This window comes from Micromonospora sp. NPDC000442, from assembly GCF_042898635.1.
Taxonomy (GTDB): Bacteria; Actinomycetota; Actinomycetes; order Mycobacteriales; family Micromonosporaceae; genus Micromonospora.
In genome coordinates, this window is the sequence record NZ_JBIAYZ010000013.1 from 1 (window position 1) to 55,910 (window position 55,910).

A 55,910-nucleotide genomic window follows, 5' to 3' on the forward strand; every position below is an offset into this window, starting at 1 on the left:
TCTGAAGTCATGTCCACAGCAGACAGACGATCACGCGGTGGCCGCACCTCGTCTACCCGGCCCCACCAGCGACATCTCAAACGGCGGCTGCCGTACTAGCCGCGTCACCTGACCCGAATCGGATCGATCCGAGTAGTGTGGCTCCAGGTCACCGCCGGATCGATTCCTAGCGCCACTCCCACACCATGCCTAATGATCAGTGCGCCAGCCCGCCCACGGACCTGGGGCTGGCGCGTCCGGGCAGCCAAGGCGGCAATCTCTTCGCCGGAGACCAGCCTACTTACGTCGATCGCCCGCACGGCTTGTGCCACGGTGGTCGGCAGCCGGTGCCGGGCCTCCTGCGCACCCTGTGCGTTCTCCGGCGAGTCGTCGCGACATTGCGCCAGATCGGCCCGCACCTGCGGGTCGCGCAGTAGCGGTACGAGATTCACCGGACACGACGTCAATCGATGAACATAGGTCAGGTTCACCATGTTGCGGTCACCGACGGTGATGCCGGTGCAGTTCCAGATATTGGCCCAGAAGCCGTGGTGCAGCGAGGTCTCGGCCACTCCGCCTGCCGCCGGGCCGTGGTCGGACGTGTGAGTCGGGTTGAAACGCCAGGCCGACCAGTTGAAGACCGGCTCTCCGTCGTCCATCTCAATCAGTTCGGCCAGCTCGATGACGGGGCTCTTCACCACACACAGGTGTTCGACATTTAGTCTATTCTGGACGCCCCACATCACGCCCACCGAGTCGCGAACCTCCACCTCCATGACCGGTCCAGCCGGCATCCGTCCGTCGATGTGGCCGCGTGCATCCGGCGCGACCACCGCTTCTGGCAGCAGGCGTCCCGCCTCGGTAGCGAGCGCGTCGAGAGTCGCCGTCCATCCGTCGAAGCCGTCCCTGCCATCTGGCGCTGATCTGAGCTTGAGGACCTCGGCCAGCAGATGACTGACCGTGTGTAGACACGAGTCCGGGTCGGCCAGCCGCAATGCGTCCAGTTCCTCGCCAAGCTCGGGGTTGACGCGAACCACGGGCAGGTTACGTACGCGGTGGACCAGATGCTCGACTCGCGACATCCGCTGTTCCAGGAGCCGATGCCACTGCGTGGTGAGGTCCAGTTCGGCGACGACATCCGCGAGGGTCTCCTGTAACGCCGTGTCCACCAGGGCTGGATATGGTTGCTCACCGCGAGGATATTGGCTCTGGATGAAGCCCTCCCGCCGATGCGTCGGCACGGCTTCTCGGGGCCTATCCGTGTCCGGCGGGTGGCTGAGGTCCAGTTTCTCACCGTCGGCCGACGCGGACTCCTTCTCTGAGATCTGCTCAACTCGGTGGTGTGCCCGCCGTGGGTCGTCTGATCGGCCGTCGCGGTGGGCCTGGGCCGGCTTGGTCGCCACGCTGGGGATATCGTCGCCAGCTGCGAACTCCGCGGGGTGAGTACCGGGCAAGTCCTTGTTCTGGTCCGACCGCCTGCCGTCGACGGTCGGCGCGTCGCGCTCGTCGGTCCGGTTCGCAACCTCGCGATCGCCAGGCTCGTCCGCTGCTCCCAGGTTCTCGTCTGGCAGGTGGTCCGGTGCACCGTCGGCGGCCACGCGATGGTGCGACGGGCGACGCCAGTCAGGTGCCGTAATGCCACCGAGCCCCGACTCCGGGGGGTCATTCGGTGAACCGTCGGAGGTCAGGTGGCGGTGCAGCGGGTCGGAGAAAACGGTAGGCGCGACATTTTCTGGGTGTTTGGGCGTTTCCGGATCCTTGGGCTTTTCCGGAGCACTCGAGAATTCCATCGCCACCACACCCTCACCCATCGATGTGCTTGCGTACCTCGACACTAGCTTGCGGCTGCACTGCAGTGCCGCCGTAGATCGGATAGCACGTCGGCCTCTCAGGGGTGTCAGCAGCAGGTGTTGAGGTACGACTGCAGATCCACCAGGGCGGCGAGGGCGCCGTCGCGGTCGGCCCGGTAGTACACCGTCTTGCCGTCGCGTCGGGAGGTAACCACTCCGCCACGCCGCAGCAGGGTCAACTGCTGCGACGCGGTGGCCTGACTGATGCCGACCCGCTCGGCCACCTCGCCGACGGAGATCTCGGCACCGCGGGCAAACAGCAACATGATCCGCTGCCGGGTGGGGCTGCCGAGGGCTTTGAGAAACTCCTGCGTCTGCGGCGCAAGTCCCAGGACAGCGCTCGGCAGCCCGGTCGGCTGGTCGTCGGCGGTCTGACTCATGGGCACACCCTTACCTTCCAAACATCATATTGTCATTAAACAAAATGACGTTATGATCGAGACGTGGCTACTCAAGTTGATCCCGTGATCATCATCGGCGGCGGCCAGTCCGGCCTCGCCGCCGCCCACGCCGCCGTCGCCGTCGGCCTGCGTCCGGTCGTCCTGCACGCCGGCGCCGAGCCGGTCGGCTCCTGGCCGGGCTACTACGACAGCCTGACCCTGTTCTCGCCCGCCCGCTACAGCGCCCTGCCCGGATTGGCCTTCGACGGGGATCCCGACCACTACCCCCACCGCGACCAGGTCGTCGCCTACCTGCGCCGCTACGCGGCAACTCTGGACGCCGAGATCCGCACCGACGTCCGCGTCGCCGAGGTACACCCGCGCGCTGGCGGCGGGTATCTGATCCGTACCGATGTCGGTGACGAGATCGCCGCGGCCGGTGTCGTCGCCGCCAGCGGCTCCTTCGGCAACCCGTACCTACCCGACCTGCCTGGCCGCAGCGACTTCACCGGAGCCCTGCTGCATGTCGCCGACTACCGCCGGCCGGAGCCGTACGCGGGCAAGCGGGTCGTCGTCGTCGGAGCAGGCAACTCCGCAGTGCAGATCGCCTACGAACTTGCGGCGCATGCGCACGTCACCCTCGCCACTCGGGAACCCGTCCGGTTCCTGCCGCAGCGCATCGGCGGTCGGGACCTGCACCACTGGCTGCGCGTCACCGGCGCGGACCGACTACCCCACCGGGTCCTCACCCGTCTGATCCGGCACGCTGCCGTGCTCGACACCGGCGTCTACCGCAGGGCCATCACGTCCGGGCAGCTCGCACGCCGGGGCATGTTCACCGCATTCACCCCCGATGGCGTCGTCTGGAGCGACGGCACGGCCGATGCGGTGGACACGGTCATCTTCGCCACCGGCTACCGCCCCGACGTGGGCTACCTGGAGCCTTTCGGCACCGTCGCGCACGGCAGGCCCCGACAGGTGGGCGGGCTCTCCACCACTCATCGAGGGTTGGCCTATGTGGGGTTGGAGTTCCAGCGATCCTTCGCCTCGAACACGCTGCGCGGCGTCAGCCGCGACGCCAGCCACGTGATGCGTGCCCTGGCCGGGCACATATCCGGGCGACGCAGGCTGCCACGCTCGGCCGGCGTCCCGAGGTCCGCGCCGACCGGCCGGGTTGGCGCACCACGCTGACCTCTCGGAAGTGGGCGTCCCCCAGGGCGCCTGGCGTTACGACCCGGTCGGGTCGACAGTGAGCAGGGCCGCCAGCTGGCGCAGAATCTCCGGACGCGCCCGGTAGTAGACCCAGGTGCCGCGCCGCTCGGCCGTCACCAGGCCCGCCTCACGCAGCGCCTTCAAGTGGTGCGAGATCGTGGGCCCGGTCAGGTCGAACGCCGGCGTCAGGTCACACACGCACGCCTCACCACCCTCGGCGGAAGCGATCATCGACATCAGCTGAAGCCGCACCGGATCGCCCAGGGCCTTGAACGCGGGCGCGAGGACCGCGGCGGTCTCGGCCGGCACCCGGCCGTGCGCCAGCGGCGGGCAGCAGGGCGCTTCGGCGTTGAGGTCGATCACGGCGAGCGGCGCAGCTTGTTTCGACATGCCTCTAGGTTGACATCTCTCTAATCACCGTGCAAGTCTCTGTTTAGACAGGCGTCAAGACAAACGTCACCAGGAAGGGGTCGTCATGCCCGGAAGGCTCGGCGGCCATCGGGCAGCCCCGACGGAAGTGCCGTTCGCGACTCATGGGCCGAGATGCCCACCGCAGCCCAAGCCCAGCGCGCGCAGCGCCGCCACGAACATGCCAGCGCCACCGTCTACCCCCTGATCAGCTCTCGATATTCCGGAAGGGACACCCCTGATGAGCGCAAACACCCAGACCGCCGGCGACCCGGCCGCCGCCCACGCGGTCACTGGTTCCGGCTCCTGCTGCGCAAGCCCCGCCCAAGCGGTCGGGTCGACCCTCCCGCCCGCCGGCGAGACGGCGGCTGCCGACCCCTGCTGCGGCACGGCGGAGGCCGCCGACGCCGCCGGCTCCTGCTGCGACGCAGAGGCCAAGGCCGATGCCATCAACGCAGGACGGGGGTGCTGTGGATGACCCTCGGCCGTACCGGCAAATCTGCGCTGCCAGCTCTGCCGCCCGCGGATGGAGTCTGCTGATGGCCGAACTCCTCGTCCGCCCGATGACGGCCGATGGCGAGAGTGAACCTCCTCAGCCGTCGCAGCCCTGCCATCAGCCGACATCCACCGTCGGCGCGGTGACCCGGTGGTCCGCGACACCCGCAGGTTCGATAATTCTCTACTTAAGGAGTTTCTGATGAGCGACCTGGACCAGCTGCCCGTCGCCGTCATCGGTGCCGGGCCGGTCGGCCTCGCCGCCGCCGCCCACCTGCACGAGCGCGCGCTGCCGTACACCGTCCTCGAGGCGGGCGACGGTGCCGGCGCCGCCGTTCGGCAGTGGGCTCACGTCCGCGTCTTCTCACCCTGGCGGTACAACATCGATCCGGCCGCCCGCCGCCTCCTCGACGAGGCCGGCTGGGTGGCACCCGACCTCGAAGCCCTACCCACCGGCGCGGACCTCGTCGAGAATTACCTTCAGCCCCTCGCGAACCTGCCGCAGCTCAAGCCACACCTGCGCTACGGCGCGCGGGTCGAGGCGATCAGCCGGCTCGGCTACGACCGACTGCGTACCACCGGTCGGGAGAATGCTCCCTTCCTGCTCCGCCTCACCGACGGACAGGAGATCCTCGCCCGGGCCGTGATCGACGCCTCCGGCACCTGGGACACCCCGAACGTGCTCGGCGCCTCCGGCCTTCCCGCCCAGGGTCAAACCGACGCCGCCGCTCACCTGGAACACGCGCTGCCGGACGTCCTCGGCACCGACCGGGCCCGCTTCGCCGGCCGACACACCCTGGTCGTCGGCGCCGGACACTCGGCCGCCAACACCCTGCTCTCGCTCGCCGAACTCGCCTCCGCCGTACCCGGCACCGAGGTGACCTGGGCCATCCGATCGCTGTCACCGACGCGCACCTACGGCGGCGGCGACGCCGACGCACTACCCGCTCGCGGCGCGCTCGGCGCCCGCCTGCGCGCCCACGTCGACGCCGGCCATATCCGCCTGCTGACCGGCTTCTCCGTCCACGCGATCACCCCCACCGACGGTCGGGTCGCGGTGACCGTTCGACGCGGCGACGCCCAGGAACAGGTCACGGTGGACCGGATCGTCGCCGCCACCGGCTTCCGGCCTGACCACGCCATCGCCGCCGAGCTGCGCCTGGACCTCGACCCGATCATGGGTGCCACCCGCGCCCTCGCACCGCTCATCGACCCCAACGAACACTCCTGCGGTACGGTCCCCCCGCACGGCGTCGACGAACTCGCCCACCCGGAACCCGGCTACTATGCCGTCGGCATGAAAAGCTACGGCCGCGCACCCACCTTCCTCATGGCCACCGGCTACGAACAGACCCGATCCGTGGTCGCCGCCCTCGCCGGCGACTGGCAGGCCGCCCGCGACGTACGGCTCGAACTGCCCGAGACCGGCGTCTGCAGCAGCAACCCCGTCGACTCTGTCAGCGGCGGCCTACTCACCACACCGCTGAATCTGGTCGACACCGACGAGCCGGCAAGCGGCCAGACCGGCGGCTGCTGCGGCAGCTGATGACCACCACGATGGCGCCCGCCGACCCGACGGTGGGCGGGCGCCACGGGTGGCGCATTGTCGCCGCCCTCGCCATCACCTCGACCGTCGGCTACGGCACCCTCTACTACGCCTATGCGGTCCTGCTCGCCCCCATGGCGGCAAGCCTCGAGACCTCGACCACCGCCGTCACCGGCGCACTGACCGCCAGCGTCCTCGCCGGCGCTCTCATGGCCGTCCCCGTCGGCAGATGGCTCGACCGGCACGGCGGACGCGCCCTCATGACCGCAGGCTCGATCACCGCCACCGCCCTGCTGGTCGCCTGGTCGCAGGTCCAGACCATCGGGCAGCTCTACGCCGTCATGATCGGCATAGGGATCACCGGCGCGATGGTCCTCTACGAACCCGCCTTCGCCGTCATCGTCTCCTGGTTCACCCCCGACCGACGCCCCACCGCCCTGCTCGCCGTCACCATCGTCGCCGGGTTCGCCAGCACCATCTTCATGCCCCTCACCGGTTACCTGACCACCCACCTCGGCTGGCGCGGCGCACTGCTCACGCTCGCCGCCGTTCACGGCGTCGTGACCGCTCCCCTGCACGCCCTCTCCATCCGCAAACCGCCACTCGCCAGGACAATCAGCCCTTCGACGCGGCCGGACCACGCGCTACGGCGCGTCGTGGCGCGCGCAGCGATGCGGGACCCTCGGCTCTGGGTCCTCACCGCCGCCCTGATCGCTCATGGCGCGGCGACCAGCACCATCGGCGTTCATCTGATCGGCTACCTCACCAGCCGAGGCCACCCCGCCACCTTCGCCGCCACCACCGCCGGCCTGCTCGGCGTCCTGTCCGTCACCGGCAGACTCGCCCTCACCGCCGCCCGACGCCGAATACCGGTCACCACCACCGTCGCCGCGGTCTTCGTCATCCAGGCGGTCGCCGTTTTCGCCATGCCCCTCGCCGCCGGAACCCGCGTCGGAGCCGTCGTCACCGTCACCGGATTCGGGCTCGGCTTCGGCATCGCCAGCCTCGCCACCCCAGCCCTGCTCACCGACCGCTACGGCACCGCCGCCTACGCCACCATCGCCGGCCGACTCGCCGCCCCCGTGACCGTCGCCAAGGCCACCGCTCCTCTCGGCGCCGCCGCCGTTCTGCACCTCGACGGCGGATACACCCTCCTGCTCGGCGCCGTGGCCACCTGCTGCGTCCTCGCCGCCACCGGCATGCTGAACCGCCCAGGCACCCGGAGCAGCAGCCCTCACGCGGATACGTCGCCAGAGGTATCCGGATCGCGGCGATGAGCACGGCGGTGGCGGGTGCACTGACCGCGTTGTGCACCATGCGCGTGAGGCCGACGCTGGTGACGGCCATTTGCGGTGAAGATGGGGTTGCGGACGGCGGCGAACGGGCCGCCCCGCATGACCCTTGCATTCGGTACCCAGGTACAGGCTTACCGTCGAGTGGACGGCGCGGACAGACCCACGCCCGACCAGCCCGAAGGAGCCTGCGATGTCGTTCATCGTCCCCGACGCCTGCACCCTGCCAACCGTGGAACAGCCGCTGCGGCTGGCGGAGTTCGACAACCTCTTCGCCACCGCCGTGCGTCAGGTCGAGACGCTCAACCCGAGCCACGCCCGGATGCAGCTGACCGGCCCGACCGGCTTGGAGGCGACCGTGCGTGACCTGACCGCCCGGGAGACCCAGTGCTGCTCGTTCTTCGCCTTCACCCTGACCCCGGGGCCGACCGACGACGGTGAGGCGCTGACCCTCGACGTCGCCGTGCCCGTCCAGTACGCCGACGTCCTCGACTCGCTCGTGCGATCGGCCAGCGCGTCGGCCGGTGTGACGGTCGGAACGACCTCGTGACGGCGGGCCTGCTGAACCTGCCCGACCTGGCCGACCGGGCTGACGTGCCCGCCGAGCGGCCGCGGCACTACGCCGAGGCCGGTCTGCTGCCCCCGGCGCGACGCGACGGTGACCGCCTCGGCTACCCGCCGGCGACGGCGCACACGGTGCGGCTGTTGGCCGGTGCCGAGACTCTCGGCATCTGCGGCGACGACCTGGCCCGTCTCGCCGAAGCGTGGCACGCCGGAGACTGCGCCGCGGCCCACCACCGGCTCAGCGCTGCGGTCGATACCCGGCTCGACACGGTGCAGAGCGAGCTGACCGGCCGCCTGGAACGCGCCACCGCGCACGGGCCAGGCAGCGCCGGCTGGGCCGAGCAGACCCGGGCGAGCGTCACGCTCAGCGAGCGACGTCGGCCCCGGTGCCGGCCACGCCCCGGGTCAAGTCTCAACCGACGAATGACGATCTCATCCCTGCAAGACGCGCGGCGGCTTAAACCGGCGAACCTCCTGCGGCCAGCCGCAGGCCTCCGCCGCGATTCTGCCGGCCCACATCCGCGCAGTCGCCTCATCCGGCACGTCCACGATGGTCAGGCCACCCAGGAACTCCTTGCTCTCGACATAGGGCCCGTCGGTGAAGACCATCGCACCGCTCGTGGCGTCTGCGGTGAAGACCGGGCCGTCCTCCTCCAGGCCCCCCGCGAAAACGAACGCCCCGACGGCCTTGATCTCATCAACAGCCGCCCTGGCGAGTGGACCGCGCTCACGGAACCACTCCTCGGTGTGGTCACCCACCCACTGCTGATTGAAGTAGACGAGGTATTCAGCCATGTCCGCTCCCTCTGATCGTCCCCGGACCCGACGTCCGTCTCTGCGTACGCTACGAACGAGAACCGCCGGATCCGACACTCTCCAGCTTGATTCCTGCCAACCGGTCAACCGTTGCCCTCAGATCGGCCGGACCAGAACTGCAGGACGGCACGCACCGTGACGCCGGCATAGCGGATGCCGGCCATGGAAATTCGCGGCAACGCACTCTTCTCGGCCATGAGCGTGCGCGGTCGAACGCCGCCATGAGCTGGCGGCAACACGAAAAGACGTTTGCGGGTAGGCGGCCGGCCGACTCGCTGCGTCGCCGGCCGGCGACGCAGGGACGTGTCCCGACCGGTCCTCACGGTCGGCCGCGCTGTGTCGCGTGCCGCACGTCACCGCATGCGGGGGCCTCGGTCAAGCAACCGGCTCGCCGTCACGCGGGTCGGCTCCGGCTGCCCCCGCCCTGCCCCCGCCACGATGCCGATCCACCTCAGCACCGACCGCGACACACCCCCGCAGCAACCCCCACCACTAAGATCCACTTGACCAACCACGGTGGACAGTCGTCCGCGCCGGTCGACCGCCCCCTCAGCCATGATCAAGACTGGGTGGTACGCAAACGCATTGGCCCAACACTCACGCGCACGAACCCCCCTCAGACGGCACCCAGACATCGGAGCACCAAGCTCCCACATGGCGGAAGATCACGCCACAAGTTGGGAAACGGTCAAGGCCCGCAACCGGCCTTTTCGCTGGCCACGGCCTTGATCGGGTGGCGCGCCCAAAGGGACTCGAACCGCTAACCTCCTGATCCGTAGTGCAAAGCCATCAGCGCATATCCTCTACGACCAACACTCGACCCAACTCGTACGACCGCAAGCCCGACAGTCCGCCCCGATCCGGCTGCGTTCACACAGGTCTACGCGGTGATGACGCCAGCAATTCTCGCTCTTCGATGACAAGGTGGATGCCGCGTCTCCGGTCTGGTCCGCGCGGGTAGCGGTTCGTCCGCGTCAGTCCCCGACGCCCGAGCAGCCGCCGAGCAACCACGATCGCCACAGCGCGCGATCCGGGCAACCAGATCGGCCGGGCACCTATTGTCGCCTGCGGCAAGCTACGTGTGATCAGAAGCCAGGCGTTGACCGTCACGACAGGCCACAACGCGTGACGACGTCGTCCGAGGCGTTCAGGCCAGGGGAGATCCGGCGACCGGGTCGAGCAGCAGTTCCTCGTCCTTGATGATGTCGCTGGCGTCGAAGCCGTGCATGTCCGCCACCAGTGCGAGCCTCGCCAGCTAAGCGGTGGTGAATTCAGCGGGGTCGGTGCCCTCTCGGAACGAGGATAGGACGATCATGCGGAGCGCGCCGGCCTGGTGATCGGTCCAGAAGCCGTGCACGGTGACGTCGAACATGGGCATGTGGCGAGATGCCGCGGCCAGTGCACAGTGGCGTACTGCTGGAGCGCTTCTGTCGTGCGCAGGGTGCAGATCCTGATCCGATACATGATCGGGTTTTGTTGGGGGTGTGGGGTCAGTTGGGGATACACATGCCAGGGTCAAGCCAGCCACACCCTGCAGCACTGCCCAGAACGATGATGCTGTCGCAGTTCCTCTCCGCGGCATCAGCCGAACCGCCTTTATGCCGGGCTATTGCGGAGATTGTCGTATACTCGGCGCCGCCCGGCAGAGCTACGCCCCTGTGGCGGTTGCCTTGGCGGCCTCGATTGCCGAGTTGAAGTCGGGGTTGGCCCCGATTTGAGCGAGCAGCACGTTCGCTGCGTTGTAACAGTCGAACCTTTCGATTTTTCCGTCCCGAAGATGCCAGAGATCCGCCGTCGGCACGTCGATCCGGTTGCCGGTCGGCGGGATTTCGCCGACCGGGGTAGGGAACCCGCCGAGATGCGTTCCCTGAATTCGGAGTTTGACGGCAACGACATCGCCGAGTGCATGCACTTCGAGTAGCTCGCGGTGAACGTCGGGAAAGACGCAGGCGAAGCCCGCCAGAGCCTGGGGAATCTGGTCCCCGCGGAAGGTTAGCGAGTTCGGCACGTCGTTGAACGCTCCATCTTCGGTGAATAAGGCGCGAAAACCGTGTCCATCGAGGACGTTTCCTTCCGACAGCCGGTATGCCTCGCGAACAACCTCTTCGTTACTTTTCACTTGTCTTCTTCCTTGATGTTTGGTGTTGATGGGAGATGGGTTGCTGCCGTCCGACAGGAGCCAGGTGACGACGTCGCCTTCCAGGTCGACGGCGTCTCCGTCGTGGTGCACTGATGCGCGCCCGGTCAAGCTAGCAGGTTTTTGACCGCATGGTCAATAACGTAAGCTTGCTCACATGCCCCGTCCCCGCAAGTTTGTCGAGAGCGATGTCGTCAGCAGCGCTGGTGAGGTGTTCGCCGTGCACGGTCTTGCCGCTGCGACACTGGACGACCTTGTGCGGGCGACCGGCCTAGGGAAGCAGAGCTTGTACAACGCGTTCGGCGGGAAGCGGGAATTGTTCTTCCGGGCGCTCTCTGAGGATCGGGACGAGGCGACGCGCGCCGTCTCGGAAGCGCTCGGGCACGATGACGCTTCGCCACTGGAACGCATTCGTGGTCACCTGCTCATGATGGCGATCGAGTTCAGCAGCAGCGATCGGCGGGTCTCGCTCACCACGCGGGCGCTGGTCGAATCGACCGGCGCGGAGGATCCGCTTTCGACGGCCGCGAAGGCCGGTATCGAACAGCTCGCCGGCGTCTATGCTGAATGTCTGGAACATGCGCGGGAGAGCGGGGATATACCTGCGGACGCGAACGTGCAATCGCTGGCCGTTTACTTCGTCGCCGTCACTCGAGGGATGGAGTTGCTCGGCCGCGCCGGTGTTGGCCGTGCCGTTCTCACCGCAGTCGCACTCGACGCGCTTCGCGTGCTCCACGGCCAGCGGATGGACGATGCCGGTAATCGCCCGTCGGTGCGGGAATGATTGCCTGCGTCTGGCCACTGCCAGGGCGAACTCGGGACGATAGCCTGACCGAGATCGAGGAGAGCCGTCACCATCCGGCGGCGGCTTCCCGACGCGAACCCCGCTGCCTACCTGCCAACCTCGCCAGGTCGCTGAGCAACCTACAGGACAGGTCAGCAACGAACTCCCCTACGGGGCATCGTTCTTGGCCAACTGCTGTCCTACCGGAGCTTCCCTCCTATCTGGAGCAATGACACGCCGCTGTGTACCTGCTCAGGGCCTCTTCATCACGATGAATATGCCTCATCGGTGCCATACCGGGCAACCATGGTTCGGACGGCTTCGTCCACAACCGCGGTCGCGCGGGCAGGCGTCACCGTCCAGTCCGGGAGCAGAAGGCTCGGCCAGAGCAGGTAGTTGGAGATCATCCCGAGGAACTGCGTAGCGGCCATCTCCGGGTCAGCGATGTCCGCGACTCCCGCGTCGCGCTCGGTCATGAGGTAGATCCGGACGGCCTCGAAGTACGGCAGTTTGCCCTGTGAGAAATGCGCCTTGGCCAGTTCGGGAAAGCGCGGCAGTTCGGCGATGACGATGCGAAACAGGTTGGTCATCGCCGGCTGACTCATCAGCGTCGCGTAGCGCCGTCCCAGCACCGTCAGGCCGGCCGACAGGTCACCGGCGAGCGGCACGTCGGCGACGTCGTTCTCGGCCCACGAGTCGATGACGATGGCATCGAACAATGCCGCCTTAGTGGGGAACTGCTTGAACAGGGTCGCTTTCGACACCCCGGCGCTCTCGGCAACACGCGCCAGTGATGCCCGGTCGTAGCCCAACTCGAGGAAAAGCTCAGTAGCGGCCTGCACGATGAGCGCACGCTTCTCCTGCGCCACGCGCTGGTGGTAGGCCGACGGCGCTGGGGTCATGCGCCCATCATAGCGAGGCGAGTGGGTTGACTCACCACTCCGGGCGGCGTACTTTCAGAGTGGTGAGTCGCTCAACTCACCACCCGGTCCTACGGGTTGTCGTCTCTCGCTCGTACTCGGAGGACCAGATGCCCCGCTTCGCCAATCAGACCGTACTCGTGACCGGCGGCACCGGTGGGCAGGGCGCCAGCCACGTTCGTGCCTTGCGCGCCGAAGGCGCCAACGTCGTCATCGGCGACATCGATGCTGAGCGCGGCGCCGGCCTCGCCGCCGAACTGGGACGCGGGGCGCGCTTCGTCCACCTCGACGTCTCCCAGGAGGATTCGTGGGCCGCCGCCATTGCGGAGACCGAGAAGGCCTTCGGCGCGCTCACGGTCCTGGTCAACAATGCCGGAGTGCAGAACCCGCCGGCCCTCATCGAGTCAACGGACCGGGCTACGTGGGCCCGCATCCTCGACATCAACCTCACCGGCACCTTCCTCGGCATCAAGACGGCCACCCCGGCGCTACGGCGCGCGGGAGGCGGAGCAATCGTCAACATCGCCTCCACCATGGGCGTCGGCGGTACTGCCTTCTACGCGCCCTATGTCGCCAGCAAGTGGGCGGTCCGAGGGCTCACTCGGACCGCTGCCCTTGAGTTGGGCCGCGACAACGTCCGCGTCAATGCCATCCACCCCGGCGTTGTCGCCACCCCGTTCATCACCGAGCCGGCGGCCGGCAGTGACACCCCAATCGCCGACTTCTACTCGCCCGAGCCGTTCGCCGTCCCGCGGCTCGGGCAGCCCGCCGACATCACTGCGCTGCTGTTGTTCCTCATCTCGCCCCACGCGGCCTTCATCACCGGCGCCGAGTATGTCATCGACGGCGGACTACTCCTCGGCCCCGCACTGCAGAGGGAAACCGCATGAACCCCGCAGACGAGAATGGTGGACGCCGCACGCTTGACCCGCTGGCGCACCTGCCGCACGAGATCAGGCGCGCCATCGAGATCACACCCGCGGCCGGGACCCGCGAACGAATCGTGGACATCACCACCACCGGGCGCCGTACCGGACGACCGCGTCGCATTGAGATCTTTTTCTATCGCGCCAACGGCGCAACCTACCTTTGCAGCGGAGCGAGCGCAGGCCCGACCGGCTGGTACGCGAATCTATCTGCGAACCCCGCTTTCACCTTCCACCTCAAGAACGGCGTCAGAGCGGACCTGCCGGCGCACGCCACCACCGTCACCGATCCCACGGAACGGGCCGCGGTCATCGCAGCCATCGTCGATGACCTCAACCAGCCTCACGACCCTGGCACCGTCAGGCCGACGCGATTGCAGGACTGGGCCGCAAGCAGGCTGATGCGAATCCACTTCGACTGAGCCGCCTCGCATCCTGTGACGCGACGACGCGAAGTCGTCGGCCAGAGGCCCGTAACGACCGCGCGGTCCGGGCGTAGGAACTGCGCATCAGCGGTCCCGGCCCGCCAGCTCGAGCACGGGTACCCGGGAGACCCGGAACGCGGGCCACGCTGCAGCGACGACGCCGGCTGCAACCGCAACGACGAGCGTCACTGCGAGGCGGGACCACGGTACGACGACGGATGGGATCTCCGTGCCACCGGTGACGTCGATCAGCGCCCAGCCGAAGCCGACTGCGACGGCGATACCGATCGATGCTGCCACGAGCGACAGGAGTGCCACCTCGAGCCGCACGATTCGACGCAGCTCTCGGCGCGTCGCGCCGACCGCTCGCAGCAGCCCGAGCTCTCCAGAGCGTTCGTTGATCGCGAGCGCCGTGGTGTTGGCGACTCCGAGGAGCGCGATGAAGCTCGCCAGGATGAGCATCCCGTCGATGAAGTTCCCGAACGCGGCGATCTCACTCCCGCTGTTGGCGACGTGTTCCTCTCGGGTCTCGAGAAACGATCCGGGCGTGTCCCGGACCAGTGCCCGCACGTCTTCCTCGGCGTCCGCGGCCGCTCCGTCGGCGAGGTCGACGAACACCTGTGCGTCGAGCAGACGACCAACTAAGGCGTCGAGTGCCGCACGGTCGGCGAAGTACAAAGGGGCTTCGAAACCGCCGGTGCTCCTCGCGACCACGGCAACGATCGGCGCCTCGAGTGTCGAGCGTTCGAACTCGATCGCGAGGGTTCCGCCCAGCAGCGTCGGGTCGTCGCCGACCACGGCCACGCCCCCCTCGCCCAGGTCGGCGAGGTCGCCAGCGATCGGGTCGAGGTCGAACATGGTGGGCAGTGCCGTCGGGTCGATGCCGCCGATCGCCTCGGCTTTCCCTGCCACGATCCCTTCAGCAATCGACAGCGCAGCGACTGCGTCGACGTCGGGCAGCGCCGCGATCCGGCCGGCCAGGGTGGGGTCGATCGTCGGGAAGTCGGCGGTCGCCGACGTGACCACCAGGTCCGCCTGCAGTCCTTCACGAACGTCCGTCCCAACCGCGCTCGTCAGTGAGCTCGCGAAGATCGCGAACATCGTCACCATCGCGGTGCCGAGCATGAGCGCGAGCGCCGTCGACGCCGATCGACGGGGGCTCGCAGCCAGGTTGCCCGCTGCGATCGAGCCGCACACACCGGCGGCGCGACGGGCCACCCGAGCGCTCCCACGCGCTGCGGCGGTCACGATCGCCGGGCCGCACAGCACGAGCGCCGGGACGATGGCAACGACGAGCACGGCCCACGTCGCGCTCGAGCGCACCACAGCCACAGCTCCTCCAGCGACCGCCACCGCGGCGAGCACGAGCCCGCTCGCAGTTCGCGCCGGGCTCACGACCCGGGGTTCCGCGGCGCTCTCGCGCAGCGCCTCGATCGGCGGTGTCGCCGCCGCGCGGCGAGCCGGGATCCATGCCGAGAGGATCGTTGCGCCGACACCGACGGTCGCGGCGACCGCGATCGAGGTCGTGCTCACGATCGACGGCCCGGTGAGCAACGTGATCCCGGCGAGTCCGACGAGCCAGCGCAGCGCGCCCACTCCCGCGACCCCGCACACGAGGCCGACGAGCGTGGCGATCGTCCCGACGAGCGCCGCCTCGATCACCACTCCGCCGAGCAGTTGGCGTCGTTCCGCACCGATCGCACGCAGCAGCCCCGACTCCCGCCGGCGGCGAGCGACGGTGAGCGCGAACGTGTTGAAGATGATCGTCACACCGATCAACACCGCGACCACGGCGAAGGCCAGGAGAAACACGGTCAGGAACTGCAGCGGCGACGTCGCGGCGGCCTGCATCGTCCGGATGTGGTCGGGCCCGTCGATGACCTCGGCATCAGTCAGCGCCGACAATCGGCCGAGCACCTCGGCGCGGTCAGCACCCTCCGCGACGTCGACGAGCACCTCCGTCGGCGCCGCAGTGTCGAGCCAGGCGGACACCGCTTTGTCGGGCAACAGCACCGTTCGCTGCAACGGTGCCGCGTCCGCCGACGCGAACGTCGCGACACCGGTGATGGTCGCGTCGTACATCCCCGTCGTGGTCAGGACCTGTACGACGTCACCCGGAGCCAAGCCTGCGTCACCGGCGAGCGAGCGATCGACCATGATCTCTCCAACCTCGGTCGGTGGTCGCCCGCTCGCGAGCCGGAACGGATTCAGCGCCGGGTCGGCGACCCAGTTGCGACCGACGTCGCTCGCCGTGCCGGTTCCGACTGACGATCCGTCGACGACCAGCTTCGCGAAGCCGACCCATTGCGAGGCGGCCCGGTCGACGCCGTCGACCGTAGCCACGCGCTCGGTGATGTCGGGATCCAGTGATCGCCGAACCGACCTTTCCGGGTCTCCCGGCCCTCCGCCGGGCTCGCCGAGAACGACGCCCTGCACCACGGCGTCCGTCCCGGCCAACGCTTCGGCGATGTCACCGGCCGCTCGGCCACGCATCGAGTCGGACAGCACCAGCGTCGCGACGAGGAACGCCACCGACAGCATGATCGCCGTGCCCGTCAGTACGAACCGACCCCGACTCGCGAGCACGCTTCGAGCCGCACTCCGCATCATCTGGCTCATCGCCCCAGGCCCTTCATCACGTCGATCACCGAATCGGCCGACGGGTGATCCATCACGTCGTGCACTCGGCCGTCGACCACGAACACGACGTGGTCCGCCCACACAGCGGCGTTGGGGTCGTGCGTGACCATCACGATCGACTGGTGATGCAGATCAACTGCTGATCGCAGGAATCCGAGGATCTCCTGCCCGGACCGGGTGTCGAGGTTGCCGGTGGGCTCGTCGGCGAAAACCACCTGCGGCTGGGCGACCAGCGCCCGGGCGACGGCAACTCGCTGTTGCTGGCCACCCGAGAGCTCCGTCGGCCGATGATGCATGCGATCACCGAGGCGCAGCAGCCCCACGACCTGATCGAGCAGTGCGACACTCGGCCGGCGCCCCGACAACGTCAACGGCAGGCAGATGTTCTCCTCGGCCGTGAGCGTCGCCACGAGATTGAACGCCTGGAACACGAAACCGATCCGTTCTCGGCGCAGCCTGGTCAACTCGCGGTCGTCGAGGGCCGACAGATCGGTGCTGCCGACGAATGCGCGGCCCGACGTCAGTTGATCCAGCCCGGCGGCGCAGTGCATCATCGTCGACTTTCCCGAACCCGAGGGGCCCATCACAGCCGTGAACTTCCCCACCGGGAACGCGATGGTGACGTCGTCGAGCGCGACGACGGCCGACCGGCCGGAGCCGTACCGCTTGACGGCGCCGACGAGCATGGCCGCAGCGTCATCAGCGTCGGCTGACAGCGCGCTCCCGGACTGCCGATCGACGACCGTGGAATCTGGACGTGAGGACACGAGACCTCCGATAAATGGTTGATCAGGGTTTTGCAAGGAATTCCAGATACCGTGCTCAATGAGACCGGTGGTGCTTCACCGCTTTGTCGTCGTTGCCCAGGCCGGGTTCGGTGTGCACACAGGCACGGCGGCACCCGCAGATGTCTCCTGGAGCAGGTCTGCCTCACCGCTTGATGTCCGGACGCGGCGAGCGATCTGGGTTGGGAGCTGGCGTGCTGTCCCTGTTCACAGTGCCGGTATGCCGGTTCGGCGAGCGGGTTTGGTGGCGCGGGCGTGCACGCCCGTTACCACGACCGCCGCCAGCGCAACCCACGAGCCAATCACCAACTACGGCACCCACCGGCCTACCAACCGACCGGCCGGCGTTCCCCGGACGGCGCTGCGTTGACCGCCATCACTACCTAGCTCCTACACACGGATCACATCGCTTATCTGATGCCGACTTTCCTACCGAGCGAACCTGAGACGACTGTTAAAACGACGCTCAGGCCGGTCGGCCGAACCAGGTGTCAGCACACGCACCAGCGTGAGGGCCGCGAGATCCTGCCCAAGGCAGACAAGGCCCAGGCGACACAGAGCACCAGGTCCTGCTGATGGCGGTGGGAAAGATCGCCCCGGTCCACCCAGACGTGTGGGAGTACGACGTCGGCGCATGCGCACCCTACGTCACTGGTCTTAACAGTCGTCTCAGGTTCGCTCGTTATGAAGGGGCGACGCGGGGTCTCGGCCCCGCCGGCATGGCCGAACGTGCCGCGCTCTACGGCGGCACGTTCAGCGCCGGACCCGCACCGGACGGCGGCTGGAGCGTCCACGCGACCCTGAAAGGCAGCCATTCATGATCACTGTGCTCGTGGTGGAGCCCCAGCCGCTGCAGCGCTTCGGGTTTCGGATGCTGCTGGAGAGCACCCCCGACACCGAGATCGTCGGCGAAGCCGAGAACGGCGCCGAGGCCGTTCGGCGGATCACCGAGCTGCATCCCGACGTGGTCCTGATGAACATCCGCATGCCGGGCGCCGACGGGATCGAGACCACGCGGCGCATCGTCGCCGCCGGCGGACGTTCGCGGATCCTGGTGCTGACGTTCGACGTGGACCGGTACGCGCTCGCCGCGCTGCGAGCCGGGGCGAGCGGTTTCCTACTCAAGGACACCCGCCCGGAGGATCTGCTCGCCGGCATCCGGGCCGTCGCCGCCGGGGACACGGTGATCGCGCCGGCGCTGACTCGGCGGCTGCTCGACGCGTTCGTCGACCGGCTCGACGATGACCTCTGCGGCCTCGTGCGGCAGGATCCCCGGCTTGACTCCCTGACCGACCGCGAGCACGAGATCCTCGTCGCCATCGGCCACGGCCTCACCAACGGCGAGATCGCACAACGGTTCACGCTGTCGGAGTCGACGGTGAAGACCCACGTCGGGCGGGTCCTCGCCAAGATCGGCGCACGGGACCGCATCCACGCCGTCACCCTCGCCTACGACCTGAGACTCACCCGGCCGAATTAGCGCTTCATCTCGCGCGTCCCTGAGGGGCGCGATCGTAGTTCCCAGCCGCACCGCTCCGGGCCGATCCGCTCTGGGCCGATCCGCTCCGGGTAATCGACCGCTCCGCTGTCGGTCCACGTGCAGTCGCCCACGTCACCGCCTGCCCGACCGCCGCGACGCCGCACGGGTGTGAGTTCGGTGCGGACGTGTGTGAGCTCAGAGCTGTCACACACGTTCGACACTTCGTCAGGACTTGCGGGGGGAGACCGTCATGATGCCGATGCACATCTCGTCGCTGGTGCCGTCGCCCCACACCACGTAGCGCGGCGGCAGCTTGCTCAGCTGCGGCACGCGTTTGCGCAGCTCCGCGTCGTGCGTGCACGTCACCCGCAGCGTGTCCCCCGGGCCGATCTCCACCGGCGACGGCAGCTTCATCAGCCGCTGGTTGTCGAAGTCGAACTGTGGCACGTCCAGCACGACCTTGGCCTTCGGCGTGCCCGGGTTGAGTTCGACCTTTATCGCCCGCCCGAGCATGTGCATGTGGCCGAAACCGGCGAACAGCGTCATCGGCGCCTCCACCTTGTGGTCGCAGGTCTGGGTGTCACCGGGCTTCGGCGCGCCGCCCTGGTTGCACTCCTCCACCTGACGGTCCGCCATTTCGCCGACCTCCGACCCGAACCGCTTCGCCACGTCCGCGATCGAGGTCGCCCGGTCACAGAGCGGACCCGACTCGTCGGCGGCGCAGGGCAGGTCGGTCGGCGCATCGAGTGACCACGTCTCGAGTTCCCGGGTCTGCGGCGTGCCGTCCGTCAGCCGCAGCCGCACCGCCGAGCGGTCCGACCCGGCCGGCTTGCCGTCGGTCGCGAGCAGGTTGTAGTGGATCTGCAGGATGAGCAGGCTGCCCGGCTCCAGCTTGTGGCCGGCGTCCTGGTCGAGCAGCGTCTCCGTGGCGCCCGGCGCCCAGGTGTCCACCCACGCCGCGTCATCATCTTCTACCTCGGCGCCGGGCACGCCGGTCCCGCCGAAACACTGCCAGCCGGGGCCGGGGGTCTTCGCGTCCTGCTCGCGCACCACGGCAGCGGCGCCCGGCGGCACCGCGTACACGATGGCGTGGTGTGCGATGGCGACGTTCTCCGGCGTGAACTGGGTCCCGGTCAGGAACGCCGCCTTGGTCAGGCCCGGATCGATCATCTGGCACCGGTACTCGTCCGTGCCGCCCTCCGGCGGCGCGGGCGTGTATGCCTCGGCCATCTTCAGGTCGACGAACCGCTCGCCGGCGCGCAGCGGCTGCGGTGGAGCCGACGACCCGCCCGCGTGCGCACTGTGCGATCCGGTCGCGGCGGGCGCAGAACTGTTGTCGGCGTCCGACCCGCAGGCGACGACAGCGAACGCCGTCGCCAGCGCCATGGTGGCCGCCCCGAACCTCCGCAGTGGACTGTCAAGCTTCGTCATAGCCTGAACGCTAGGCCCGATTCCGTCCTGTTTCGTCGTACTGCGGTCGTCATCCTCGGCAGAGAGGCGGTACCACGGTGCCGCTTCACCTTCGCCGCCCGCACGTCCATTAATCGTCGTCTCAGATTCGCTCGGTACGAAGCCGGCATCGGATAAGCGATGTAGCTCGCACCTGGAGGCCATTGATGGCAGTCGACGCGACGCCGTCCGGGGAAGCGCCGCCCGGTCGGCTGGCCGGCCACTGGGTGCCGCTGCTGGTCGGGCTCGGGTTCGGGCTGCTGGTGCTCCTCGTCCGGTTACACCTGGAGCCGGTGGCGAACGTCGACCGCGGTGTCGCCCGGGAGCTCAACGAGGTCGTGTCGCCCCGGCCGTACCTGGTGAACGCGCTCAACGGGGCAACCCGGCTGGGCGGGCGGCCGGTCATGCTCTGGCTGGTCGGCGTCGCCGCGCTGCTGCTGCTGGTGCGCCGGCGGGTCCGCCTCGCCGTCTACCTGCTGGCCACCACCGCCGGCGCGCTGCTGCTCGACCCGTCGGTGAAGTCGCTGGTCGGCCGGTTGCGCCCGGTGGTCGAGGTGCCGGTGGCGATCGCGCCCGGCAACAGCTTCCCGAGCGGGCACGCGCTCGGGTCGATGGTGGTCTACGGCGCGCTGCTGCTCGTGTTCCTGCCCGCGGTGCGCTACCGGAAGCTGCTCACGACGGCCGTCGCGCTGCTCGTGGTCGCGATCGGGGTGACCCGGATCGCGCTCGGCGTGCACTACCTGACCGACGTGCTGGCCGGCTGGCTGCTCGGCGCGCTGTGGCTGAGCGTCACGGCGTACGCGTTCCGGCTGTGGCGGCGCGAGGCGGGGCACCCGGTGGCGCCGCTCGACGACGGCCTGGAGCCGGAGGCCGCCGAGGCGATCAACCCGGTGCCGGACTCCAGCCGCCCGATCCCGCACCGGTGGGTCAAGGCCACCGAGATCCTGACCGGCTGGGTGTTCACGTTCGGCATCCTGTACGTCGTCGGCTACCTGTTGACGAACCACACCGAGGGCACCTGGCTGGGACGTTTCGACGACAGCGTGGTCCGGTGGCTGCAGACGTTGCGCACGCCCACCCTGGACGACGTGAGCTGGGTGTGGAGCAAGGCCGGCGACACCAGCGCCATCCTGGCCATCTCGCTGGTGTTCTGCACGATCGCGTCGGCCGTGTGGCGGCAGTGGCGACCGGTGGTGTTCCTGGTGCTCACCATGGTCGGCGAGCTCACCCTGTTCCTGTGCACCGCGGCCAGCGTCAAGCGGGACCGCCCGCCGGTGCCGCAGCTCGACAGCCCGATGCTCACGTCGTCGTTCCCGTCGGGGCACATCGCCGCGACGATGTGCATCTGGGTGACGATCGCGGTCCTGATCATGGACCGAGTGAGCAGCCGGTGGCGCTGGTTCGCCGTGGTGCTCGCGGTGGTAATGCCGGCCGGTGTCGCGCTGTCCCGGATGTACCGCGGCATGCACCACCCGACCGATCTGCTCGGCGCCGCGATCCTGACCGCGCTCTGGGTCGGCCTGCTGTGGTGGGTGCTACGGCCGAACGTGCGGGCGGCGCCGGCCGAGGTGCGTACCTGACGCTGCGCTTCGTCACCTGGAACATCAAGACCGGCGGGATCGACCGCGGACGCGTGGACCGCACGGGTCAACACCGTCACCGCGCGCACGGACCAGGTGGACGTCGACACGTTGCTCATCCGGCCGACGGCTGCGTCGCCTGGACTTCGTCTGCCGGGCAGGACCTCGACGCCACCGCCCTGATGCGTGCCCTGGGCACCTGGTTCGGCCGCCCGGCGTGAGCGCCGCATTAACGGTCGCCTCAGATTCGCTCGGTATCAGTAGCCCTCAGACAAGCGACGTAACCCGTACCTAGGGGGCTAGTGATGACAGTCAACGCAGCGCCGCCCGGGCAAGCGCCGGCCGGCCGGTTGGCAGGCCGGTGGGTGCCCTGGTCGGTGATCGGATTCCCTACCACGGAGCTACATCGGTCGGCCCCGCGCAGGGACGACCGGTCGGGAACCCTCGGCCGAAGCTTCTCGGCATGGATCTGACACAGGCCGTGCTCGAGCACCCCTACCTGGTGCTCGGTCTCTTCGTGCTCATCGAGGGGCCGGCCGCGACGATCGCCGCGGGCACCCTGGTCGGCGCCGGCGTTGCGGCGTTCTGGCCGATCTGGGTGATCGTCGCGCTGGCCGAGGTGGTGGGCGACAGCCTGCTCTACCTCGTCGGCCGGTCGGCCCGGCGGCCCTGGGTGGCGTCCCTGCTGAGCAGGCTCAAGGCGACGGTGCTGCTCGACCGGCTGGCCAGGATGTCACTGCCTCGGCTGGTGATCACCGCCAAGCTCGTCGACGTCTTCGCCCTCCCGGCGTTCGTGTCCGCGGGACTCGCCGGGCTCCCGTACCGGAGATTCGCCGCCTGGGTGGGCGCCACCGCCGCCGTACGCGGCCTGGTGCTGATCGGTCTTGGTGCTCTGCTCGGCGGCCAGCTGTCCGGCCTGCTCGCACTGCCCGGCGGCATCTTCCTGCTCACCGCGGTCGTGGCCGTGCCGGTCGCTGTCTTCCACCTCGTCATGAAGCGATACCACCTACGAAAAGCGACACCACCGACGAAAGGTAGTTGTCCCATGCGCATCCTCATCGGTGCCGACACCTACGCCCCGCACGTCAACGGGGCGTCCTACTTCGCCCAGCGCCTTGCCGTGGCACTGACCGCCCGGCACGAGGTGCACGTGGTCGCGCCGTCGACGGACACCCGCAACCATGCCGGCATGTCCAGCGACGGCGTCGTCGAGCACCGCGTGCGGTCCTTGCCGGTGCCGGGCCACTCACGTTTCCGGTTCTGCCCGCCACTGGGGTTGCGCGCGGCAGCCCGCCGGATCCTCGACGAGGTCCAGCCCGACGTGGTGCACGTGCAGAGCCACTTCCCGCTGTGCCGGGCGCTGGTCGACGCGGCGCGCGAGCGCGGCCTGTTCGTCATCGCCACCAACCACTTCATGCCCGAGAACCTGATCCACTACCTGCCCATCGGCGACGCTGGCCGGACGAGGGCGCACGCGTGGGCATGGCGCGACGCCGCCCGGGTGTTCGCCAAGGCAGACATCGTCACGGCCCCGACCCCGTACGCCGCCGCGCTCGCCGTCGTCTCCGGTGTGTCCGAGCCGGTCCTGCCCATCTCGTGCGGCATCGACCTCGCCCGCTTCCGCGAGCAGGCGCCCGCGGCCGAATTCCGATGGGCCTACAGCCTCGCGCACAAGCCCACCATCACGTACGTGGGCCGGCTCGACGCCGAGAAGAACCTCGACGTCGTGATGCGGGCGTTCGCGCTGGTGCGGCGCTCCCTCGACGTCCAGTTGCTCCTGGTCGGCACCGGATCCGAGGACCGGACGCTGCGGTCGCTCGCCGGGGAACTGGGCGTCGCCGGGCATGTCACGTTCACCGGCTTCATCCCTGACGAGGACCTCCCCTCCGCGTACGCGGCGTCGACGGTCTTCGTCAACGCGGGCACCGCCGAGCTGCAGAGCCTGGTCACACTCGAGGCGATGGCCAGCGGAAGGCCCGTGATCGGCGCCGATGCCGCAGCCCTGCCCCACCTCGTACGGGACGAGGAGACCGGCTACCTGTTCCCGCCCGGCGACGTTGTCGTGCTCGCCGAGCGACTGCTCACCGTGCTCTGCGACCCGAAGCACGCGGAAGAGCTGGGGCACCGGGCTCGTGCCGTGGCCGAGCAGCACGACCAGACCCGCACGGTGTCCGCGTTCGAGCAGCTCTACCGGATCCGGCCGGCCCGTGAGGCGCCCGCGCCCACCGAGGTCGCCGCATGACAGCCACGATCGTCCGGGCGGGCACCTCCGGCTGGTACCGCAACGTGCAGCTGAGCCTGGGCCTGGGCACGGCGGCCGGAGCGGGCCTGCTGCTGGTCGGCGACGTCGACCCGGTGGACCAGATGGTCAGCGAATCGATCCGGACCGTGCCGGGCGCTGTACTGCTGGCCCTGGCGGCGTGCGGGCTCGCGGCAGCCGGCGCATGGCTCCTGGCCGGCGCCCGGCGCGTGCTGCCACCGGCCTGGCCCCTCACCGTGCTGCTGTCGGTGTGGTGCGTGTCCCTGCTTGCGGTGGTGGTGTTCCCCACGAACCTGCCGGGGACCGAACCGGGCGTCGCCGCCGGGCTGCATCGCATCGGCGCGGCGTTGATGGCGGCACTGCCACCGCTCTTCGCCCTGCACATCGCCAAGCGTGCGGGACGCGGTGCCGACCCGGCCCGGGTCCGCTGGCTGCGCGCGGCAGGGTGGTCCGCGTTCGCCGCGTGCGTCGCGTTCGCGGCGATGAACGGGCCGGCGGTGCTGCTCGGCCAAGGCCTTCTCCCGTTCGCGGGCCTGGCCGAACGGGTTCTGCTGGCGCTCGTGCTCGTCGTAGTCGGGCTCTGCGCCTGGGTGCTCGAAGGGGAGGAGCGGTCCCGATGGATCTGATGGCCATGATCGAGAACGCGATGACCTCTCCGGTCATCTATCTGGCGATCCTCGCGCTGGCGATCCTCGACGCGTTCCTGCCGTTCCTGCCGTCGGAGCCGGTCGTCATCGCGGCGGCGGTCTTCGCCGGGTCGGGCATCCCGTCGCTTCCGCTGATCATCGTGCTCGCCGCGCTGGGCGCCTTCGTCGGTGATCACATCGGCTACCTCTTCGGGCGCTTGTTGCGGAGGCGCCGTCCGGGCGGCCGCCTGATCCGCGCCGCCGACAGGATCGCCCCGCACCTGCACCGCCGGGGCGGCGCCCTGATCATCGCGGGCCGGTTCGTCCCCGGCGGCCGCACCGCGATCGTGACCGCCAGCGGTGCCACCGGCTACCCGCTTGCCCGCTTCACCCTGTTCACCGCCATCGCCGCCGTCACCTGGGCCGGCTATTCCGGCCTGATCGGCTACCTCGGCGGCGCCGCCTTCGAATCCAGCTCGATGCTGGGCCTGACGGTCGGCCTCGGTCTCGCACTTTCCATCACCGCGCTCGGCGAACTGGTCCGCTACGTGTTGCGCCGCCGCCGAGCGGCGACCGCGCCGGATGACCGCGCTCAGGGTCCGCATCCGCACGCTGACGTGGGTGTTCAGGTTGTCCAAGACCAGCACGATCGGCGCGTTCAGCCGTTGGTGGGCTTGGTCCAGGAACGCGATGTTGTCGTCCTCGCTGAAACTGCCACGCTCCCCGCTGCGGTGCAGCCGGGTGCGCCACATCAGCCGTCCACCATCCCGGTCTGAAGCAGACGAGCCCGGCGATCGTCTACCTGCTCGTCAAGGGCTTCGGCATCACGGTCAACGACCAGAACGCGGCGCGGCGACGACCATCGTCGCGTCCGCTGCCACCGTGATCGCCGGCCTGCTCTGTCAGCTCGTCACCGACCTGCACAGCACCAGCGGATTGGGCCCGATCGGTGCAGCCGGCATCCAGTGCGCGCTGGTGGCCATGCTGCCACTGTTCCCAGCAGTGCTCGTGGTGCTGCCCGGCAGTGAGCGCCGCGGGGCCATGCCTGAGGGCCGCCGTCCCTTGTCCTACGCCGCCGGGTGGGGGGCGGGTCAGCGCACCGCGCCGTCCTCCCCGGCCGCGCGGCGCGCGATCGAGGCGGGCGACGTCGCGGCCGGAAAATCGACCCGGAGCAACGCGCCACCGCGCGCGGAGCGGGCGACGGTCGCCCGGCCGCCGTGGGCGTCGACGACCCGCTGCACGATCGACAGCCCGAGACCGGATCCCGGCAACGCCCGGGCGCTGTCGGCACGGTAGAACCGGTCGAATACCCGCGGTACGTCGGCGGCGTCGATGCCCGGCCCGGCGTCGTCGACCTCGAGCACCGCCGACGCGCCCTCGGCACGGAGCCGGATCTGGACCGGCTGGTCCACGGGCGACCACTTGCCGGCGTTGTCGATGAGGTTGAGCACCGCCCGCCGGAGCGCAGCGGGACGGCCGCTCACCCACAAGGAGGTGAGGTCAAGCGCGATCTCGATGTCGGGCACGCGGGAACGCGCCCGGGTCGCGGCGGCCACCACCACGTCGGCGAGGTCGAGCAGCTCGGTGTTTTCGTCGCTGACGTCACCACGGGCCAGGTCGGTCAGCTCGGCGGCAAGGGTGCTCAACTCGGCCACCTGGGCGCCGAGATCGTTGAGCAGCCGGGTCCGGCTCTCCGCCGGCAGTGCGCTGTCCAGGGTGCCGCGCCGATCGAGCCGGATCAGCAGCTCGACGTTGAGGCGCAGGCTGGTGAGCGGGGTCTTGAGCTCGTGGGCGGCGTCCTCGGCGAGCAGCCGCTGGGCCTGCCGGGAGTCCCGGAGCGCGGCGAGCATGTCGTTGATCGACTGGATCAGCCGCCGGATCTCGCCACCGCCTTCATCCGGGATGTGGGCGTCGAGATCCCGGGTGTGCGCGACACGTTCCGCGGCGGCGGTCAGCCGGTCGATCGGTGCCAGCCCGGTCCGCGCCACGGTCCGCCCGACAAGGGCACCACCGACCACGCAGAGCAGCCCGATCAGCAGCATCCCGAACCCGAACTGGTTGACCGGGCTGTCGTCAACGACGCGGGCCACCTGGACCGCGCCGTCGCCCGCCCGGAGCGTGTAGATGACGTACCCGTCCTCGTCGCTGTCGTTCGACTCCGTCAGGTCGGCCAAGCCGCCCTGCGCCACGTGCCCGGCGTGCTCGCTGACCGGGGGCAGCGCGGGTTGGCCGGCCGGCGTCCGGGTCGAGCCGTCGGACAGGATGACCCGCACCAGCGGACCGGATCCGGGATACGGCGGTAGCGGAACCTGCGCCAGACCGGCGCGCTCCGCGGTCGCCGCCAGGACGCGGGAGTCGGCGCGCAGCTGATTCTCAGCGGTGTCCCGCAGCTGCCAGTCCAGCAGCTCACTGGATACCTGAAAGGCCATGAACACGCTGACGGCGATGGCCGTCGCCGCGATCACCGTCAGCCTGGTCCGCAGCGACCGCCGGCGCCACCATCGGGTCAACCGGCGCGGCTCCCGGCCGGCGGCCCTGCTCACGGAGGAGTCTCCCGCAACGTGTAACCCAGGCCGCGCAGCGTGTAGATCAATCGTGGCTCACCCTCGGCCTCCAACTTGCGCCGCAGGTAGCTGACATAAACCTGGAGGTTGTTGGCGGTGGCGCTCATGTCGAAGCCCCAGATCGCCTCGAACAGCGCGTCGCGGGTCAACACCCGAGTCGCGTTGCGCATGAGGACCTCCAGCAGGGAGAACTCGGTCCGGGTCAGGCGCAGCGACCGCCTGCCCCGCCACGCCTCGAACCTGTCGGGATCGAGCCGGACATCGGCGAACGACAGGATCTGCGACTCACCGTCGCCCGGCGTGCGCCGGCGCAGCAGGGCCCGCACCCGGGCCAGCAACTCCTCAGTGGCGAACGGCTTGGGCAGGTAGTCGTCGGCGCCCGCGTCCAGCCCCGCAACCCGGTCGGAGACCTGGTCACGGGCGGTCAGCATCAGCACCGGCAGATCCCGACCCGCAGCCCGCAACCGCCGGCAGGTCTCCAACCCGCCGAGGCGGGGCATCATCACGTCGAGGATCAGCAGATCCAGCGTTTCACCGCCGACCCCACCGACCTCGTCGAGCACGGCGAGACCGTTGGCGACGGTGCTGGTGTCGTAACCCTCGACCTGGAGCACCCGCTCCAACGACTCACGGATGGCCGCGTCATCATCCGCGATCATGATCCGCACGCCGGCCCGCCCCCTTCCAGTCGATGCCTTGCTGCTCATGGTCCCCGACCAAGCTGAGACCAGGATTAGCGCTTCATAGCCGCACACCGCACCCGAGACAAGACCCGCAAAAACGGCCGCCCAACCGACCCCAGCCCCGACCAGCGGCACGTACTCCGACCTCCAAGGCATCCGCGAAGCGAAAGAAGCCGCAGGTCAAGCAGCCACCACAGGACGTACGGTCACAGAACGTGATGACACCCGAGTGGCACCCACGTCACACCCACCGTCCACAGAGGTGGACAACAGAAAAGGTCCGAGCCGCGTTCCCGCCGCCCGAACCCCTTATGATCTTGCACGCCCGAAGGGACTCGAACCCCTAACCTTCTGATCCGTAGGTAACGTACTGGTTCAGCCACCTCCGTCCAGACGGGCGGTGTTTCGTTTCTGCTGGTCCAGGCGTCGCCCTCAACGGGCCGCCGCGGCCGCGGGCGGTGAAACTGCTGCGATGCTGGAACAGTCGCGTCCGTGCTGATCGGGTGCCGAACATCCGAGCACCATCGGAGCAGCACACGAACACCTTCCCCGTCGCCGCAACGGGAGCAAGCCGACCACCGATCGGCGGTTACCGCACACCCACCGACTCACACCGGGTCGAAATGATCAAGGATGGATCCCGCCCACCGGGTCGGTGGATCGAGGCTCATGAGGCGCACCGCGATCAGCCCGGCGATCAGTCCTCGACAACGGGACGGATCGGTGACAGGAACGGATCGAGGCGTTCGGTGATCTCACCCCGCGCCATGACGTGCACCCGGAACGCGTTCGGACCGGGCGGGACGGGCATCTCCTCGTCTTTCTCGTAGAGGAGGCCGTAGGACCCCGGCAGCCGTCGTGCGACGAACTGGAGCACCTGGCGCATCCCCACCGCCTCGTCCCGACGTCGATTGGCCACCCCATGCAGGAGCAGGTAGTACTCCCCGTTGAGTACGGTCACCTCCGCCGAGACGTTCGTTGGGAAGTCCAACCCGACCACCAGTTCGTTCAGCTCATCGATGATGGCGTCGAGTTGACCACTGTCCGACTCCTCGGTGGTCTGCGAGAGGCAGAACCAACCATGGAACTCGTACACGTCACCCTCCGAGCGGTCTGATGTGAAGACGGGCTCGACGCCGTACCGGACACCGTATTCGCGTAGCTTCCTGATCACTGCACCCTCGGTCACCACCGAATGTGAGACAGAGCCGAAATCGACACACTCCCTCGGCACGACCGCGCCTCGCCACCGTTCCCGTACGACGCCGGGACGGCGGCTATGACAGTGCACTCGATCAAGTCTTGAAAGTCCGTAGAGGCGTGCGCGGTCGGCAAGGTGTCAAGGGACGAATCCACCGCTCGATGCTAGACCGCCGATCCCCCGCCCGATGGGCTCGTCGCGGCTACCAGATGAGCGAACCGGGCTGGTCGTCTTGACCGGCGGGTGCCCGTGGGTGTGGCCGTACCGATGATGAGCCGACACCGCCTATATAGATATGCCTGTACGGGAGTCTGATGGGCACGTCGAGGCACAAGCCTCGTTCTTACCGATTGGCCACGGCGCTGATCGCGTCGAGCAGGGTCTCCTCCAGTTGGTTCACACCGGGCTGTTCAATCGGGAAGTGGCCGCAGTTGGTGAGCAGCACCGACCGCGTCGGCGCGGCGATGCGCTCCAGGAAGCGCAGGCTCAGCTCTGGCGGGGTCCAAGTGTCCAATTCGGGATGCACGAGGGTGACTGCGGTGCCGGTGAACGTCTCCGGCGCCGGTGGCACGTGCTGCAAGAAACTCGACATCCAGCCCAGCGGCACCTTCGTCCCGCCGCCGCGCGGATCGGTCGCACACAGCCTGGAGAGGTTCGGGTCGCGGCTCATGGCGTCGAGGGTGACCGCCCACCTGATCAGCGCCCGAAGGCGTCCGGCCAGCCGGGAGCCGATGCGCAGCAGCGTCGGGGCCACCGGCCCCAGGAAACCGAAACGGACCCCAGCCTTAAGCGCTGCGGGATCGGAGGGGTCCAGCAGGCAGGTGGCCAGCACCGCAGACGCCACGTCGGTGCGGGCGGCGACCTCGTAGGCCAGCATCCCACCGACACTGGCGCCAAGCAGAACCAGAGGCCGCCCATCATCCTCCGCGTGACGGCGAGTTGGGGTGGAAGAAGCCGTCGGTGTGGCCCAGACAGTCGGCCGCCCGTGCCATCAGGCGCGTCTTCGGAGGGAGTTCGCCGGTGCGCGGGTCGGCGGGGACCGGTCGGACGTCGAGCATGTGCGAGGCGAGGTCGTAGTACGGGTCGAGCAGCTGTCGGGTGTACGGAGCGGGCCAGTGCTCGTCGAAGACCTCCGCCGGTGCCCGCATGGCGAGGTTCGCGTAGACCAGGGAGCCACCGCCGTAGCCAGCAGCACGGACGGCGAGGATGTCGTTGAGCGGCAGCGGGTCGTAGAGGCCGTGTCCGCACATCCACAGCCAGCCGGCGTCGAGGCGGGACAGGTCGCGGGGGAAGTCACCGGGCCGCCAGCGGCGGCCGCGCTCGATGATCGCCACGTCGATGCCGGCTTGCGCGAGGCGGCAGGCGGCGACGGCTCCGCCGAATCCGCTGCCGAGCACCAGGGCCTCGTAGTGGTCGCGGCCGAGGTGCTCGGAGGTCTGTGGCGAGGTCATCGGATTCCTCTCTGGCTATGAGCGCGATCCAGGTCCGGCGCGATGGGCGCGCCGGACCTGGACCGAATCACGGGACTTCAGTTGGTCGAGCCGGGGGCGCTGCTGCCGGAGTACTCGGGCAGGTCGGCGACGAGTTTGGTCAGCTCGGCGTCGTTCTCGTAGCGCTTCTTGTGCAGGGCGGCGATCTTGGCGCCCATCTCCGGGTCCGGGTCGTCGGTGATGTCGAACGAGTCGAACTTCTCCACCAGGGGCAGGCCGACCCGGTCGGTGTTGCTGTGCGCCGGGTGGGTCAGGTACTCCCAGTAGCCGTCCAGGTCTTCGATCACGAAGACCGCGCCCCACTCGAACTCGCCACCGAAGTCGGGGCCGACGACGAACGATTTCACCGACGGGATGACCCGGCCCTGGTTGCGCAGGCTCTCCAGCGCGACCTCGAGCTGCTCCGACGTGACGCCTTCCTTGATCTTGAAACGGTTGCCGTGGTAGATCATCTTTCTTCTCCTTCGATGTGGTCTCTCAGCGCCGGAAATTCCGGACGGCGAGGGTTGTTGCGGAACCGGCGAGCAGGACTGCGCCGGAGACTGTGAAGGTCGTGGCGATGCCGAGGGCGTCGACGACCGGCTGCATGAGCAGCGGTGACAGGAATTGGCCGAGGAAGATCGCCATGACCAGGCCGCCCAGGACGCGTCCCCGCTGAGCGGGGGACGCGATCTCGGCGAGGCGGGTGTTGAGGTTGGGCACCACCAAGCCGACGCCGATCCCGCCGATGAGTACGCCGGCGGCGAGTTGCACCAGCATGGTGGCGGTGCCGGCGACCGCCCAGCCGGCACCGAGCAACGCGATGCTCAGGGCGGTGATGGTGGCCGGGTGCAGGCGCTGCCGCAGTCGGGGGAAGGCCAGTGCGCCGGCGATGCCGGTCAGGGTGCTGCCGGCGATCACCACGCCGGTCATGGCGGTGCCGGTGTGAAAGCTGGTGAGCCAGAACGGCAGCTGGGTGGGTGCCATGTAGAAGATGACCGTGGCGGCCGCGGCCAGGGCGTACACGCCGATGATCTCCCGGCGGGCGCCGGAGGTCGTGGCTGTCGCCGGCGTGCCCGGGTCGGCTTCGCCGGTACGCCGTGCGGACTCTCGCAGGAAGAGGGCGGCGGCCGGCAGGATCAGGGCGGCGACCGCGTAGAGCAGGAACGGTGCGCGCCAGGAGATGACGGCCAGCACGCCGGCCAGGGGCAGGAACACCACGCCGCCGAGGCTCGCGGAGGCTTGCTGTAATCCGAGGAACCGCGCCCGGGCGGGTCCGTCGAACCAGTCGGCGATGACGGTGCTGACCGCGGTCATCACCCCGCCCACCGCGGCGCCGAGCAGGGCGCGGCTGGCGATCAGGACGCCGAGGTTCGTGATCAGGAAGCCGGCGGTGCCGGCGAGGGCGTACAGCGCCAGCGAGGTGAGCAGCAGCGGGCGGCGTCCGATCCGGTCGGCGAGTATGCCCGCCACCGGGGCGGTGACGGCGATCGCCAGCGAGGTCACGGTGAGGGTGAGCCGGACCAGGACGTCGGCGGCGGGGGTTCCGGCGTAGGCGGCGGTCATCGCGGGCAGGCTGGGGGCGATGATCGCCGCACCCATGATGGTCAGGCTGGCCGAGGCCAGGATGGTGGCGCGTGCGGTGGTGGCCGGTTGCGGCGGCCGGGTCGCGGTGGTGGTCACGAGTTCGTCTCCGAGGGGTGCCGGCCGGCTCATTCGGAGCCGTGGATCGGGTGGGCGGGGCCGGCGACGCCGGTGTAGGCGAGGTGCCAGAGCATGCCGCCGGCGGCGTGCTCGAAGTTGTGGCAGTGGTCCATCCAGATGCCGGGGTTGTCGGCGATGAAGGTGATCTCGTAGGTCTCGCCGGGCGCGACGTTGAGGGTGTCGGTCCACCACGGACTGCCGTCGACTGCCACGTTGTTGCGCGTCAGGACGCGGACGCGGTGGCCGTGCAGGTGCATGGGGTGGTCGATGATGCCGCGGTTGGTGATGCGCATCCGGACGGTGTCGCCGAGGTCGACCATGACGGTCGGGATGGCCGGCGCGGAGGCGCCGTTGACGGTGTTCGCCCAGGTTAAGCTGCCGTTGGCAAAGCCGAAACCATTGTCAAGCACAATTTCTTCGGTACGGGTGGGAGGCGCCGCGGTGGCGGGGTCCGGGGTGCCGTAGTGGGCCGGGTCGAACAGTGGGCCGTCGCCGGTCGGTGGCGTGCTGCCGGCGCTGTGCCCGTCCGGCGTCAGGGTTCGCATCGGCGTCGTCGCGGACCCGTCGGTGTGCATGCTGACGGTCACCGCAGAGCCGGGCATCGGGAAGCCGACGTCGTAGCGGCCACCGGCGGCCAGCAAAAGGACTCCCCCACCGGGCAGCGGGCCGGGTTCGTGGATCGCGTTCCCGTCGATGGCGGTGACGCGGTGCTCGACGCCGGTGATCTGGATGCGCTGCGGATCCTGCGAGCTGTTGATCAGGCGCAGCCGGACCGGTGTGCCCGGCTCGACGTGGTCGGTGGACGCGATGTCCGCGGTGCCGAGCGCGCTGACGAGGTCCTCGCCAGCGGGCCACTGGTGCGTGAACAGGGTGCTGTCGTAAGCCTTTTCCGCGGCGGGCGGATCAATCAGAAGGGCGCCGAACAGACCCCGGGCGACGGTCTCGGTGGAGTCGCGGTGGGTGTGATACCAGAAAGTGCCGGGCCGGTTCGGCACGAAGCGGTAGACGTGCCGGCCTCCAGGCGCCACGGCGTCCTGGGTGAGTCCGGGTACGCCGTCTTCGGCGTTGGGCACATCGACGCCGTGCCAGTGAACGGTGACGCCTTCGGTCACGTCGGTGTTGACCAGGGTGACCTCGACGAGCTGGCCCTGCCGGGCATGCAGCGTCGGGCCGGGTGAGCTCCCGTTGAAGGTGAGACCGTCGATGGTCGCACCCGAGCTGAGTTTGATCTTTCCGTGCGCTGCGGTGAGGGTGTATCGGACGTCCGGAACGCCCTGGCGAGGACCTGTCAGGGTGGCGATGTCGATGCCGTGGTGCTCGTGGCCGGCAGCGGTGGCCGGTGCCTGGTTCTGCACGTAGAGCACCATGATCGCGGCGACCAATACGAGTGTGGTCAGGCCGGTGAGCCACGGCAGGCGTGCGGCAGACGAGCCGGCGTCACGGCGGCGCAGTAGCGCGGACGCGACCACGCCGGTGACACCCATGATGATCAGCACCACGGCGATCGCGAGGGGACGGTCCGCCGGGTCCTGCGGTACCCAGGCCAGATAGCCGGAGACGACGACACCGACAGCGACCATCTGGGCGGCGACGCGGGCGACGACGGGGCGGGCCGTCACGGCGACCGTCACCGCCAGAGGTACGACGGCCACCGGTAAGCCGACCGCGAGGCGGTCCGTGACCAGCTGCCAATTCACGAGGGTGAGCAGAGCCGTCACGACCACGCGGCCGGTGACCAGCAGCGCGGTGATGATCAGCGGCCATTGCAGTGAGCGACCGCGGGCGGCCCGCAGGCCCAGGGGTATCGCGCTGACCGCGGCGAAAGCCGCGAGCAGCAGGTCAGTGATGAACAGCGGCTCTGCCACGGTTTCTCCTCACACTGTCGTGGTGGGTTCGGGTCGGGGGTGGAACGGCCGGCGGGGGAAGCCGGCCGTCCCACCGGTCTGTGGGTCAGTCCCAGAGGCTCAGCGCGGCCACGAACATGACCAGCGGCAGCAGTAGCCAGGGCTCGGACAGGACGAGGACTGCGGTGATGGCCAGCGAGACGTAGGCCAGACCCTTGGCGACCCGGCGGCGCGTCTTGCGCCTCTTGTTCCGCTGCGGCGCGAGGTCCTGCAGGTTGGACGCGGTGACGGTGTCGGTGGACATGTGGAGCTCCTTTCAGGAGGCGTTGTTCTCGGCGGTTTTGCGCAGCAGCTCGAGCCAGGAGACGATCGAGTAGTCGAGCGCCTGGCGCAGGTTCTGGGTGTCGGCGCGGACCGGGTTGCCGTCCCAGGACTCCGCGGTGCGCACGACGGTGGCGTCGCCGTCAGCGGTGAACGTCCACTCGTGGATGCCGGTGATGCCTTGAGCGGGGCCGCCCCAGAGGATGCGGTAGGGCGCGTCGATCGCGTAGACAGTCGAGGCGATCGACAGGCCGGCGGTGGTCCAGTGGAACGTGGTGCCTGCCTGCAGCGGGCCCTCGACGTACGCGGTGTCGACATCGGTTTGCCAGCCGGTCCAGCCGTTGACGTCGGTGTGCAGCGCCCACACGCGGTCGATGGGGGCCTCGATGCGGATCTCGTGCTGAACGACGACGGCCGCGTTCTTGTCGACTTCGGTGATGGTCATGCCGATCCTCCCGATCGTTGAGGCGGAGATTTGTTCGAATCCGCCTGTCCGAGCCGGTCATCACCGGCGCAAGAGGAACTCTGGGCGGAGTAGCTGCTCAGTCGCGTGGTCATCGACTGCTCAGCACTGTTCAGTCCTGCTCACCGCACGCCGCAGCAAAAACGCCGATGCCCACCCCCGGCTGGGATGGGCATCGGCGTCTGTGTCGGTCAGCGAGGATTCATGGCCCGGATTCGGGTGGCGATCATGGAGCTCAGCGCCATCGCGGCGCCCAAGCCGATGAACAGCAGGATCGCTTCTCCGGTGCGCCGACCCAGGAAGCCGCCGCCCGCCGGGCCGGCATGTCGTTCAGCACCTACCGCCGGCACCTGCGCCAGGGCATCGACGCCCTGTGCGCCGCGCTGTGGCAGCGGGAGACGCACGTGCTGATGCCTTTAGGACCTCCCGGCGGGCTTCTCCGCGGTCTCACGGAGCAGGCGCAGCCAGGAGATCAGCGAGGCGTCGAGGGCCTGCCGCAGGTTCTCGGTGTCGGCACGGACCTGCCGGCCCTCCCAGGACTCGGCGGTGGTCACGACAGTCGCATCACCGTCCCCGGTGAAGGTCCACTCGTGGATGCCGACGATGCCCTGAGCCGGGCCACCCCAGAGGATCCGGCGCGGCGCCTCGATCGCGTAGACCGTGGAGGAGATCTGCAAACCGGCGGTGTTCCAGTGGAAGACCGAGCCGAGCTGTAACGGCCCGTCGGCGTACGCCCTGTCAATGTCGTTCTGCCAGGTGGTCCATCGGTTCACATCGGTGTGCAGCGCCCAGACACGGCCGATCGGGGCACCGATGCGCACCTCGTGACGTGCCACGACGGCCGCGTACTCGTCGATACCAGTGACAGCCATGTCATATCTCCTTGTTCAGTGGCCAGTTCGCTCCCACCGTCGCGAATCGCACCTGCCAACCGCATGGTCAACTGTTGTCCATCGGTGTTCAGCCCTGGTCGCTCCGGCCGCGCAGCTGCAGGTCCCACAGCGCCGAGCACACCATGTCGATGCCCTGGCGCAGGTGCCTCCGATAGGTGCTGAACGACATCCCGGCACGGCGGGCGGCCGCCTCCTGGGTCGGCGCGCCGGAGAAATACGTCGCCACGAGCGCTTCCCGCGCCTTGATCGTTCTGGCGTCCTGGCCGATCTCGTCGACGGTTCGTTGCATCAGCGCACGCAGCTCGGCAACCGGGTCGTCGGCGTCGGCCACCAACCTCGACGTGAGCAGGTCACTGAGCGCGAACGCGCGCCGTGAACGCCAGTTCTGCAGGGTCTCGCGAACCGACTGGTCGAAATCGGCCCGGGCGGTCTGCGTCGTTGCCACGGGCACATCGGTCGCGGCGAGGATGTTGTCGAGCCACATCTCGAACGGCACCTGCCGCCAGTCCGTGACGAACAGCCCGTACGTCCGGTCTCCCACACGTGGCCGCACGCCGACGTCCGTGAGAGCTCCCCGCAGCAGCCGGGCCCACAGCTCCGTGTCATGCAGCACGATCATCCCCTGCGCCATGCCACGGCTACGTGCCGCCGTCGCCTGCACCCGGGAGTGATGCAGGTTAGTCACCGGTGACGGGACCTGGTACGCCTCCGGGTAGATCAGGAACCGGGTGATCGTGATGTACTCGTCCGGTGCGGGCGGCGTCGTGCTGAGACAGTGTTCCCAGGCCGCCGCGACGACCGGGTCGACCGCGATGTCCTCCGGATCCGGCGGCGCCGGCAGGTCGATCCGCCCACCGAACGCCACCACTTCTCCGGTGTCGATCGAGCGGTAGACGCTGAAGCCCGCCGGCTGCTTGCCGATCCAGTACCGTACAAGCTCGGCCGACTCCGGCCCCTCCGTGCCGGCGGCCATTCGTATCACCGTCTCGACGTCCTCCGGGCGCAGCGGGTCGTCCTGCACCTGACCGGTACGTCCCCACCGGAACACGTCCCGGATGTTCTTCTGGTCGCGGAACAGGTAATACAGCTGGCTCATGACACCGAGCGCCTGCTGCTCCGGCAGCTCCCGGATCTGGCGCAGATATTCGGCGGACAGCCGGCGCTTCATGGCCTGGAACGCCTCGGGCGCCCGCCACCGCAAGTCGGCCACCACCGACTCCCGGACCGCGTCGTGCGGATAGCAGCCGTGCGCGGTGCTCTCCATGAACGGCAGGCCGCGCAGCCAGGCGAACAGCTCATGGGCGTCCAGCTCGGGCAGCGCCGCCTGCAGCAGCTGCTCGGTGGTGTTGTACGCCTGCGCAGCCACCTCAAGCGCCCGCCGGTGATCCGGTGACGGCACCTCACCGATCAGGCCGACGATCAACGTACCCAAGGTTTCGGCCGACGGGGACCACTCCTGTGCCGAACCGGGGCTCGCCGAATCGACCGCCGCGGCCAGGGACAGAGCCAGTGGGTTACCGCCGGCGAACCGCAGGAGCGCGTCGGTGTTCTCCGGCTGTACGCCGTTGGCGGCCAGCAACCGCCGCGCCTGCTCCTCACTCAGCGGCCCCAGCTCAGCGACGTGCAGCGCGGCCGCCCATCCGGGATCCGCCGCCCACTCGATCGCCGGCGCCTGCCGACCGGCCAGCACCACCAGCGCGCCATCGGCGATCCGCGGCAGGAAACGCTGCCACAGCCACGTCTCCAGCCACTGGCAGTGCTCGAACGAGTCGACCACCAACACCGCGTCGGGCCGGTCGAACAACGCGTGGGCGGCCTGCTCGAAGTCGTCCGGCGAACGGCCGACGAACCGGCCGTCCAGCTCGGTGATCAGGCGGTTCGCGTGCCGCGCCTCGTCCGCCAGGTGTCGGACCAGCGTCGACTTGCCGACCCCGCCGGGACCGTGCAGATAGAAGACGAGCGCGGCGGTCGGGTCGTTGCGGAGCGCGGCGCTGAACGCGGCCACCTGCTCCTCCCGACCGACGAAGGCGCGGGCACGCGCCAGCCGCAACCGCTCACCCAGGGACCGGCTCGGCGCGACCTCCCGCCGTGAATCGATACTCACCGTCACATCTCCTCATGGAGCTGAATCGTCGAATCCAGCATGCCCCACTCGCCCGATACCAAGCTGGCCCGCATCGAGTACGTCACCGCGCATTTCCCGCAGCGGTTCAGTTCGCCTTGGGTCCTGCATCACGATCCCTTGAAATGGCCACGGCCGATTCATGCGCATACTCCCTGCGTGTTGTCTCCGCTGATCCGGCTATCGCCGCGTTGATCATCGCACCCTGCGCCGGCATCGAGACATCCGCTCATCGGCATGAGCGTGCGCGGTCGAACGCCGCCATGAGCTGGTGGCAACGCGGACAGCGTTCGCGGGTAGGCCGCTGGCCGACTCGGTGCCGCGCCGGCCGGCGACCCGGGGCGTTGGCCCGACCGACTCTTACGGTCCGCGCCGTGTCGCGTGCCGCAGTCACCGCACGCGGGGCCTCGATCAAGCAACCCGCTCGCCGTGACGCGGGTCGGCTCCGGCTGCCCGCGCCACAGTTCAACCCTTCTCGATCGGATGCCTCTTCCTCACCACGCCAACCAGATCAGCCGCGCCGCAATCAGATGCGCGGACGACACGATCGTCACCACCTACCACCCGCCCCAAGCCCGCCGTGCCGCCCCGCCCACGCCACGGCACCGACCCAGCTCAGCATCGACCGCGACACCCGCAGTAACCCCCACCACTAAGATCCACACGATCAATCACAGTGGACACTCGTTCACGATCGGCCGACGGACACCTCAGCCACGATCCAGACGGGGCGGCACGCAACCGCACCGGCCAACACCCACGCGCACGAACCGCCCCTCAGACGGCGCACAGACATCGGAGCACCAACGGAGCACCAAGTTCCCACATGGTGGAAGAACACGACACATGCCGGGAAAGCGCCAAGGCCGCAACCAACGTTTTCGCTGTTCACGGCCTTGATCGTGTGGCGCGTCCGAAGGGACTTGAACCCCTAACCTTCTGATCCGTAGTCCGAACCCACCAGATGCTCTCCACGCTGCGTAACCGCCGCTTCATGTGTGCCGCCGAGTGGTGCTGCGTGCCAAAACAAGCGGCTGAGTATCTGCTGGTCTGGGCGCTACATCGGATGAAGGGTCAAGATCAGGCGTAAAATGGTCGGGTGAGCGAGGCGTCCGTTGCCGATTCCGATCAGTTCGTGCCGATCAAGTACCGGACATCCGAGCACCAACGGAGCACCATCACGGCAGGTGACCGTGGGCTCGCGCCAGCCGGGGCCGCTCGACCCGTCTGTAGACCAACGAGGCATGTGCGGCAACCGCTCCGGACCCGCGTTCACGTCATCGCCGGCATGATATCGTGATATCAGACCGCAAGGGAGGTGCTACATGCCCAACATCCTCGTCCGTGATCTCAGTCAAGAAGCCGTGGACCGCATCGACGCCGCAGCCGCCGACCTCGGGCTGTCCCGCAATGAGTACCTACGCCGCAAGTTCGAGGAGAACATCAGCCCCGCTGGCGACCGGACGATTACCGCCGAAGACTGGCAACGGTCCGCAGAGGCCTTCCCCGACCTCGCCGACCCCACAGTCATGGAGGCCGCGTGGCGGTGACGAACTGGCTGATCGACAAGTCCGCGTACGTACGCCTCCAGCTCGGTCGAACGGCTAACCGCGACGAGTGGAGCGCGCGCATCAGCCGAGGACTCGTCCGCCTCTCCACCATCACGCGCCTCGAACTCGGCTACTCCGTGCGCTCCGGAGAAGCGGGACGCCGACAGTTCGCTGCCCCACCGCTGTCACTGATGCCGGTCGAACACCTCACACCCGCAATCGAAGACCGGGCACTGGAAGTTCAGATGCTGCTCGCCGACCGCGACCAACACCGTGCCCCGTCAATCCCCGACCTGCTGATCGCCGCAACCGCCGAAAAGACCGGACTGACCGTCCTGGCCGTCGACAAGGATTTCGACCTCATCGCCACGCTCACCGGCCAGCCGATCGAAACCCTGCCCAGTTGAGCCGCACCCGCAAAGTCAAAGCCAGCGCCCGTAAGAACCGGCCCGACCGCGGCCCCAAAGCCGGCACCCCGGTACCGACGAAACCGAAAACAGGTGCTCCGGCCCCAACGAAGTGCAAGCAGGCCGCAAGGCCGCAGGTCACGTCGAACCCCCAAACCCTTCTGATCCATAGGGCCGATCGCCGTTCGTGGGCGAGGCGTCGGCGGCGGGCGCACCGGCCGTGCCTGGGGTTGCTGCGGTGATCTTGATGATCCGTTCGGCGCCGGTACCGGCAACGCGTCCGCGCCGACACCTGCTTCGGTGGACAGACCGCGCGGACGCGTAGTGGCACGACTTCCCGGCCAACCCACTCGCCCATCGTTTCGCTAGCTCAGCAGGAGCGTGTCAGGGCGGTGGATGGTCCCATCGAGGAGCGTCTCGAAGGGGCTCAAACCCCTAACCAAGCACCTGTTGATCGTCCGACACGCGCGGCGGACATCTCGTATGCCACCTGTTCGACTTCCTCGACAGCCTCCAGGACCTGCGCCACGTGAAGCGCCGCCAACGCCGGGTGGGGGTGGGCTGCTGGCGTGTGTGGTTTCCGGTCCGGCGGCAGGGCCGGTCCCGACGAGTCGGGTGTTGTCGCTGGCTGTGGCCGGGCTGCGGGAATGACGTGCGTCGGGGGTTGGCCCGGGGGGAATGGACCGGCCCAGAGCGCGCGGTGCCAGGGGCGGTTGGCGGGAGGGCCCCACAACGTCGGCGGCACCGGTCCGAAGAGCAGGACAGATGGGGTGGTGTAGGCGGTGGCGAGGTGGCCGATGCCGGTGTCGCCGGCGACCACCAGCCGACCGTGAGCGACCAGGGCGGCAAGCTCCCCTACCCCGGTACGCCCAGCCAGTACCGCCGAATCGGGTAGTCCGGCCCGCGCTGCGATCTCGGCGGCGAGGTGACGCTCGCCTGCCGACCCGGTGACCACAACCCGGTGTCCCTGACGGGTTAGTTCCTCGGCTACGGCGGCGAACCGGTCGACCGGCCATCGCCGCTCAGGGGCCTTCGCTCCGGGGTGCACGATCGTCACGCCGACCGGCAGGTTCTGCGGTGGTGGTCGGCGCAGCGCCAGATCGTTCGGGTCTGCGGGGATGCCGTACCAGGCCAGCAGGCGGCACCAGCGGTGAACCTCGTGTTCGTCGGGCCGCCACACCGGTCCGGCGTGATGTTCTGCTTCGGCGCACGCGAACGCCATCATTCGGCGGGGCCGGGCGGTGCGCAACAGCCGGTGCGACTGTGGTCCCCGGCCGTGCAGGTTCACCGCCCAGTTCGGCATCAGCGATGGCCATCGATGTGGCCCCAGCCCGTTGACCTCGATCAGTTGGTCGATTCCGCCGATCAGGTCGAGCATCGGAGCGAGCCAGCCTGGTGCGGCCAGCGCCAGCCGGTGGCCCATGGTGGCTGCCCGGAGCGCCCGCAGGGCCGGCACGGCGGTGGCGAAATCGCCGATGCCGAGGGCCCGCAGGACGAGGATCACGGGTAGGAGCTTTCCCGGTCGGCGCAGACGACCAACTCCCGGACTGCGCAGCCGGCTGGTTGGGACAACGCGAAGAGCACCGCCTCGGCGACGTGGGTGGGATCGTTGAGTGCCGCGTCCGCCCCTGGTCGGTACTGTTCGTCGCGGCCGTCGAAGAACGCGGTTCGCATGCCGCCCGGGATGAGCAGGGTGACGCCGATGGAGCCGGCGAGTTCGGCGGCGAGTGCGCGGGTGAAGCCGACGACCCCGAACTTGGCGGCGCAGTAGGCGGTGGCGTCGCTGAGCGCCTTGACGCCTAGCGTGGAGGCGACGGTGACGACCGTGCCACGGGAGCGTTCCAGCGCGGGCAGGGCAGCGCGGATGACTGCGGCGGTGGCGAGCAGGTCGACGGTTACGACTCGCTCCCAGGTTTCGGCGGGAATGTCGGCGAGGCGGCCCGGCGTGTCGGTGCCGGCGGCGGTGACGACGCCGTCGAGTGCGCCGGCCTGCTCGGTGAGTTGGCGGGTGGCGTGTTCGGCGGCGCGGGTGTCGGCCAGGTCGCATTCGATCCAGGGCACGCCGTCGGCGGGGGCATGGCGGTCCAGCACGTACGGCCGTGCCCCGGTCTTCTGCAGGGCGGTCACGACGGCGGCACCGAGTCCGCTGGCGCCGCCGGTGACCAGGATCGCCTTGCCGTTCATCGAGACGTTCATCGTCGTCCTCTCGTGAGGTGTCGGCCGCCGGCACGGGCGGCGGCGATGGTGTTGGAGGTGGAGCATCCGTCGAGGTAGGGCACGAGCACGGTCTGTCCGCCCCACTTACCTATCTGTGCGGCTTCGGGTAGGTCGGGATGGTCGGGGTCGGCGCCTCGGGCGTAGTCACCGCCCTTGACCCAGATATCGGGACGGAGCCAGGAGAGCACCGTCTGCGGGGTCGGCTCGTCGAAGATGACGACCGCGTCGACGCAGTCCAGCGCGGCGAGCAGCCGGGCCCGGTCGGCCTGCGGGGTGACCGGGCGGCCGGGCCCCTTCAGGTCGGCGACGCTGCGGTCGGAGTTGAGGCAGACGATTAGGCAGTCACCGAGCCGACGGGCGGCCTCCAAGGTGGCCAGGTGTCCGGCGTGCAGAAGATCGAAGCAGCCGCCGGTGGCGACGAGCGTCCCGCCGTCGGCGCGTACCCGGGCCAGCACGCCGGCGGCGGCCTCTCGACCGTCGCCACCGGACGCGCTGGACTGGTGTCCATCGGTGATCGTGGTGCCCGGGGCGGCGCGGTTGTCCGGGCCAGCGCAGGCCGGGGCGGGAAGCCGGGCCGGGCCGCCGGAGCGGACGTAGATGGAGGCGAGCCTGACCGCTTCCTCGACCGCTTCTGATACCAGTGCCCCATTGGCCAGGGCGGCAGTGGCGGCGCCGGCGAACCGGTCACCGGCGCCGCAGGTGTCACCTCCGCTCGCCGCTGGCGCCGGCACCACCAGGGGTGCGCCGCCGTTGTGGCAGAGCAGGCTGCCGTCACCGCCCATGGTCACCGCGACTGCGGCGGCGTGCCAACGGTCCCGTAGCGTGCGCGCGGCCTGGGCCACCCTGGACAGTCGCGCTCCGGTGGCCGTGTCGCCAGTGAGCCGGAACAGTTCCCCCTCGTTCGGGGTCACCAGGCGCGTGCCGGGTACGGCCGCCGGCCCGTGCGGGTGCGGATCCCAGACCACGGGTGCTGGCGTGGCGGCGAGCATCCGGCGCAGCGTCGGCTGCCGGGCCACGCCGCGCCCGTAGTCGCTGACCAGGATGGCTCCCGCCTCGGCCAGCACCTCCAGCGTCGCGGCCGGCGGCTCGCCGCAGGGCTGGGCCCGGCCGCCACGGTCCAGCCGGAGCAGGGTCTGTCCACTGGCCCGCAACCGGATCTTCTCCGGCGTGCTGCCGGGCAGCGGTATCGGGTAGAGGCGCACTCCAGCGGCGGTGAGCAGGGCGGTGAGCCGCGCCCCGGCAGCGTCGTCGGCCAGCGCGGTGACCAGGACCACGTCGTGTCCGTCGGCGGCGGCGAACAGGGCGGCCAACCCGGCCCCGCCCGGCCGGTCGGTGGCCGACCTTTCGTCCAGGACCGGCACCGGGGCGTCCGGGCAGAGCCGCTCGACGGTGCCGTCGATGTCCCGGTCCAGCAGGGTGTCTCCGAGTACGACCAGTGGGCCGTTCATGATGGCGCCTCCTCACCGGGCGCCACGGCCAGCAGCCGCCGCGCCCCGGCCGGTGCGCGCCCGTTCCGCGACGGCAGCGGTGCCCCGCCGTCGTCGGCGCGGTGCGGCCGACCCGGTCGGGTGTGCCGTAGCTGCGTCAGGGCCTGGTCGAGGTAGGAGCAGAGCAGGTGGGTGGAGACCAGGTGCAGTTCCTGTACCACCTGCGGTTCGGAAGACGGCACGGCCAGCACCTCGGTGCAGGAGTCGGCGAGCGGGTTGGGCGCCGGTCCGGTGAACGCCCAGCAGGTCAGGCCCGTGTGCCGTCCAGCCTCCGCTGCCGTGAGTAGGTTCTCGCTGCGGCCGCTGGTCGACATCAGCAGCAGGATGTCGCCGGGTCGGCCGTGGGCCCGTACCTGCCGGGCGAACATCTCGTCGAAGCCGTAGTCGTTACCGATCGCGGTCAACGACGACGTCTCGGCGGTCAGTGCGATCGCCGACAGCGGGATGCGGTCGTCGCGGAGCTTGCCGACGAGTTCGGCGGTGAGGTGCTGGGCTTCGGCGGCGCTGCCGCCGTTCCCGGCGGCGAGCAGCCGGCCGCCGCCGATCAGGGTCCGGGCGAGCTGGGTGCCCCAGCGGCTCAGTCGCCGAGCGGCATGGCGGTAGCCGGGTAGCGCCTGGGAGAGCTGGGTCAGGTGTGCGTCGAGAAGTAACTGTTCGGTCATCAGGCCACCGCTCCGCTGGTCTGGGGCGCGCCGCGCACGGCGGTGTAGACGGCGTCAAGTCGGGCCGCCGTTCGGGTCCAGGAGTAGCCGGTACGGATCCGGTCGACGGCGGCGAGGCTGTAGCGGTGGCGCCGGTCCGGGTCGTCGAGGAGACGGCGTAGTGCGACGCCCAGCGCCTGCGGGTCGCGGGGTGGCACGAGGTCGCCGGTGACGCCGGGCACGACGGTGTCGGTCAGTCCGCCGACGGCCGTGCCGACCACCGGGGTCCCGCAGGCCATGGCTTCCAGCGGAGTCAGTCCGAACGGTTCGTACCAGGGGGTGGCCACGAGCAGGTCGGCCGAGCGGTACCAGCGGGGCATGTCTGCGCGGGGTACGGCGCCGACGAGGTGTACCCGGTCGGCGACGCCCTCGGCCTCGGCCAGGGCACAAAGCCGTCGGGCGAACCCGTCGTCGGACAGTCGTGCCGCCGGGGGGCCGCCGAGAAGGACGTACTCCGCCCCGGGTACCGCCCGCAGCGCGCGAACGGCGTCCTGGAAGCCCTTACGTTCCACCAGCCGGCCCACGCCCAGTAATCGGAGCCGGCCCGGGTCACGGCGGGCGGCGGGGCCGTCCGGGGTGAAGATTCGCTGGTTGACGCCGGAGGGTACGACGGTGATGGCGGAGCGGGCGACGCCCATCCGGGTCAGCTCGTTCACCTCGTCGGCGCACTGGGCGATGACGCGGTCGACGCTGTCGCCGAGCATCCGTTCGTACCTGATCCGGCGCGGCGGGCTGGTGTCGGCCGAGCCTTGGTGGCGGCGCTTGACGGTGCCGAGCGCGTGGTAGGTCTGCACCACCGGTACGCCGGTCTGCCGGCCGGCGGCCAGGGCCGCGAGTCCGCTCATCCAGAAGTGTGCGTGGGCAACGTCCGGTCGCCACAGTCCGTCCTGCCAGTGCCGGGTGAGCCACCGGCCGAACTCCGGCATGTAAGGCAGCAGTTCGTCCTTGGGGACCGGCTCGGCCGGTCCGGCCGGCACATGGACCACAGTCACTTGCTGCCGCAGCTCGACCATGGTTTCGGCAAGCGGCTCGTCGCGTCGGGTGTAGACGCGTACGTCGTGTCCCTGGTCGCCGAGAGCGGCGGCGAGTTCAGCCACGTGGGTGTTCTGCCCGCCGGTGTCAGGGCCACCGAGTGCGGCGAGCGGGCTCGCGTGTTCGGAGATTATCGCTACGCGCACTGTTCCTCCTGAAGTAGTTGATCCCAGTCGGCGAGGAACCGGTCGAGGCCGTACCGGCCGACAGCGGCGCGGCGGGCGTGCTCGCCCATGGCCCGTGCCGCACTTGGGTCGTCGATCAACCAGGCGGCGGCCTCCCGCAGCGTGTCGAGATTGGTAGACAGCACGCCCGCCTCGGGTGGAACGGCCGCGACCGCTTCCGTGGTGGCCAGCGCGATGACCGGCATGCCGATGGTCATCGCCTCCAGCAGGCTGAGTCCGAGCGAGGTCCAGCGGCACAGGTGCAGGTAGGCGCGGCGTCGCGCGATCTGCTCGTGCAACCGCGCCTGGGGCAACTCGTAGGCGCCGAGGCGGTCGGCGGGCAGCCCGACCGCCTGCGGGAGTGCGTCGACGCCCATACCGAAGACGTCCAGCGGGGCGACCGCGGCGAAGTGCGGCATCAGGTCGGTGCCGGTGACCCGCCAGCGTCGGACCGGGTCGTTGGTCACCACCGCCAATCGCTTCATGCTGCCGTCATACCTGGCCCGAGGTGGGACGATGCCGTGCTCGACGACGGTGGTGCGGGTGGCGCCGGTGTCCCAGAACAGGTCGTTGAAATGGGTGACGTGGGCGACGAGCAGGTCGTCGCGATCGGCCATCGGGTGGCGGGTATTCGGCACGTCACCCTTCGGGGTGTTGTGCTCGACGTAGATCGCCGGTAGGTCCCGCCCGGGACGCCGGCCCAGCCATGTCTCGGCCAGACCCAGTTCCTCGGGCCGTTGCAGGATCACCAGGTCGACCGGTTCGCTGGCGAGCCGGGCCGGCGCGATTTCCTCAACCGTCGCCGGCCAGTCGTAGGTCCGCGCCCGACCGAGACCGTACGGTCCCCGGTCCGCCGTGACCGGAACCAGGTAGCGGTGCTTGCCGTGCACGAACGCCGTGGTCCACGCACCGTGGACGTGCCACACCAAGATGTTCATCGCTCTCCTCGCGCTGGCCGGGCGGCAGTTCGTGCGGTGAGTATCCGGACGGCGGCCACCACCTCGGCCGGGTCGACATCGGTTAGGCAGGGATGGCCCGGCACCGGGCAGACCACGGCTCGGGTGTCCCGGCAGGCGACCCCGGCGTCACCGACCCGCATCAGCGGAACCCGGTAGGGCGCCCACTGCCCGAATGAGACGGTGGGAGCGAACAGGCTGACCACCGGAGTGCCGACCGCGGCGGCCAGGTGCGCCGGCCCGGTGTTACCGACCACCACACAATCGGCCCGCGCCAACACCGAGGCCAGCTCGGCGAGCGAGGTACGACCGCCGACGTCGACACCGCCGGCCGCCGCCACCTCAGCGGTCAGCTCACGCTCGTCCGGGCTGCCGGTGACCACGACCCGGTGACCGGCGCGGGCGAGAGCGGCGACGATGTCGGCACAGCGCTGCGGCGGGCAGGCCCTGGCTGGCACCGACGCCCCGGGGTGGACGACCACGTAGCCGGCCGGCAGATCAACCGGTGGACGGGTCGGCAGCGATTCGGGATCCAGCCGCAGCGTCGATTCGTCGCCGGCGGACAGTCCGAATCCGGCCGCAGCGGCCAGCGACAACGCCCGCTCCACCTCCGGTATCCCCGCGGGCACACGGTGGCGCAGGTCGAGCAGGCTGCCGGGGTAGTCGTCGCTGATGGCAGCGACCTGCGGCACGCCGGCCATCCGCAGCAGCAGCGCCAGCGGCAGCGCGGACTGGTGGAACGACGTGAAGATCAGCGCCTGGTCAGCACCGACGGCCGTAAGCCGGGTGATCAGCTCCCGCATCGGGTCCGCCTCCACCGGCGCCGGTGACGGGTCGATCCACGGCAGCGGCCACTCGATCAGCTCGTCCACACCCGGCAGCAGCCCGGCGGCCGCCCGGCCGCGCGGGCCGCACAACAACACGACCCGGTCAGCACCGGCCGCCACCGCCCGGATCGCCGGCCCGGTGACCAGCACATCACCGGCCGAGTCGCTGCGCGCCACCAGCACCGTGCGCGGGCGCCCGTGGACCTCATGCCCCGGCTGAGGTGCCAGCTCGGCGCGTACCAGCGCCTGACGACGGAGCACCTGGTCGACGGCGTCTGCCAGGTCGACGGCGACCGCAGGCGCGGCGGCGATCTCCTCCGGACGGGTGACCGCTGTCGGCACCAGAATGCCGGCGGCGCCGGCCGCCACGGCGGCGACCATGTCCCGGCCGATGTCGCCGATCACCGCACAGCGGCTCGGCTCGGTGCCGAGCGCCCGGGCGGCAGCCTCGACCAGCCCGGGTGCCGGCTTGCGGCACCGGCAGTCCGCCTCTTCCCCGTGCGAGCAGACCTGCCAGGTGTCGAAGGGGCCGAGCAGCGTGTCGACGCGAGCGTGCACCGCGTTCATGTCGGCCGCGGTGAACAGGCCGCGGGCTAGCCCGGACTGGTTGGTCACCACGCCCAACCGCAGGCCGGCGGCGCGGAGCCGGTCGAGCGCCGCCCGCGCGCCGGGCATCGGGCGAACCTTGTCCGGGTCACCGTTGTACGGCACGTCCTCGATCAGGGTGCCGTCCCGGTCGAGGAGTACGGCGTCGAAGAGGCGGGTGACGGTACGGTCCTGCCCGTCGGTCATCGCACACCGTCGCGGTGGCGCACGAGCTGGCAAGGCGCCTCGTGACGGCCGTGCCACCAGCCACGCAACCAGTAGGTCACGGCGAGCGGCGGGATCGTCGCACTGGTCACCGCCATCGCGGTGACCTCGGCGCGGGTACGCGGTCCCGGCGCGATCCGCTCGTAGGCGAACCGGGCCGTACCGGCCAGCCAGACTGCGCCGGCCAACGCCGCCGCACCGGCAAAGGGGCGGGCGGCACGCGAACCTGAGGCGGCCAACCGGGCGGCCAGCGCGGCGACCGCCACAGCCCCGGCCGCGGTGGTTGCGGCGTGCCGGTGGCGACGCCCCGCCGGCACGCCCAGTTCCTCACGCCAGCCGGAACCGTACAGCCGGCGTAGCAGAGCGTCGTCGGCGTTGCCCCGCTGGCTACGTAGGCTGACCCACGGACCCTCGGCACGCACCGGGTGGGTGACGGTGCGGTTGCCGTGGACCAAGCGCCACCCGGTGAGCCGGATCCGGTGGGCCAGCTCCGCATCCTCCCGGTAGGCGCGGGGGAACCGCTCGTCGAAGCCGCCCACGGCGGCGAGCGCGGCCCGTCGGTAGGTCATGTCGGCGGTGATCCACTCGCCCTCGGCCAGGCCGGCGGTCGCCCGTTCCCAGTCGGTCGGCCGTCGGTCGGCCGGCAGCGGCACCCGCACGACACCCTGCACGCCACCGACCCGGTCGGGCACCGCGAGATCAGCGACAAGCCGGTCGAGCCAGTCCGACGCCGTCACCACGTCATCGTCCAGGAACGCCACCCAGGAGAACCGGGCTGCCCGCCAGCCGAGGTTGCGCGCTGCCGCCGGACCAACGCCGCGACCACGCAACACTTTCGTACACGCCGTCAGCGCTCCCGGTACGGGCAGCTCGCCGCCGCCGGTGGACCGGTCGTCGACCAGCAGGATCTCGAGCCCTTCCCGGCCGTCGACCTGAGCGGCGAGCGCGGCCAGCAGGTCGCCGAGGCTGTCCCGACCCAGGGTCGGCACGACGATGCTGATCATCGCGCTGCCCCCGGATCGGCCCGATGCACCGCGTAGGGGCCGATGGCGAGCAGGTCCACCGGCGCGGACCCGAACAGCTCCATCGCCTCCCGCGGCGTGTCGACCATCGGCCGGCCCGCGGTGTTCAGCGAGGTGTTGACCACGACCGGCAGACCCGTGAGCCGATCGAACTCGGCAAGCATCTCAGCCACCAACGGCTCGGCGGTCGGGTCGACGGTCTGCAGCCGCGCTGTGCCGTCGACGTGCACCACCGCCGGGATCCGATCCCGCCAGGCCGGTGCGACCCGGTGTACGAAGAGCATGTACGGGCTGGGCAGTACGCCTTCGAAAATCTCGGCGGCGCGCTCGGCACGTACCATCGGGGCGATCGGCCGGAACTGTTCACGGCCCTTGATGTCGTTCATCCGCCGGGTGGTGTCCGGATCTCCGGGGTGCGCCAGCAACGACCGGTGGCCCAGTGCCCGAGGTCCGTACTCGCTGCGGCCCTGGAACCAGGCGACGACACCGTTGCCGGCCAGCACCCGGGCCGCCTCGGCGGCGATCGAGTCCGGCCGCCGGTATGGCAGCGCCGCCCGGCGCAACTCGGCCTCCAGTGCGTCGTCGGTCCATCCGCGGCCCAGATCGACGCCGGGCATCGGGGCGGTGGTGTCACCGAGCACGGTGGCCAGGTGCAGGGCCGCGCCGAGCGCCGTACCCGCGTCACCTGCCGCCGGTTGCACCCACACCCGCCGGTAGGGGCCCTCCGCAGCGATCCGGGCGTTGGCGACGCAGTTCAAGGCGACCCCGCCGGCCATGGTCAGGGTGGCCGGTCCATCGGCTGCCTCGTACAACCATCGGGCCAGTTCGAGGATCGTCTCCTCCACCCGGACCTGCACACTGGCGGCGAGATCCGCGTGGTCTGCCGTCATCTCCCCGTCCGCGGCACGCGGCTTGGCCAGTGAGGACCAGTCGATCTGGTCCACGGTGAACCCGCCGTCGTCAGTGGTGCGGACAAGGTCGCGCAACAGCCCCAGGTGGCGTGGTTGGCCGTACGAGGCCAGCGCCATCACCTTGTACTCGTCGCTGGAGTGCAGGAAGCCCAGGTGCCGGGTGAGGTCCTCGTAGAGCAGGCCCAACGAATGCGGCAACTGCTGCGCGGCCAGTTGCCGCAGCCGTCCCTCGACGTAGACACCACCCAGGTGGCTGGCCGTCTCACCCCGCCCATCCAGCACCAACACGGCGGAGGCCGTCGTACCGCTTGCCTCCGGTGGCGCGGCGAGCCCGGCGGAGGCGGCGTGCGCAACGTGGTGTGGCACGAACCGCACGATGCCCGGGTCAAGACCCGGCAACGCCTCGGCGAGGAACTGCGGTGCCCTCTTCGCGTACTCGACCCGCAGCCAGTCCCACGGATCCGCCAGGCCCAACTCGGCGGCGTCTCGGCACAGTCCAGGGTCGAAGGAGTAGGCGATCGCGTCGAGGCTGCCGGCATCGATGCCGGCCTGCCGCAGACACCAGGCGGCGGACAGCTCGGGGAGCTCCCACGCCGAGAAGGGCACCGGACGCTTGCCGTGCTTACGCCGGCTGAACCGTTCCTCCTCCGCGGCGACCACCACCCGGCCGTCGATGACCAGGGCGGCCGCCGGATCGTGAAAGATCGCATTGATCCCGAGAACACGCATAGAACCCTCTCTACCCCGTGCCTCCGGGGCCACACCGAAGATCGGCAACTTCCCAAAAGACATGAAATGTCCATCTGGCACCTACGGTTCGACACACCCGCACCGCGGCATCTGGACAACCGAACTGTTAGGGACTTCCCGAGCGAGCCGCTCGATCAGGTCCCAAGGGGATCACCGAGTTGTGGCGACTGTCGGAGCGTCCACAGCCAATCGGGTCTCGGTGGCCGCCAACAGATAGGTGACGCACGGGCGGCATCGCGCAGGATCAGCGTGACTTTGGCGCGGGTGGCGGCGTGCTCCGCTCGCAGCAGGGCGCTGATGCCGTGTGCGCTGAAGAAGGTCACCTGAGAGAGGTCGAGTATCACCCGTACGGGACGCCGGGTGATCACGTGTTCGGCCAGCTCGCTGATGAGGTGTGCGGTGCTCATGTCGACCTCGCCACGGACGGTGATCGACGGCACTGGTCCCTCACTGTCGAGGAACAGTGTCATGATCGGTTCGGCGGGTTGAGCACGCTGTCGAGCGGGCCTGGTGAGGATGGGCATGTCGCCTCCCGATCTGGTGCATCGGTGAGTCGGATCCTCCCGCAGCAGCAAGGCGCGGGTGGCGGACCTGGGCGCGCGTCTTGACCCGCAGCCGACCTTACCCATGGCGTGCGCCGCTGACACCAAGCGAGTGTGAAAGAGCCTGATGCTGGCGGTGACCTTCGATTCGGCGGTCCCGCTGCTGCCACCCGCGCAGCCGGACGAGCAGGGTCCCCACCCGGTGTCAGGCGTTGAGCCAGGAGGAGTCCAACCTGAGCCAGCGGACGCTGGCGCACCTGCGCCGGGAGTGGCCACCGAGAGCTTCGACGACTTTCGGTGACGCTAGCGTCGCCGTGAATGGTCGACCGGTCGGGGGATGGCGACGGGCTCAGCGCAGCAGGACCGGGCCCGTGTCGATCCGGGTCCGGAACAGAAGGTACGGCTTGCGCCGCAGGTCCTGTCCCGCTGGTAGGCGGCTTGCCGGTGCAGCTGGTCGGCGGTGACGTACAGAGGTACCCGTCGACGGCCCACCGACATCGTGTTTGGCCAGAGCGGTCGCGAGTCGTGGACCACGGTCTCGTACTCGCCGTCGGCGCGTCGGCGCAGCACCGCGTTGTGTTCGTAGGAGCTGAGGTAGAGCCGGCCGGTGTCGTCGGTCTCCAGGCCGTCGGAGCCGCCGCCCTTGTCGCCCTCGTCGATCACCGTCGCGGCGACCTCGTCGTCGCCGAGCCTCTGGTCGGTCAGGGCGTCGGCGGCGACGCTGTACCAACGACGCGAGGCCAGAGGACAGTAGTAGAGGCGGGAGCCGTCGGCGGCGATGGCGATGCCGTCGCAGCCCATGACCACCGGTGTCGGATCGCCGTCGGCGGGGCGTTGCAGGAACGGCCGACCCTCGACCACGGGTTGGAACGCCTGCAGGGGTTCCGCCTTCGTCGACGGGTGCTCGTGCAGCCGCCGCCACGACTGGCCGCTGGCCAGGTCGACCACGATGATCCCGTCCGGGCCGGAGTCGGAGGAGTCGGTGATGTAGGCGACGCCGGCCTCACCGCGGCGCAGGTCGAAGCACACGTCGTTGATGTAGGTACTGGGCAGCGCCACGTCGGCCGGGAAGTACGACAGCACCGCCACTCTGGCCCAGCAGATGCAGGAGGCGATGGCCAGCCGCGCGGTCATCGAGCAGGCCAAGGGCATCATCATGGCCGAACGCCGCTGCACCGCCGCCGAGGCGTTCGACATCCTGGCGAAGGTGTCGCAGGACTCCAATCGCAAGGTCCGCGACGTGGCCCAGGCCCTCGTCAACCGGGCAGCCGGAGCACCCGAAGGCTGAACCCGTCTACTTTTCGCGGGCCTTGCGGGTGCTGCCGTTGTTGGCCTTGCGGATGGCCTCGACGAGGTCCGCCTTGTTCATCCGTGACCGGCCACGGACGTCGAGCTTCTTGGCCAGGTCCATCAGGTGTTCCTTGCTGGCGTTGGCGTCGACCCCACCGGCTGTCCGGCCCGACGAGCCGCGGCCGCCGGCGGCCTTCTTGTCACTCGGCCCCTTCCTCGCCTTCGGCTCCCAGTGGTCGCCCACCTTCTCGAAGGAGTGCTTGACGGCCGCGAACGCCGTCCGGTGGGCGCGCTCGCCCTCACCGTACGAGTCGACCGCCGAGTCGTGCGCCTCCGCGTAGGTGTCCTGTGCCTTCTTCGGTGACCGCTTCAGGGTGGTGGGCATGTCCTTCCGCGCCGGCATCGTCGCTCCTCTCGTAGCTTCTCGTCGTTGACCGTGCCCCCTAGTCGCCGCGCCAAACACCGCCGTTCGCCAGCGCGCGGCTGCCGTTCCCATTCGAGGGTTTGGGGCGCGAGCGTGGAAAGGTGACGACATAGACGCTTCCTCGAGAATCGGGACATTGATGCGGGTCGGCTACAAGCTGGCCAGTGAGGATGCGTGCCGAGGGAGATCATCCGGCAGACGGTCCGGGTCGAGGAGGTCGGCTTCGACTTTGGTCGAGATGAGCGACCACTTCACCCGGCCATCATCGCGCAGGCCGCGGTCACCCTCGCGAAGCGATTGCGGAGGCACTGGAAAAGTGACGAGCGAACTGCCCAATCCGGTCAACTTCGACGCCGCCTCCCACACGGTCAGTCACCGAGGATGACATCCGGCAACAGTTCGCCGTCGGCCCCACCCCGACCCCGACGGCTTCCTCGACTTCTACCGACACCCTCGCCGACCGCCTCCGCGCCGCATCGGCCGGACCCGCCGTGCGTACTCCCCGGCAGACCGGGCAGAAGTCGACGGTAGGTAGAGCAAACTCAGCGAGAGAGGGACTTCCCGATGCCGAGCACCACGATGCCCATGCTGGAGACGTACCCGAAGTCAATCAACCTGGATCGGACGAAGCTCGCGGCGGCGATCGACGCCCTCAACGACTGCGCGCAGGCCTGCACCGCGTGTGCCGATGCCTGCCTCAGCGAGGACATGGTCGCGGACCTGACCAAGTGCGTCCGGACGAACCTGGACTGCGCCGACATCTGCGCGACCACCGCCCGGGTGCTGTCCCGGCACACCGGCTACGACGCGAACATCAGCCGCACACTGCTGGAGGCGTGCGCCACCGCCTGCAAGTCCTGCGGGGACGAATGCGCCGCTCACGCCGACAAGCACGAGCACTGCCGGATCTGCGCCGAAGCCTGCCGCGCCTGCGAGCAGGCGTGCCGGGACCTGCTCGACACGATCAGCTGAGCACATGCGGGCGGCGCCGGCACCCGAGAGGGTGCCGGCACCGCGCATTCACCGCTTGGCCTCGTGCTTAGCCATCTGAGGCTGCTCCCCCTTGCCGATCTTGCGCAGGGCGTCGCGGAGCTGCTCCTCGGTCATCTTGGAGTTGCCCTCGATACCCGCGTCGTGGGCCTGCTGACGCAAATCGTGCAGCTTCTCCCGGTCACCCATGTCGACCTCCCCGTGGATTCGATGGCGCCGCTGATCCGCGCGCCATGTCGCCTGCGGCGTTCCCGGGTCGCGGCGGAGGCAAACGGAGTCAGCGGGCACCGGGTCCCGGGTTCTTGTCGGCGTTGCGGGTGATGACGCTGAAGTGGCCCTCGGACTCCATCCGGACCTCCCTGACATCGTCCAGACGCTCGACGCCCTGCCCGCGGAGTTGGCTGTACAATCATCCTCAATGATTGATCAACTCGCGGCGCATATTACGGCGCAAGGTACGGCCGTCCCAGTACCAGGGACCCCGGGTGAATGATCCGGGCGGCGGCAGGCCACCGGTAGGCCAGCACATCTAGCACGTACGCCCACACAATGATCACCGCGACCAGCAGCACCCCGTCGGCGACCGAGGTGTAGTCGTCGGCCATCGCGTTCTGGGCGGCGTCGGCGATCAGCACGATGACCAGCAAATCTGTGACACCGGTGCTGCCGCTCTCCCGTTCGAGCGGCACCCGCTGCAGGAAGAAGACCGCCAGGTAGATCACGCTGCCGCGCAGCGCGATCTCCCACAGCGGTGTGTCGGAAACGAACAGCTTCCACCAGTCCCGCTCCGGCATCTATGACGCAACCTGCTGCCCGGGTCGCGGCGGATGTTCGCTGCTGGGCTCTCGCTCTGAAGTGGATGAGGTGGCCCAAGCGCCGGGCGGGTGCCGGGGCGCCGCCAGCTCGGCCACCACCCCGAAATGATCACTTGCCCATACTCCGTTCACCGGCTCGTCGAAGGCCAACTGGCAGTTGACGACCTCAAGAGTCGGGCCATGGACTCCACAGCGAATCATGACGTAGTCGATCCGACGTCCCAGCTCCAACGACATCTCGCCGGCTCGTTCGAGTGGGTTCGTTGGCGTGAAGGTATGCCCGGGGTCCTCCGGATGCATCGCCGCCCAGGTGTCTCGGTAGGCGACGCTGGTGCCGTGCAGCGACTGCTTGCCGGTCCAGAACCGGATGCTGGCAGAGTCGGGGGTGTCGTCGAAATCCCCAGCCAGCACCACATGCACGTGGCGGCCAGCGACCTCGTTCTCGACGAACCGGGCGCAGGCGACTGCTTGCAGCTCACGTTCGTGGGCATAACCTATCTGCCAGGTGGGCTTGTGGTGGACGAACAGCAGTGGCCCGATCGGTGGTGGTGCCTCGATCTCACCGACGACGGCCGCGCTCCACGGCAGGTCGACCCGATCGGTGACACGCAGATCAACCTCGTGCACGGTATCGATGGGCCATCGACTGGCGAAGGTGGCTCCCACACCGTCTCTGGAGCGGCGCGAGTGATGAACGACGTGGTAGGCCGGGCCGAGCACATCCGGAACCTGGTCGTAACCAGCGTCCTTCACCGTCTCCTGCAGCGCGACCAGGTCTGGGCGCCACCTTGCGATCCCTGCTCGTATCACCAAGCGCCGTCGGTTCCAGTCGCCGTGATCCGGCGAGAGCAGGTTGAGGGTCATGACCCTCAGATGCGTCTGCGCCGCGCTGTTCGGTGTCCCGGCTCTTCCGTCCCGCATACAGGTGTTTTACCTGCGTGCCGGATCGCCGAAACGCATCCGCTCAGCCGGTCCGCGTTTTGGCTCCAGCAGACTGGTCGGGGCTCGCTCGGGATGGTTGCGCGGATTCGGCTGCGCATTCTGGTTGCCTAAGTCAATCGCCTGGATCAGACGTGCGCTCAATTCGTTGGGGCCACGCCGTCTCTGATCCGGGCTCGCAACATCTCGTCGGTCAGCGCGGGCCGGCCGCCGGGATGCCCAACGGTCGCGCCGGCAGCGGCCACTGCGTACGACGCG

The 55,910-nt window shown here is 69.4% G+C and carries 52 protein-coding genes and 3 pseudogenes (1 of these 55 running past the window's edge); 17 read left to right on the plus strand and 38 right to left on the minus strand.

Annotated features, from left to right (window positions below; genetic code table 11):
* Positions 1 to 104: 104 nt before the first annotated feature.
* On the minus strand, positions 105 to 1,790 hold the full coding sequence (locus ACFY2A_RS20655; protein WP_387173718.1) for a hypothetical protein: 1,686 nt from the start codon (positions 1,788 to 1,790) through the stop codon (positions 105 to 107).
* 86 nt (positions 1,791 to 1,876) lie between these two features.
* On the minus strand, positions 1,877 to 2,209 hold the full coding sequence (locus tag ACFY2A_RS20660) for a metalloregulator ArsR/SmtB family transcription factor (RefSeq protein WP_363924870.1): 333 nt from the start codon (positions 2,207 to 2,209) through the stop codon (positions 1,877 to 1,879).
* Positions 2,210 to 2,272: 63 nt separating this feature from the next.
* Between ACFY2A_RS20660 and ACFY2A_RS20665 the strand changes: the two genes are divergently transcribed.
* Positions 2,273 to 3,400, plus strand: a complete 1,128-nt coding sequence (locus ACFY2A_RS20665; protein ID WP_387173721.1) for a flavin-containing monooxygenase — start codon at positions 2,273 to 2,275, stop codon at positions 3,398 to 3,400.
* A gap of 36 nt (positions 3,401 to 3,436) precedes the next feature.
* Here ACFY2A_RS20665 and ACFY2A_RS20670 read toward each other — a convergent pair whose 3' ends face one another.
* Positions 3,437 to 3,811 (minus strand): metalloregulator ArsR/SmtB family transcription factor, encoded by a 375-nt coding sequence (locus ACFY2A_RS20670; RefSeq protein WP_363924868.1) that lies wholly within the window; start codon positions 3,809 to 3,811, stop codon positions 3,437 to 3,439.
* Positions 3,812 to 4,526: 715 nt separating this feature from the next.
* Between ACFY2A_RS20670 and ACFY2A_RS20675 the strand changes: the two genes are divergently transcribed.
* The 3 genes from ACFY2A_RS20675 (at position 4,527) to ACFY2A_RS20685 (ending at position 7,712) form a co-directional block, all read left to right on the plus strand.
* Positions 4,527 to 5,870 carry an NAD(P)-binding domain-containing protein gene (locus ACFY2A_RS20675; protein ID WP_387173725.1) on the plus strand — a complete coding sequence of 448 codons (1,344 nt, stop codon included), beginning with the start codon at positions 4,527 to 4,529 and terminating at the stop codon, positions 5,868 to 5,870.
* Positions 5,870 to 7,147 (plus strand): MFS transporter, encoded by a 1,278-nt coding sequence (locus ACFY2A_RS20680; protein WP_387173727.1) that lies wholly within the window; start codon positions 5,870 to 5,872, stop codon positions 7,145 to 7,147. The genes ACFY2A_RS20675 and ACFY2A_RS20680 overlap by 1 nt, the downstream gene beginning before the upstream one ends.
* A 208-nt stretch (positions 7,148 to 7,355) precedes the next feature.
* Entirely contained in the window at positions 7,356 to 7,712 is a 357-nt protein-coding gene (locus ACFY2A_RS20685; protein ID WP_387173729.1) for a hypothetical protein, read from the plus strand.
* A 446-nt stretch (positions 7,713 to 8,158) separates the two neighbouring features.
* Here the strand turns inward: ACFY2A_RS20685 and ACFY2A_RS20690 are convergent, their stop codons facing one another.
* Together ACFY2A_RS20690 and ACFY2A_RS20695 are read right to left on the minus strand one after the other, a co-directional pair.
* Entirely contained in the window at positions 8,159 to 8,521 is a 363-nt protein-coding gene (locus tag ACFY2A_RS20690; RefSeq protein ID WP_387173731.1) for a YciI family protein, read from the minus strand.
* Between the two features lie 1,669 nt (positions 8,522 to 10,190).
* Entirely contained in the window at positions 10,191 to 10,790 is a 600-nt protein-coding gene (locus tag ACFY2A_RS20695; protein ID WP_387173732.1) for an ester cyclase, read from the minus strand.
* 46 nt (positions 10,791 to 10,836) lie between these two features.
* On the opposite strand from ACFY2A_RS20695, the gene ACFY2A_RS20700 reads away from it, so the two are divergent.
* Positions 10,837 to 11,463 (plus strand): TetR/AcrR family transcriptional regulator, encoded by a 627-nt coding sequence (locus tag ACFY2A_RS20700; protein WP_387173734.1) that lies wholly within the window; start codon positions 10,837 to 10,839, stop codon positions 11,461 to 11,463.
* A gap of 266 nt (positions 11,464 to 11,729) precedes the next feature.
* On the opposite strand, the gene ACFY2A_RS20705 is transcribed toward ACFY2A_RS20700, so the two are convergent.
* Entirely contained in the window at positions 11,730 to 12,365 is a 636-nt protein-coding gene (locus ACFY2A_RS20705) for a TetR/AcrR family transcriptional regulator (RefSeq protein WP_387173736.1), read from the minus strand.
* Positions 12,366 to 12,493: 128 nt separating this feature from the next.
* Between ACFY2A_RS20705 and ACFY2A_RS20710 the strand changes: the two genes are divergently transcribed.
* A complete protein-coding gene (locus ACFY2A_RS20710) occupies positions 12,494 to 13,273 on the plus strand; it encodes an SDR family NAD(P)-dependent oxidoreductase (protein WP_387173738.1) in 780 nt (259 codons plus the stop codon).
* A complete protein-coding gene (locus ACFY2A_RS20715) occupies positions 13,270 to 13,731 on the plus strand; it encodes a nitroreductase/quinone reductase family protein (protein WP_387173740.1) in 462 nt (153 codons plus the stop codon). The genes ACFY2A_RS20710 and ACFY2A_RS20715 overlap by 4 nt, the downstream gene beginning before the upstream one ends.
* A gap of 87 nt (positions 13,732 to 13,818) precedes the next feature.
* Here ACFY2A_RS20715 and ACFY2A_RS20720 read toward each other — a convergent pair whose 3' ends face one another.
* Together ACFY2A_RS20720 and ACFY2A_RS20725 are read right to left on the minus strand one after the other, a co-directional pair.
* Positions 13,819 to 16,353, minus strand: coding sequence for an FtsX-like permease family protein (locus tag ACFY2A_RS20720; RefSeq protein ID WP_387173742.1), 2,535 nt, complete (start codon positions 16,351 to 16,353; stop codon positions 13,819 to 13,821).
* A complete protein-coding gene (locus ACFY2A_RS20725) occupies positions 16,350 to 17,060 on the minus strand; it encodes an ABC transporter ATP-binding protein (RefSeq protein ID WP_387173744.1) in 711 nt (236 codons plus the stop codon). Before ACFY2A_RS20725 ends, ACFY2A_RS20720 begins: the two co-directional genes overlap by 4 nt.
* Before the next feature lie 916 nt (positions 17,061 to 17,976).
* On the opposite strand from ACFY2A_RS20725, the gene ACFY2A_RS20730 reads away from it, so the two are divergent.
* The gene (locus ACFY2A_RS20730) at positions 17,977 to 18,639 is read left to right on the plus strand and encodes a response regulator (protein WP_387173745.1); all 663 of its coding nucleotides are present in this window, start codon (positions 17,977 to 17,979) and stop codon (positions 18,637 to 18,639) included.
* Between the two features lie 225 nt (positions 18,640 to 18,864).
* Here the strand turns inward: ACFY2A_RS20730 and ACFY2A_RS20735 are convergent, their stop codons facing one another.
* Positions 18,865 to 20,070, minus strand: coding sequence for a monooxygenase (locus tag ACFY2A_RS20735; protein ID WP_387173747.1), 1,206 nt, complete (start codon positions 20,068 to 20,070; stop codon positions 18,865 to 18,867).
* Positions 20,071 to 20,255: 185 nt separating this feature from the next.
* Between ACFY2A_RS20735 and ACFY2A_RS20740 the strand changes: the two genes are divergently transcribed.
* The 5 genes and pseudogenes from ACFY2A_RS20740 to ACFY2A_RS20760 form a co-directional block, all read left to right on the plus strand.
* Positions 20,256 to 21,668, plus strand: a complete 1,413-nt coding sequence (locus ACFY2A_RS20740; protein WP_387173749.1) for a phosphatase PAP2 family protein — start codon at positions 20,256 to 20,258, stop codon at positions 21,666 to 21,668.
* Positions 21,669 to 22,131: 463 nt separating this feature from the next.
* On the plus strand, positions 22,132 to 23,910 hold the full coding sequence (locus tag ACFY2A_RS20745; RefSeq protein WP_387173751.1) for a glycosyltransferase: 1,779 nt from the start codon (positions 22,132 to 22,134) through the stop codon (positions 23,908 to 23,910).
* On the plus strand, positions 23,907 to 24,554 hold the full coding sequence (locus tag ACFY2A_RS20750; RefSeq protein WP_387173753.1) for a DUF998 domain-containing protein: 648 nt from the start codon (positions 23,907 to 23,909) through the stop codon (positions 24,552 to 24,554). Before ACFY2A_RS20745 ends, ACFY2A_RS20750 begins: the two co-directional genes overlap by 4 nt.
* Complete coding sequence (locus tag ACFY2A_RS20755) at positions 24,545 to 25,330, plus strand: DedA family protein (RefSeq protein WP_387173755.1); 786 nt, start codon at positions 24,545 to 24,547, stop codon at positions 25,328 to 25,330. Before ACFY2A_RS20750 ends, ACFY2A_RS20755 begins: the two co-directional genes overlap by 10 nt.
* Positions 25,245 to 25,568: pseudogene (locus tag ACFY2A_RS20760) on the plus strand (MMPL family transporter); the annotation flags it as partial. The gene ACFY2A_RS20755 and the pseudogene ACFY2A_RS20760, both read left to right, overlap by 86 nt.
* A gap of 77 nt (positions 25,569 to 25,645) precedes the next feature.
* Here ACFY2A_RS20760 and ACFY2A_RS20765 read toward each other — a convergent pair.
* From ACFY2A_RS20765 to ACFY2A_RS20825, 13 genes are all read right to left on the minus strand, one after another.
* The gene (locus ACFY2A_RS20765; protein WP_387173757.1) at positions 25,646 to 27,097 is read right to left on the minus strand and encodes an ATP-binding protein; all 1,452 of its coding nucleotides are present in this window, start codon (positions 27,095 to 27,097) and stop codon (positions 25,646 to 25,648) included.
* Positions 27,094 to 27,777, minus strand: coding sequence for a response regulator transcription factor (locus tag ACFY2A_RS20770; RefSeq protein WP_387173759.1), 684 nt, complete (start codon positions 27,775 to 27,777; stop codon positions 27,094 to 27,096). Before ACFY2A_RS20770 ends, ACFY2A_RS20765 begins: the two co-directional genes overlap by 4 nt.
* A gap of 721 nt (positions 27,778 to 28,498) precedes the next feature.
* On the minus strand, positions 28,499 to 28,990 hold the full coding sequence (locus ACFY2A_RS20775; RefSeq protein ID WP_387173761.1) for an Imm7 family immunity protein: 492 nt from the start codon (positions 28,988 to 28,990) through the stop codon (positions 28,499 to 28,501).
* 355 nt (positions 28,991 to 29,345) lie between these two features.
* Positions 29,346 to 29,909 (minus strand): alpha/beta fold hydrolase, encoded by a 564-nt coding sequence (locus tag ACFY2A_RS20780; protein ID WP_387173950.1) that lies wholly within the window; start codon positions 29,907 to 29,909, stop codon positions 29,346 to 29,348.
* A gap of 10 nt (positions 29,910 to 29,919) precedes the next feature.
* A complete protein-coding gene (locus tag ACFY2A_RS20785) occupies positions 29,920 to 30,453 on the minus strand; it encodes an NAD(P)-binding protein (protein WP_387173763.1) in 534 nt (177 codons plus the stop codon).
* 77 nt (positions 30,454 to 30,530) lie between these two features.
* Positions 30,531 to 30,944, minus strand: a complete 414-nt coding sequence (locus ACFY2A_RS20790) for a Dabb family protein (protein ID WP_387173765.1) — start codon at positions 30,942 to 30,944, stop codon at positions 30,531 to 30,533.
* Between the two features lie 25 nt (positions 30,945 to 30,969).
* Positions 30,970 to 32,154, minus strand: coding sequence for an MFS transporter (locus tag ACFY2A_RS20795; protein ID WP_387173767.1), 1,185 nt, complete (start codon positions 32,152 to 32,154; stop codon positions 30,970 to 30,972).
* A 29-nt stretch (positions 32,155 to 32,183) separates the two neighbouring features.
* On the minus strand, positions 32,184 to 34,040 hold the full coding sequence (locus ACFY2A_RS20800; RefSeq protein ID WP_387173769.1) for a multicopper oxidase family protein: 1,857 nt from the start codon (positions 34,038 to 34,040) through the stop codon (positions 32,184 to 32,186).
* A gap of 85 nt (positions 34,041 to 34,125) precedes the next feature.
* Positions 34,126 to 34,323, minus strand: coding sequence for a hypothetical protein (locus tag ACFY2A_RS20805; RefSeq protein WP_387173771.1), 198 nt, complete (start codon positions 34,321 to 34,323; stop codon positions 34,126 to 34,128).
* A gap of 12 nt (positions 34,324 to 34,335) precedes the next feature.
* Positions 34,336 to 34,785: an SRPBCC family protein gene (locus tag ACFY2A_RS20810; RefSeq protein ID WP_387173773.1), complete on the minus strand. Its 450-nt coding sequence runs from the start codon at positions 34,783 to 34,785 to the stop codon at positions 34,336 to 34,338.
* Positions 34,786 to 34,994: 209 nt separating this feature from the next.
* A complete protein-coding gene (locus ACFY2A_RS20815) occupies positions 34,995 to 35,207 on the minus strand; it encodes a hypothetical protein (RefSeq protein ID WP_387173775.1) in 213 nt (70 codons plus the stop codon).
* 12 nt (positions 35,208 to 35,219) lie between these two features.
* Entirely contained in the window at positions 35,220 to 35,675 is a 456-nt protein-coding gene (locus ACFY2A_RS20820) for an SRPBCC family protein (RefSeq protein WP_387173777.1), read from the minus strand.
* A gap of 88 nt (positions 35,676 to 35,763) precedes the next feature.
* Positions 35,764 to 37,800, minus strand: a complete 2,037-nt coding sequence (locus ACFY2A_RS20825; RefSeq protein ID WP_387173779.1) for an AAA family ATPase — start codon at positions 37,798 to 37,800, stop codon at positions 35,764 to 35,766.
* Positions 37,801 to 39,143: 1,343 nt separating this feature from the next.
* Between ACFY2A_RS20825 and ACFY2A_RS20830 the strand changes: the two genes are divergently transcribed.
* Both ACFY2A_RS20830 and ACFY2A_RS20835 read left to right on the plus strand, forming a co-directional pair.
* On the plus strand, positions 39,144 to 39,368 hold the full coding sequence (locus ACFY2A_RS20830) for a hypothetical protein (protein ID WP_387173781.1): 225 nt from the start codon (positions 39,144 to 39,146) through the stop codon (positions 39,366 to 39,368).
* Positions 39,359 to 39,775: a PIN domain nuclease gene (locus ACFY2A_RS20835; protein WP_387173783.1), complete on the plus strand. Its 417-nt coding sequence runs from the start codon at positions 39,359 to 39,361 to the stop codon at positions 39,773 to 39,775. Before ACFY2A_RS20830 ends, ACFY2A_RS20835 begins: the two co-directional genes overlap by 10 nt.
* Before the next feature lie 427 nt (positions 39,776 to 40,202).
* Here the strand turns inward: ACFY2A_RS20835 and ACFY2A_RS20840 are convergent, their stop codons facing one another.
* The 11 genes from ACFY2A_RS20840 to ACFY2A_RS20890 all read right to left on the minus strand — a co-directional run bounded on the left by ACFY2A_RS20840 (position 40,203) and on the right by ACFY2A_RS20890 (position 52,352).
* Complete coding sequence (locus ACFY2A_RS20840; protein ID WP_387173785.1) at positions 40,203 to 41,279, minus strand: glycosyltransferase family 9 protein; 1,077 nt, start codon at positions 41,277 to 41,279, stop codon at positions 40,203 to 40,205.
* Positions 41,276 to 41,971, minus strand: coding sequence for an SDR family oxidoreductase (locus ACFY2A_RS20845; RefSeq protein ID WP_387173787.1), 696 nt, complete (start codon positions 41,969 to 41,971; stop codon positions 41,276 to 41,278). Before ACFY2A_RS20845 ends, ACFY2A_RS20840 begins: the two co-directional genes overlap by 4 nt.
* Positions 41,968 to 43,440 carry a PfkB family carbohydrate kinase gene (locus ACFY2A_RS20850; RefSeq protein WP_387173789.1) on the minus strand — a complete coding sequence of 491 codons (1,473 nt, stop codon included), beginning with the start codon at positions 43,438 to 43,440 and terminating at the stop codon, positions 41,968 to 41,970. The genes ACFY2A_RS20845 and ACFY2A_RS20850 overlap by 4 nt, the downstream gene beginning before the upstream one ends.
* On the minus strand, positions 43,437 to 44,141 hold the full coding sequence (locus ACFY2A_RS20855; RefSeq protein ID WP_387173791.1) for an SIS domain-containing protein: 705 nt from the start codon (positions 44,139 to 44,141) through the stop codon (positions 43,437 to 43,439). The genes ACFY2A_RS20850 and ACFY2A_RS20855 overlap by 4 nt, the downstream gene beginning before the upstream one ends.
* Entirely contained in the window at positions 44,141 to 45,358 is a 1,218-nt protein-coding gene (locus ACFY2A_RS20860) for a glycosyltransferase (RefSeq protein ID WP_387173793.1), read from the minus strand. Before ACFY2A_RS20860 ends, ACFY2A_RS20855 begins: the two co-directional genes overlap by 1 nt.
* On the minus strand, positions 45,349 to 46,314 hold the full coding sequence (locus ACFY2A_RS20865; RefSeq protein WP_387173795.1) for a glycosyltransferase: 966 nt from the start codon (positions 46,312 to 46,314) through the stop codon (positions 45,349 to 45,351). The genes ACFY2A_RS20860 and ACFY2A_RS20865 overlap by 10 nt, the downstream gene beginning before the upstream one ends.
* Positions 46,311 to 47,951 carry an HAD-IIIA family hydrolase gene (locus ACFY2A_RS20870; protein ID WP_387173797.1) on the minus strand — a complete coding sequence of 547 codons (1,641 nt, stop codon included), beginning with the start codon at positions 47,949 to 47,951 and terminating at the stop codon, positions 46,311 to 46,313. Before ACFY2A_RS20870 ends, ACFY2A_RS20865 begins: the two co-directional genes overlap by 4 nt.
* Entirely contained in the window at positions 47,948 to 48,973 is a 1,026-nt protein-coding gene (locus tag ACFY2A_RS20875) for a glycosyltransferase family 2 protein (RefSeq protein ID WP_387173799.1), read from the minus strand. The genes ACFY2A_RS20870 and ACFY2A_RS20875 overlap by 4 nt, the downstream gene beginning before the upstream one ends.
* The gene (locus ACFY2A_RS20880; RefSeq protein ID WP_387173801.1) at positions 48,970 to 50,631 is read right to left on the minus strand and encodes a carbamoyltransferase; all 1,662 of its coding nucleotides are present in this window, start codon (positions 50,629 to 50,631) and stop codon (positions 48,970 to 48,972) included. Before ACFY2A_RS20880 ends, ACFY2A_RS20875 begins: the two co-directional genes overlap by 4 nt.
* A 155-nt stretch (positions 50,632 to 50,786) precedes the next feature.
* Positions 50,787 to 51,122 carry an STAS domain-containing protein gene (locus ACFY2A_RS20885; RefSeq protein ID WP_387173803.1) on the minus strand — a complete coding sequence of 112 codons (336 nt, stop codon included), beginning with the start codon at positions 51,120 to 51,122 and terminating at the stop codon, positions 50,787 to 50,789.
* Positions 51,123 to 51,497: 375 nt separating this feature from the next.
* Positions 51,498 to 52,352 (minus strand): L-dopachrome tautomerase-related protein, encoded by an 855-nt coding sequence (locus ACFY2A_RS20890; RefSeq protein WP_387173805.1) that lies wholly within the window; start codon positions 52,350 to 52,352, stop codon positions 51,498 to 51,500.
* Here ACFY2A_RS20890 and ACFY2A_RS20895 point away from each other — a divergent pair.
* Positions 52,255 to 52,482: pseudogene (locus tag ACFY2A_RS20895) on the plus strand (ANTAR domain-containing protein); the annotation flags it as partial. The gene ACFY2A_RS20890 and the pseudogene ACFY2A_RS20895 sit on opposite strands and share 98 nt — an antisense overlap.
* Positions 52,483 to 52,488: 6 nt before the next feature.
* Here the strand turns inward: ACFY2A_RS20895 and ACFY2A_RS20900 are convergent.
* Positions 52,489 to 52,887 carry a ChaB family protein gene (locus tag ACFY2A_RS20900; protein ID WP_387173807.1) on the minus strand — a complete coding sequence of 133 codons (399 nt, stop codon included), beginning with the start codon at positions 52,885 to 52,887 and terminating at the stop codon, positions 52,489 to 52,491.
* Positions 52,888 to 53,472: 585 nt separating this feature from the next.
* On the opposite strand from ACFY2A_RS20900, the gene ACFY2A_RS20905 reads away from it, so the two are divergent.
* On the plus strand, positions 53,473 to 53,880 hold the full coding sequence (locus ACFY2A_RS20905) for a four-helix bundle copper-binding protein (RefSeq protein WP_387173809.1): 408 nt from the start codon (positions 53,473 to 53,475) through the stop codon (positions 53,878 to 53,880).
* A gap of 48 nt (positions 53,881 to 53,928) precedes the next feature.
* Here the strand turns inward: ACFY2A_RS20905 and ACFY2A_RS20910 are convergent, their stop codons facing one another.
* The 4 genes and pseudogenes from ACFY2A_RS20910 to ACFY2A_RS20925 all read right to left on the minus strand — a co-directional run.
* Positions 53,929 to 54,087: a hypothetical protein gene (locus ACFY2A_RS20910; RefSeq protein WP_387173812.1), complete on the minus strand. Its 159-nt coding sequence runs from the start codon at positions 54,085 to 54,087 to the stop codon at positions 53,929 to 53,931.
* An 88-nt stretch (positions 54,088 to 54,175) separates the two neighbouring features.
* A pseudogene (locus ACFY2A_RS20915) lies at positions 54,176 to 54,692 on the minus strand (DUF421 domain-containing protein).
* Positions 54,693 to 55,577 carry an endonuclease/exonuclease/phosphatase family protein gene (locus ACFY2A_RS20920; protein ID WP_387173814.1) on the minus strand — a complete coding sequence of 295 codons (885 nt, stop codon included), beginning with the start codon at positions 55,575 to 55,577 and terminating at the stop codon, positions 54,693 to 54,695.
* 215 nt (positions 55,578 to 55,792) lie between these two features.
* Positions 55,793 to 55,910: the 3' portion of a PfkB family carbohydrate kinase gene (locus tag ACFY2A_RS20925; RefSeq protein WP_387173816.1), read on the minus strand. The gene runs 836 nt beyond the window's last position; only the last 118 of its 954 coding nucleotides appear in the window; its start codon lies beyond the right edge, outside the window; the stop codon is at positions 55,793 to 55,795.

Excerpts from the sequence above, each read along its gene's own strand:
- ACFY2A_RS20655 (WP_387173718.1), bottom strand. The coding sequence starts at position 1,790 with ATGGGTGAGGGTGTGGTGGCGATGGAATTCTCGAGTGCTCCGGAAAAG.
- ACFY2A_RS20660 (WP_363924870.1), bottom strand. The coding sequence starts at position 2,209 with ATGAGTCAGACCGCCGACGACCAGCCGACCGGGCTGCCGAGCGCTGTC.
- ACFY2A_RS20670 (WP_363924868.1), bottom strand. The coding sequence starts at position 3,811 with ATGTCGAAACAAGCTGCGCCGCTCGCCGTGATCGACCTCAACGCCGAA.
- ACFY2A_RS20675 (WP_387173725.1), top strand. The coding sequence starts at position 4,527 with ATGAGCGACCTGGACCAGCTGCCCGTCGCCGTCATCGGTGCCGGGCCG.
- ACFY2A_RS20680 (WP_387173727.1), top strand. The coding sequence starts at position 5,870 with ATGACCACCACGATGGCGCCCGCCGACCCGACGGTGGGCGGGCGCCAC.
- ACFY2A_RS20685 (WP_387173729.1), top strand. The coding sequence starts at position 7,356 with ATGTCGTTCATCGTCCCCGACGCCTGCACCCTGCCAACCGTGGAACAG.
- ACFY2A_RS20690 (WP_387173731.1), bottom strand. The coding sequence starts at position 8,521 with ATGGCTGAATACCTCGTCTACTTCAATCAGCAGTGGGTGGGTGACCAC.
- ACFY2A_RS20700 (WP_387173734.1), top strand. The coding sequence starts at position 10,837 with ATGCCCCGTCCCCGCAAGTTTGTCGAGAGCGATGTCGTCAGCAGCGCT.
- ACFY2A_RS20705 (WP_387173736.1), bottom strand. The coding sequence starts at position 12,365 with ATGACCCCAGCGCCGTCGGCCTACCACCAGCGCGTGGCGCAGGAGAAG.
- ACFY2A_RS20710 (WP_387173738.1), top strand. The coding sequence starts at position 12,494 with ATGCCCCGCTTCGCCAATCAGACCGTACTCGTGACCGGCGGCACCGGT.
- ACFY2A_RS20715 (WP_387173740.1), top strand. The coding sequence starts at position 13,270 with ATGAACCCCGCAGACGAGAATGGTGGACGCCGCACGCTTGACCCGCTG.
- ACFY2A_RS20720 (WP_387173742.1), bottom strand. The coding sequence starts at position 16,353 with ATGAGCCAGATGATGCGGAGTGCGGCTCGAAGCGTGCTCGCGAGTCGG.
- ACFY2A_RS20725 (WP_387173744.1), bottom strand. The coding sequence starts at position 17,060 with ATGCTCGTCGGCGCCGTCAAGCGGTACGGCTCCGGCCGGTCGGCCGTC.
- ACFY2A_RS20730 (WP_387173745.1), top strand. The coding sequence starts at position 17,977 with ATGATCACTGTGCTCGTGGTGGAGCCCCAGCCGCTGCAGCGCTTCGGG.
- ACFY2A_RS20735 (WP_387173747.1), bottom strand. The coding sequence starts at position 20,070 with ATGACGAAGCTTGACAGTCCACTGCGGAGGTTCGGGGCGGCCACCATG.
- ACFY2A_RS20740 (WP_387173749.1), top strand. The coding sequence starts at position 20,256 with ATGGCAGTCGACGCGACGCCGTCCGGGGAAGCGCCGCCCGGTCGGCTG.
- ACFY2A_RS20745 (WP_387173751.1), top strand. The coding sequence starts at position 22,132 with ATGGATCTGACACAGGCCGTGCTCGAGCACCCCTACCTGGTGCTCGGT.
- ACFY2A_RS20750 (WP_387173753.1), top strand. The coding sequence starts at position 23,907 with ATGACAGCCACGATCGTCCGGGCGGGCACCTCCGGCTGGTACCGCAAC.
- ACFY2A_RS20755 (WP_387173755.1), top strand. The coding sequence starts at position 24,545 with ATGGATCTGATGGCCATGATCGAGAACGCGATGACCTCTCCGGTCATC.
- ACFY2A_RS20770 (WP_387173759.1), bottom strand. The coding sequence starts at position 27,777 with ATGATCGCGGATGATGACGCGGCCATCCGTGAGTCGTTGGAGCGGGTG.
- ACFY2A_RS20785 (WP_387173763.1), bottom strand. The coding sequence starts at position 30,453 with ATGACCTCGCCACAGACCTCCGAGCACCTCGGCCGCGACCACTACGAG.
- ACFY2A_RS20790 (WP_387173765.1), bottom strand. The coding sequence starts at position 30,944 with ATGATCTACCACGGCAACCGTTTCAAGATCAAGGAAGGCGTCACGTCG.
- ACFY2A_RS20805 (WP_387173771.1), bottom strand. The coding sequence starts at position 34,323 with ATGTCCACCGACACCGTCACCGCGTCCAACCTGCAGGACCTCGCGCCG.
- ACFY2A_RS20810 (WP_387173773.1), bottom strand. The coding sequence starts at position 34,785 with ATGACCATCACCGAAGTCGACAAGAACGCGGCCGTCGTCGTTCAGCAC.
- ACFY2A_RS20820 (WP_387173777.1), bottom strand. The coding sequence starts at position 35,675 with ATGGCTGTCACTGGTATCGACGAGTACGCGGCCGTCGTGGCACGTCAC.
- ACFY2A_RS20830 (WP_387173781.1), top strand. The coding sequence starts at position 39,144 with ATGCCCAACATCCTCGTCCGTGATCTCAGTCAAGAAGCCGTGGACCGC.
- ACFY2A_RS20845 (WP_387173787.1), bottom strand. The coding sequence starts at position 41,971 with ATGAACGTCTCGATGAACGGCAAGGCGATCCTGGTCACCGGCGGCGCC.
- ACFY2A_RS20850 (WP_387173789.1), bottom strand. The coding sequence starts at position 43,440 with ATGAACGGCCCACTGGTCGTACTCGGAGACACCCTGCTGGACCGGGAC.
- ACFY2A_RS20855 (WP_387173791.1), bottom strand. The coding sequence starts at position 44,141 with ATGACCGAACAGTTACTTCTCGACGCACACCTGACCCAGCTCTCCCAG.
- ACFY2A_RS20865 (WP_387173795.1), bottom strand. The coding sequence starts at position 46,314 with ATGAACATCTTGGTGTGGCACGTCCACGGTGCGTGGACCACGGCGTTC.
- ACFY2A_RS20870 (WP_387173797.1), bottom strand. The coding sequence starts at position 47,951 with ATGACCGACGGGCAGGACCGTACCGTCACCCGCCTCTTCGACGCCGTA.
- ACFY2A_RS20875 (WP_387173799.1), bottom strand. The coding sequence starts at position 48,973 with ATGATCAGCATCGTCGTGCCGACCCTGGGTCGGGACAGCCTCGGCGAC.
- ACFY2A_RS20880 (WP_387173801.1), bottom strand. The coding sequence starts at position 50,631 with ATGCGTGTTCTCGGGATCAATGCGATCTTTCACGATCCGGCGGCCGCC.
- ACFY2A_RS20885 (WP_387173803.1), bottom strand. The coding sequence starts at position 51,122 with ATGACACTGTTCCTCGACAGTGAGGGACCAGTGCCGTCGATCACCGTC.
- ACFY2A_RS20890 (WP_387173805.1), bottom strand. The coding sequence starts at position 52,352 with ATGATGATGCCCTTGGCCTGCTCGATGACCGCGCGGCTGGCCATCGCC.
- ACFY2A_RS20900 (WP_387173807.1), bottom strand. The coding sequence starts at position 52,887 with ATGCCGGCGCGGAAGGACATGCCCACCACCCTGAAGCGGTCACCGAAG.
- ACFY2A_RS20905 (WP_387173809.1), top strand. The coding sequence starts at position 53,473 with ATGCCGAGCACCACGATGCCCATGCTGGAGACGTACCCGAAGTCAATC.
- ACFY2A_RS20910 (WP_387173812.1), bottom strand. The coding sequence starts at position 54,087 with ATGGGTGACCGGGAGAAGCTGCACGATTTGCGTCAGCAGGCCCACGAC.
- ACFY2A_RS20920 (WP_387173814.1), bottom strand. The coding sequence starts at position 55,577 with ATGACCCTCAACCTGCTCTCGCCGGATCACGGCGACTGGAACCGACGG.